This window comes from Caballeronia sp. A2-2 (assembly GCF_057612605.2).
In genome coordinates this window covers 1,316,766-1,373,012 of sequence record NZ_CM173618.1, presented here as the reverse complement: position 1 = coordinate 1,373,012, position 56,247 = coordinate 1,316,766, and the positions used below count along the sequence as shown (strand labels likewise).

Below are 56,247 nucleotides of genomic sequence, written 5' to 3'. Positions count from 1 at the left end.
AATGCTGATTCACGACCTTGATCGCCTGACCGTCGCCGAGTTTCGGCCCGGTGACGCGCACGGTGCCCATTGCATCGAGCACGGGGCGCACGGTGTCGATATCCGCTTGATCGCCCGAGGCGAAGATCACCAATTGGCCGGTTTTCGCGCGCGCGGTGCCGCCGGTCACGGGCGCATCGACCACGCGTGCGCCTGCCGCGATCAGGCGTGCGCCTTGTTCGCGGATCGAATCCGGCCCGACCGTGGACATGACGACCCACGTCTGACCAATCACGCGCGTGCCGACGCTTTCCACGAGCGACGCCAGTTGCGCCGGCGTCGCGACCATCGCGATCACGACATCGGCGACGGGTGCGGCGGCGAAGCTGTCCATTGCGGCAAGCCCGCTTTCCTGCGCCATTTCACGCGCGCGGCTCGACAGATCGATGCCGGTCACGCTATGTCCCGCGCTCTTGATTTGCAGCGCCATCGGCAAGCCGATCGCGCCGATTCCAATAACTGTTACGTTCATGATGATTAGGATTCCCAGATTACTTCAGCCACGTCTTGATGTTCTCGACGATCGATGCCGTCGAAATGCCATAGCGGTCGTGCAATGTGGGCAACGCGCCCGCATCGAGAAATTGATCGGGCAGGCCGATATGACGGAACTCCGGCATCACGCGATTGCGCACCAGCGCGCTCATCACTGCTTCGCCCAGACCGCCGATCACGCTATGGTTTTCCGCGACGATAACGAGCCGTCCCGGCTTGCGGCATTGTTCGACGATGGTGGCTTCATCGAGCGGCTTGATGGTCGGCACATGCAGCACGCCCACACTCGCCGAACCATCGTCAAGCGCTTGTGCGGCTTCGAGCGCGCGCATGGTCATGATGCCCGAGGAGACGATCAGCACGTCGCCGCCGTCGCGCAGCATCTTGGCCTTGCCGAGTTCGAACGTGTAGTCGTAATCGTCGAGCACGGCGGGCACCTTGCCACGCAACAGACGCATGTAGACGGGACCGTTGTGCGCGGCCATCGCGGCGACGGCTTGCTCGGTGTCGAGGGCATCGCACGGATCGATCACGGTCATGCCGGGAATCGCGCGCATCAAGGCGAGGTCTTCGGTTGCCTGATGGCTCGGGCCGTAACCCGTCGTGAGGCCCGGCAGCGCCGCGCAAATCTTCACGTTGAGATTTTCTTCCGCGATGATCTGATGGATGAAGTCATACGCGCGGCGCGTGGCGAACACGGCGTAAGTGGTCGCGAACGGAATGAAGCCTTCCTTCGCCATGCCGCCTGCCGCGCCCATCAACAATTGCTCGGCCATGCCCATCTGAAAATGACGCTCGGGGAATGCTTCTCTGAAGATATGCAGGTCGGTGTATTTCGACAAATCCGCCGTCATGCCAACGATATTCTGCCGCTTCTCCGCTTCCGCCACCAATGCATGGCCGAACGGAGCAGGGCGGGTCTTCTGGCCTTCCGACGCAATCGACGCGATCATCGCGGAAGTCGTCAGACGGGGTTTCTTCTCAGCGACGGCGCTCATGCCTGGTCTCCTTGCTGTGCTTGGCGATGCTTATGATTTTCGTCCAGCACGGCAATCGCCTGCTGCCATTCTTCGGGATCAACCCGGATAAAGTGATTCTTCTCGCGCGTTTCGAGGAACGGAACGCCTTTGCCCATCAACGTATCGAGCAGGATCACGCGCGGCTTTGCTTCGGTCAGCGAACGACATCTGTCGAAGGCTTCGAGAAGCGCAGGCATGTCGTTGCCGTTCACGCGTTCGACGTGCCAGCCGAACGACACGAACTTGTCGGCGAGCGGTTCGAAACCCAGCACGTCATGCGATGCACCGTCCGCCTGCTGACGATTGATGTCCACCATCGTGATGAGATTGCCGAGGCCATGATGCGCAGCGGACAACGCGGCTTCCCACGTCGCGCCTTCATCGAGTTCGCCATCGGACATCGAGTTATAGACGAATGCCGGATTGCCTTTCAGACGCAAGCCGAGCGCCATGCCAACCGCGATGGTCAAACCCTGACCCAGCGAGCCGCCCGAGATTTCCATGCCGGGCGTGTAGCTCGCCATGCCGGACATCGGCAGACGGCTGTCGTCGGAGCCATAGGTTTCAAGTTCAGTTTCGGGGATGACGCCCGCTTCGATCAGCGCGGCATACAGCGCGATTGCGTAGTGGCCGTGTGAAAGCAGAAAGCGGTCGCGGCCTTCCCATTCGGGATCTTCGGGGCGAACGTTCATCGCGTGGCACCAGGCGACGGCCAATGCATCGGCGAGTCCGAGTGCCTGGCCGATATAGCCTTGCCCCTGAACCTCACCCATGCGCAGCGCGAAGCGGCGAATGCGGTAAGCGTGATCGTTGAGTTTCGCGAGTCGTGCAGATGCCGAGCCTGCTTGCGGCTCGACCTCGGTGGTCATGGTCATGGCTGTTCCTGCGGAAGACGGTGTCGTTGATTCCTCGATAACCTCCGATTGCCGCAGTTGTCTCCTGTTCAGCAATCGGGTGGTGTGGGAACGAGGTGAACCTAATGTATCCTTGACGGAACAAGGCCGACAAAAGAAAAGATTGCATCAGCTCATGAATGCCATTCACGAATCCCGCCAATGAACGTGTTCCGCAAGATTCCACTTTCGTATATTAGGGTTTTCGAGGCTGCCAGCCGGACGCTTTCTTTTGCGGAGGCGGCGCGCGAACTCAGTCTTTCTCCAAGCGCGGTGAGTCATGCCGTGCGCAAGCTGGAGGATTCGCTCGGACACCGCTTGTTTCAACGCAGCACGCGCGAAGTGCATCTGACTCGCGAAGGCACGACCTTGATGGAGCACATTCAGCGCGGCATGGACGAGATGCAGCGCGGCTTCGCTTTGCTTGCCAATGAGGAGCGCACGCCGCTGCGGCTGCATACGGCGCCGAGTTTTGCGACGCAATGGCTATTGCCGAGGCTTGCGGGCTTCGTGCGCGATCATCCGAATATCGATCTGCGTTTTTCCGCGAGCACGGACTACGCGCGCTTCGATGATGATTTCGATCTCGATATCGTCTATGGCGAACCCAAGCCGTCGCCGCATGAAAAGATTCCGCTTGCACTGGAAGGTCTTGCGCCGTTGTGCACACCTGCGCTTGCCGAACGCATTCACAAGCCCGAGGACATGTATCACGTTCCGCTCATTCAATGCGAAGTGCAGATGGTTCAATGGAAGGGCTGGTTCGAAGCCAATCAGATGCCGCCGCCGAATCACTACGGCCTGCGTTTCGACCGTAGTTCAATGGCGATTGCCGCCGCAGTCGATGGCCTGGGTGTCGTGCTCGAATCGACCTTATTGTCTGAACGTGAATTGCAGCGCGGCCAACTGGTGCGACCGCTTGCGGACTCGACGCGTGAAGTCGAATACATCGGACATTATCTTGTGCATCCAAGGCGGCAACATCGGCACGAGGCTTTCGAAACATTTAAGACCTGGCTACTCAATGCGTTGGGTATTGGGGGCAACGGCATTACGGCGAAGCATTGATAAGAATGAGTTGGCGTTTCCTCTTATCACATGACCACATCAGAATAATTTAGAAACGACGCATTCCGAACATACGAAGTCCTGATCGATCGATACCCTTCGGCAAAACGGAGGGATCCAATGGGCGCAACGACAAAACAAACGGGCGGCGCATTGCCGGCGCTCACGAGTATTCGCTTCATTGCAGCTTTGACCGTGGTGCTTTCTCACTACACTGCCTTAGGGTTATTAGGCATGCCAAAGGCGTTCACGGATTTCGTGGACGGCGGGCGTTCTGCGGTATCGCTATTCTTCGTACTTTCCGGCTTTATCCTGACTTATACCTATCGCGAACCGCTTGCACGAGGTGGTCCACGCTCCTTCTATATTGCGCGCGTGGCGCGTATCTATCCGGTCGTCTTGCTTGGACTTGCGCTCGTGGCGCCGACAATATTCTGGTTGCTTCATACGGGCGATAGCACGCGCATGCTCGACTGGTTTGCGCTCAAGAATTCGGTGAGTTTGTCGCTTGCCGTGAGTCTGGTCTGTCAATTGTTATTGCTCAATGCGTGGCTTCCGTTTGCCGCGATCAATCAGCCATGGAACGGACCGTCGGACAGCGTATCGTGCGAAGCGTTTTTTTATACGGTCTTCCCGTTTCTGCTGAAGAAGGTCGATGGACGCGGCCTGCGCTTCATCATGCTCGTGTGTTTTTGCGCGTGGCTGATGCAAGGCGCGGGCATGATGCTGATCGAAAACACACTATCGCCTGCGCGTAGTGGGTTTCTGGTGGTGGCGCTGCCGCTTCTGCGCATCGCGGAATTCATGCTGGGTGTGGGTGCCGGCTTCGTGTTCATGCATATGCGCGATGTTTCTTCACACCGGCAAACACGCGGCATGGTGCTGGTCACCGTGGCTAGCGTGGCGTTGATCGCGCTCTCGCTCTGGCGGCCGGTTATGCCCGCGTTTTACGTGCAATCGCCGTTCTTCGCGATGCTGATCCTTGGACTTGCCCTGATGGACCGTCCGGTGTTCGGCTTATTGAATTCGCGCTGGCTCGTGAGACTTGGCGAAGCAAGCTACTCGCTTTATCTGATTCATGTGCCGATTGCTTACCTCACGCTGCTCGCCGGTTTCAATCGCACCAATGGATGGATGGTGCTGATATTCGTGGTTTGGACAAGCATTGTCGTATTCGGTTTTTATGAAGAGCCGATGCGGCGCGCGGTTCGCGCGCGCCTGAGCCAGACGCGCGAACCGGGACTGGCTTCGCTGCGCCGCGTCGAGGATTGAGAACGCGGCGGACCTTCAACCTCAGACTTGCGCCTGCCCGCCATCGACGAACAATTCCGCGCCATTCACGAAGCTCGAATCGTTTGAAGCGAGAAACAACGCTGCGGCGGCGATCTCGGTCGGGTCGCCCACGCGGCCCATCGGAATGCGGGATGCGAGATAGTCCAGCAAGCCTTGCTGTTGCGTGGCGTCGGGGCCCGCGAGTTCGACCAGACCCGGCGTTTTCGTCGCACCGGGGCTGATGGTGTTCACGCGAATACCGCGATCCTTGAGATCGAGAATCCAGCTACGCGCGAAATTGCGAATGGCCGCTTTCGAAGCTGAATAAACGCTGAAGGCTGCCGTGCCTTCGATGGTGGTCGTCGAGCCCGCGAGAATCACCGAAGCGCCTTTGGACAGCAACGGCAAGGCCTTTTGCACGGTAAAGAGCGTGCCCTTCACGTTGCGATCGAATGTGTCGTGATAGTGCGCCTCCGTGATCTCGCCGAGCGGCACCATCGAGCCGCCGCCCGCGTTGGCGAACAGCACATCGAGCCGGCCTTTCTCACGGCGAATTTGTTCATACAAGGCATCGAGCTGATCGAGTTTCGACGAGTCGACCTGAACGCCGGTTGCGTTGTCTATGGCGGCGACGGCTGCATCGAGTTCGGCCTGACGACGGCCGGTGATATAGACATGCGCGCCTTCTGCCGCAAAGCGCTTGGCGGTTGCGAGACCAATTCCGCTGGTTCCACCGGTAACGAGTGCAATTTTTCCTTCGAGTTTGCGTGCCATGATTGTTCTCCAGGATTTCGGTTGATGCTGCGATGTAAAGAGAATATCGACGCTTGCCTCTTTTCGAAATAGAATCGCCTGCAAACCATCATTGCAGAAATGAAATGACCAAGGTGCCGGACTTTGAAGGCCTGGCGATGTTCGCCAAGGTGGCGGAGGAGGGATCTTTTGCAGCGGCGGCGCGTGCAATGGGTCTGTCTGTTGCGACTGTCTCGCGTGGCGTGGCGAGACTGGAAGCGCGTTTAGGAGCAAGACTCTTTAACCGGACTTCACGCCAATTGGCATTGACGGAATTCGGCGGCACGATTGCTGAAAAGGCTGGCGAACTCTATCGTCAGGCGGAAGAAACCGAAAATTCCGCGCGGGAAATGTCGCTAAAGCCGCGCGGTCTCGTCCGGCTCGCGGTGCCGATGTCTTTCGGTTTGCGCTGGGTCGCGCCGCTTTTGCCCGCTTTCTTTCGCCAATATCCCGAGGTTTCCATCGATCTGCATTTGTCGGATGCCACGGTCGATATCGTCGCGCAAGGCTTTGACGCGGCCCTAAGAATTGCCGCCTTGCCGGATTCCTCGCTGGTGGCAAGACGACTGTGTCCGGTGTCGCAGCTTGTGGTTGCATCGCCGGACTATCTGGCGCGCACCGGACGGCCTAAGCATCCGCGAGAGCTAAATGGCAGGCCGTGTCTTTCTTATGCTTATCGCGCGCGCAACGAAGTGTGGCGTTTCGAAAACGATGCAGGCGAAGAAGAACCGATCACGCCAATCGGGCCACTGCGCGTGACCAATGCCGATGCACTCTTGCCCGCGCTGCTCGATGGTTTGGCCATTGCCGAATTGCCCGAATTCATTGCAGGCGAATATCTTGCGGACGGACGTCTTGAGGCCATCCTCACGGATTGGCATTTGACACGCGGAGGCCTGTATTTCGTGACGCCATCGGCGAAGGCGCGCCCGGCGAAAGTCACGGTGTTGGCCGAGTTTTTAGCCGCCCATCTTGCGCAACCGGCGTGGCTTGGCACGCTTTCTAAAGAGAATCAAAGATGATTAAAATCCATCACCTCGGTCATTCACAATCGGAACGGATCGTCTGGCTTTGCGAGGAACTCGACATTCCTTACGAACTCGAAAAATACACGCGTGATGCAATCACTCAATTGTCGCCGCCCGAGTTGAAGGCCATGCATCCGCTTGGCGCGGCGCCGTTGATCGAGGAAGACGGCATCCTGCTTGCCGAGTCCGCGGCGATCGTCGAATACATTCTCGCGCGCCATGGGCGCGGGCGTTTGCAACATGCGCCCGATCATCCGGATTTCGTGCCCTATCTCTATTGGTTTCATTTCTCCAATGGCAATCTTCAGCCGGTGCTGGGCAGATCCATGTTTATCGGGCGATGCGGGCTCGAAGCGGATCATCCTATTCAACAGGCCGTGCAAGGGCGATTGGAGAAAGTGCTTGCATTGATCGAATCGCGGCTTGCACAACACGACTATCTCGCCGGAAGCGAGTTCACGGCGGCCGACATCATGAGCGTTTTTTCGCTGACCACGATGCGTCAGTTTCATCCCGTCGATCTCAGGCCTTATCCAAACATATTGGCTTATCTCAAGCGTATCGGCGAAAGGCCCGCTTATCAACGGGCCATGGCTAAAGGCGATCCCGATATGACGCCGATGTTGAAGTGATTTTTCTAATCCGCGCTTTTCGCGTGCGACGCGAGTTCGCCGCCACCGCAAGCGCCTGGCCCTCGCTGCCGATACAAAATTAAAAAAGGCGTTACGATGCATGCGCCAGGCACGCGCACTGCGTGAACACGCCGGGCCGTCCGACGCGATGCGCGCACACCACTGCTTGAGGAGATATCTGATGACAGACCAGGCTTCCGCAACTTCTACAGCCGTGAAAACCGTTCCGGCTCCGCGTGATCCGCAGCTTCGCAAGATGGCGAATTGCATTCGGTTCCTTTCGATGGACGCCGTGCAGAAGGCCAAGAGCGGCCATCCGGGCGCACCGATGGGCATGGCCGACATCGCCACCGTGCTGTTCAAGGATTTCATGCAGTTCGATGCCGCGGACCCGCACTGGTTCGACCGCGACCGGTTCGTGCTGTCGAACGGCCACGGCTCGATGCTGCTTTACAGCCTGTTGTACCTGACGGGCTACGCCGACATGACGCTGGACCAGTTGGAACGCTTCCGTCAGGTCGGCAGCAAGACGGCGGGACACCCCGAATACCGGCATGCCAATGGCATCGAACTGACGACCGGGCCGCTCGGGCAGGGCATTGCGGAATCGGTCGGCATGGCGCTGGGCGAGCGCATCATGAATGCGAATTTCGGCGATGAACTCGTCAACCACTTTACCTACGTGTTTCTCGGCGATGGCTGTCTGATGGAAGGCATCAGTCAGGAAGCCATTTCGCTGGCGGGCCATCTCAAGCTGGGCCGCCTGATCGCGTTCTGGGACAACAATTCCATCTCGATCGACGGATCGACGAGTCTTTCTGTTTCGGATAACGAGGTCGAACGCTTTCGCGCGTCGAACTGGCATGTGCTGGAAATCGACGGGCACGATACGGATGCCATTCGCGATGCCATCAAGACCGCGCGCGCGAAGGACGATCAGCCGACGCTGATCGCGTGCAAGACGATCATCGGCTTCGGCTTTCCGACCAAGGCCGGCACGCAGAAGGCGCACAGCGACGCGCCGGGTGAAGATGAAATTGCGGGCGCGCGCAAGATTCTCGACTGGGATTCGCCGCCGTTCGTGATCCCCGAAGATTTGCTGTCCGAATGGCGCGAGATCGGTGCGAAGGGCAAGTCCGCGAGAATGGCATGGGCGGATCGCGTGAAGCAGGCACCGGCGGAGTTACGCGGCGAATTCGAGCGGCGCACGAGCGGCGAGCTTCCCGCCGACTGGAAGAACGCGATCAAGGCGGCGCGCGCGGAGTTCATCGAAAAGGGTGGTGAGATGGCTACGCGGCAGGCGAGCGGCGCGGTGCTCAATCATCTCTTCGATGCCATTCCCGAACTGCTTGGCGGCTCGGCCGACCTGACGCCTTCGAACAATACGAAGGCAAAGAATCAGGTCGAAATCAAGCCGGGCGATTACAAAGGTTCCTACGTGCATTACGGCGTGCGCGAGCACGGCATGGGCGCGGCAATGAACGGGCTGGCGCTGCATGGCGGCCTGATTCCTTATGGCGGCACGTTCCTGTGCTTCTCCGATTATTGTCGTCCGTCCATCCGTCTCGCCTCGATGATGCGGATTCGCACGACCTTCGTGATGACGCACGATTCCATCGGACTCGGCGAAGATGGCCCGACGCACCAGCCGGTCGAACATCTCGCGGGACTGCGGGCGATTCCGCATTTGGGCGTCTATCGTCCGGGCGATGCCGTCGAAACCGCCGAATGCTGGGAGCTGATTCTGGACCAGCCGCGGCGCGCGGCGCTCATCGCGCTATCGCGTCAGCCGATGCCGCTTCTGCGCAAGGAAGCCGGTTCGGAGAATAAGTCGGCGAAGGGTGCTTATGTTCTGCTCGAAGCCGAAGGCGGTCCGCGCCAACTCACGTTGATCGGCACGGGCTCCGAATTGCACCTTGCCGTGGAAGCGCGCGAGATCATGCAGAAGGAAGGCGTGCCGACTGCCGTCGTATCGATGCCGTGCCGTCTGCTGTTCGAAGAGCAAGACGCCGCCTACAAGAAATCCGTGCTCGGCGACACGTACGCACGCGTTGCCGTGGAAGCAGCGGCGGAACTCGGCTGGGAGCGCTATATCGGTTTCGATGGCAAGTTCATCGGCATGCACGATTTCGGCGAGTCGGGAAAGATCGGCGATGTGTACGCCAAGTTCGACATCACCACCGACGCGGTCGTGCGCGCCGCGCGGGAAGTGGTGGCGAATGTGAAGGGCAAGTAACTTGAATGACCCGTTGGCCGACTGATGAATAGCTCGACCAACGGGCGCTCAATGGGATGAAACCTTCTCGATTGCGCTCGCGCTGAGATCACTAGGGAAGCAGTGCGGATGTTCGAATCCCATCGGCGATGCGCCGGTCGAATAGAGAATATTGTCCGTATTGTTCGGGCCTTGACCGGCGGGCACTGAGCCTAATCCGGCCAGCTTGCGCATGCGATACGCAATCGCGTGATCCGCGCACGCGCTATCGCCGCTCACGCCCAGACCGCCAACGACTTTCCCTCCTGCATAAAGCGCCACGCCTCCGCCGAACGTAATCACTCCGCCTACGGTACGACCAATTCCGGTTCCTTGTTCGAGAAAACGCGAATCGAAGGGATTGGAATTATTCAGTCCATAGAGCGATCCACCCGGTTGAGTCGCGGCGTAAAGGTTCGCGGTCGAGAGCGCGAGTGCATCGTTGCTGAAGCCGTTTGCCGTGAACGCTTTCGCGATGGCTATTGCGCGGCTGCCCGGCCACGCATCGCCAGTCTTGATGACTGAGCACAGATGCCCCTCGCGATCCACGATGGCGGCCCACATTCTGTTCGGCTTGAAGATGCCGCCGTTTGCGTCCGATAAACCGACGACCGTGGCCAACTGACGTTCGACGAGTGAAACCGTGCCTTGCGCAAGCATGCAACGGCCGGGCGGAACATCCTCATTATCATAAGCATGGCTTAATGACGAGATCGAACAAAGTGCGGCGACGACCAGCGCTTTCGAAGTGCGGGCGAGCATGGCGATTCTCCTTGAATGACGCAATTCCAAAACCAATAGAAAGGGCTGCGCGAAGAACTGGGTAAACCGTAGTAGGCCGAATCAAATAGAACGAGCGTGTATGCGCGGCGAAATATGGGCTTTCGAACATTACCTCTCTTACCTTCGGTGATTCGTAATCAAGCCGTATGTTTATCGTCGGCCAAACATTCCACGAACGCTAACGCTGGTCTGACTTAACGCCGTTCTGGAACTAGCTCGTTAAATTGCCTATGCTTTGTTTCGGCTTCGACAAAGATTAGAAAGACGCACCTTACATTCAGCCCACAAGCAGCCCCCAAGCGCAGGCAAAAAACAAATAAGGAGACGTCATGGCAAGCTATTCCCGGGCTTTGCTCGCTGTGGCTGCGGCCGCAGTCTTCACCGTGCCGACGGCGCGCGCCGCCGACGAAATCCAGAACGCCAACACCACGGAGTCCGCGCCGGTTCCGGTGTCGTTGCGACCTGTCTCGCAGACTCAGCTCGACGGCGCGGCGAACGACAGCGCATCCTGGCTGCATTCCAACGGCTCGTATGCGGAAACGCGTTACGCGCCCGCCACGCAGATCAATAAGACGAACGTGGCGAAACTCAAGCCCGCGTTCATCTTCCAGACGGCGGTGATGGAGTCGATGGAAACCGCGCCGATCGTCTCCAACGGCGTCATGTTTCTCACGACTTCCTATAACCACGTCTATGCCATCGATGCCGTCACCGGCAAAGAGTTCTGGCATTACAAGCACAAGATGGGACCGGTGACCACGTTTTGCTGCGGGCCGAACAATCGCGGCGTGGCGATCTCGGGCGACCGGCTTTACATGGGTACGCTCGATGCCAAGCTCGTCGCGCTCGATGCGAAAACGGGCAACGTCGTCTGGGCATCGCAGATTGCCGACCCTGAGGACGGCTATTCGGAAACCATGGCGCCCGTGGTGGTCGACGGCAAGGTGCTGATCGGCACGAACGGCGGCGAGTACGGCATACGTGGCTTCATGAAAGCGTTCGATGCCAATTCCGGCCAGTTGCTCTGGACGTTCTACACGATTCCCGATTCCGGCAGCGAAGGCGTCTGGGCCGAGAACGACGCCGTGGGCCGCAACATGAAGCGCGATATCGACGCGGAGAAAAAGACGCTCGCGGAAAAGGGCCGCGACTTCGAAAAGACCCTTGGCGGTGGCGTATGGATGGCGCCTGCCGTCGATCGCGCGACGCACACGGTGTATTTCGTGGTCGGCAATCCTTCTCCCGATCTGCACGGCGCGATTCGTCCCGGCGACAATCTCTATACGGATTCGCTGCTCGCCATCGATCTGGACACTGGCAAATACAAATGGCATTACCAATACATCGCGCATGATGTATGGGATCTCGATGCAGTGAGTCCGCCGATCCTCGTCGATGTGAAGGACAAAAACGGGCAGATGATCCCGGCGATCATTCACGGCGGCAAGACGGGCTTCGTGTATGTTCACGACCGCCGCGATGGCCACATCATCCGCATATCCGAACCGATGATTCCGCAAGAGGGCGTATGGACATTGCCCACTTCGACGGGCGCTCGCATGCTGCCGGGCGCGAACGGCGGCGTGGAATGGTCGCCCATGGCCTTCGATCCCAAGACGCGCATGGCTTACGCGGCCAATCTGCATCAGCCGATGACGTATCAGGTCGAAGACGCCGCTTATCCCGGCGGGAAGCTGTGGCTCGGCGGCGCGTTCAAGACCATTCCGGGCGAGCAGCAATGGGGCAGGCTCGTCGCGGTGAATGTGGATACAGGCAAGATCGCATGGGGTTACAAGACCGATCAACCGTTGATCGGCGGCGTGCTGGCGACCGCTGGCGGGCTGGTTTTCAACGGTGAAGGGAACGGCTTGTTCCGCGCGTTCGACGCCAACACGGGCCGCAAACTATGGGAATTCCAGTGCGGCGCAGGCGTGAACGCACCGGCCGTCTCGTACATGGTGAACGGCAAGCAATATGTCGCGGTCGCGGCGGGCGGCAACACGCAACTCGACTTCAAGCGCGGAAACAGTCTGCTCGTGTTTGCGCTGCCTTGAGGTGACGATGCGTTTATCGAATCGATCGGGAGTCCGTCTCATTCTCGCAATGTGCCTGCTGATGGCGTTGCCGCCGCTCGCACGCGCCGACGCACAAGCCGGCGCTGCAAAGGCTGCCGTGTGCGTGGCCTGTCACGGCCAGAACGGCAATTCGACGAGCGGCGATTATCCGTCGCTTGCGGGGCAGTCATCGCGCTATCTGTTTCTCGAACTCCGCGATTTCAAGGCAGGTCGCAGAAGCGATCCACGCATGTCACCGATGGCCGCGAATCTTTCTTCGGAAGACATGCACGATCTGGCGGATTACTTCGCCGCGCAGCCGCTTGCCTCGACCGACTTCAAGGCCGATCCGGTGAAAGTGGAAGCGGGCAAGAAAAAGTCCGATGAAGTGCTCTGCACGATGTGCCATCTCGGCGGACTCAAAGGACAAAACGAAATTCCGCGATTGTCTGGCCAACAGTACGCGTATCTCGTCAAGCAGTTGCAGGATTTCCGCGCCAGAAAGCGCACCAACGATGCGGGCAATATGACGAGCGTGACCAAAAACCTGAGCGACGCGGATATCGAAAATCTCGCGAGCTATGCCGCGAACCTGCAATGAAGCGCCTCATCCTTGCGTGCGTCATGCTTGGCTTACTGCCATCGGCTAAAGCCGATGAGAATGCCTATGCATTGAACGAACGGCTGCTCACGGCAACCCGCAATGGCGATCTGCACGCCGTGACTCAGAGCATCGATCAGGGCGCGAAGGTGGATTCGCGCAACCGAATCGGCGACACGCCGCTCATCAGCGCATGCAAGCGCGGCATGACGCCGATGGCGCGTTTGCTCATCGAGCGCGGCGCGAATGTAAATCAGGCCGATGTGCAGGGCATCACGCCGCTCATGGCCGCCGCGTTCGACGGCAACGATGAAATCGTGACGCTGCTTCTCGCGCATCACGCAGACAGCGCGGCGACGGATCGCGTGGGCAAGACCGCGATGGAATATGCGGCCGGACGCGGGCATACCGCGGTCGTGCAACGTCTGCTCGATACGGGCGTCGATGTGAACGTGGCTTATCACAATCATCTGACCGCGCTCATGTGGGCGTCTGGTTACGATCAGGCGCCGACCGTGGCGATGCTGCTTTCGCGCGGCGCCGACCGCAGTTTGCGTGATGATCGCGGCATGACGGCGCAGGATATCGCGGAAGGAACTCACTCGTTTCAAGCACTGAGCGTCTTGAAAGCGCAATGACCGAAGGCGCTAAAAGCGTGGATTGGCGAAAACATAAAACAGCACGCCGGATAGCAAGATCGTCACGGGCAGCGTGACGAGCCATGTCAGTCCGATCCGCACGAGCATGCCCATCTGCACACCTTGTCCGCCGGTTGCCATGGTTCCGGCAATGCCCGAAGTCACCGTATGCGTCGTGCTGACAGGAAGCCCCGTGAAGCCCGCGATGCCGATCAGCACCGAACCCACCAATTCCGCGCTCAAGCCCTGGCCGGGCGTCATGTGTTGCTTGCCCAGACGTTCGCCGAGCGTGCGCACGACGCGCTTGTAACCGACCATCGTACCGATTCCAAGACACAGCGCGCTTAGAACGCGGACCCACCACGGTGCGTACTCGACCGGCTTGCTGAGTTTCTTGCGCAGGTCGGCCGCTTGTTTGCGTTCATCGGCAGAAGCGCTTTTTGTCTCGGAGACGTGCTTGAGTTGTGCCGCGATCTGATAGATATCGCCGCGCAACTGAGAAAGCGTCATGCGCTTTTGATCTTTGTTTCCACCGTTCGTTTGCGTCGCGTCTGCCTGAAAGGCGGCCAGCCGGGAAGGGTCTTTGAGCGTCGCCGTGGCAGTCAATGCCTGATTCTTGATGTCGTCGCCGTACTTGCGGATCAGCGGCTCGGCGGACGCGGAATAAGCGCTCAACTGGCTGATCTCTTTGCCCGAATGAGGATCGATTGCATAGGTCGCCGGTAATAGCCCGATGATCGTCAGCATGATGAGGCCGATGCTCTTTTGCCCGTCATTGGTGCCGTGAGCGAAGCTGACCGATGTGCACGTGAGGATCAACATGCCGCGAAGCCACCAGACGGGCGGTTCGCCTTCCTTGGGCGCTTCGAATAGATGTCCGCGCCGCACGATCAGCCGAAGCGCGCCATACAACCCGCCCGCCAGCACGAATCCGAGCACGGGTGACAGGGCGAGCGCTTCCAGCACGCTGACAATTTGCGACCAGTCGACGCCTTGCGAAAGCGCGCGGGACTTGAGAAGCGCATCGGACGCGGCCACGCCGATCAGCGCGCCGACCACGCAATGGGAACTGCTGTTCGGAATGCCGAACGCCCATGTCAGTAGATTCCAGAACAGTGCCGATGCGAAGATCGCCAGCAACATGGGCACGGCGGGCGTGCCATCGGGCGGTGTCAGAACGTCGGGCGGAAGTATCTCGACAAGCGCGTAAGCCACCGCGATCCCGCCGATCAACACACCCAAAAAGTTAAGGATGCCAGACCATACGACTGCCTGGACGGGTTTGAGCGACTGCGTGTAGATGACGGTGGCCACTGCATTCGAGGAATCGTGGAAGCCGTTGGTCGCCTCGAACAAAAGGACCAGAATGAAACACACCACGAGCAACGCAATGACAGCGAAGGACGACGGCACGAAGTGAGCGAGCATCCGGTCTCCGGATTTTTCTTGAGGGAGAAAGCGCGGATGTCGGCAGTGGGCTCGCCCGTGAACGCGAACGTTCGAGAATAGGCGGCGGATGTGTCAATTGAAAGTCAGCGTCATATGCAAGTTTTACCTGAACGCCCGGCCTTTTCTGGTCTTAAGCCCGCACCCCGTTTTCCGCTTACACACATATTCAATTAAAATTGTTCAGAGTAATATGCAGCAAAGCGCGAACGGTCAATCCATTCCGCAAGCGGTTTTTTCGCAAACGCTCGCAAGCCAGGCGCTTACGAGCAGAACACTATAAAAATTACCTGAGAGAAATATATGGCCTCTTCTTCCACGAGCATTCAGGGCGAGTTCCTCAACGCGCTCCGAAAGGAACACACCCGCGTCAACGTCTTTCTCGTGAATGGCATCAAGCTCACGGGTCATATTCAGTCGTTCGACACCTACATGGTCTACCTCAACTCGACCAGCGGTTCCCAGACGCTCTTCAAGCACGCCATCTCGACCATCATCGTGGATCACGCGCAAGCGGGCCGGCCTCAGAGCCGCACCGGTGCGCCGCGTCGTCCGATCCGCTAAAGGCTAAAGGTTCGCGCGTTCCATTGCCGAAGCCCGTGCGGGGCTTTGAGGTCGAGGACTCTCATGAAACATATGCACCCGGGCGTGTCCGTCGTCGGGCAGCTTTCCTCTCGCGTCGTCCATGTCGAAAATGAGACGGGGCGGGTTCTGGTCGTGGATGACAACGAACACGGGGCGCGGGCCACCGGCGCACGGCTCGAAACCGATGGATTCGATGTAAAGATCGCGCGGGGCGGCGTGGAGGCGCTCGAAATTCTGGGTGTCTGGGTTCCGCACGTCATTCTGCTCGACATCAACATGCCTGAATTCGACGGCTTTGCCGTGGCTTCGGTCGTGCGCAAGATCGGCGCGACGAGCGAACTCGGCATCATCGCCATGACAGGTTATGACGAGCGTGAACTGCGTTCGCGTGGATCACTGGCCGCGTTCGACGGCTATTACCGCCGTGGCGAAAGCGACGAACATCTTCGCGATCTTCTGGATGCGATGCTGGTTCGTTAGCGTTGCGAAACGAGATCGACTAACTGAACACTCGATTCCATTTCGACAGGCAACTGGAATCCCTTGAAAGAACCGCTTAACGAATCTATCCTTCTTGAAAATTATGAATTCGCCATGATCGAGCGAGCGTGCCAAATCGAGGAGACGCCCCATGCGTCGATTGCTGATCTTCATGATCCTGTCATGTGCAAGCGTCCTGTCGCTGCAGGCCAGTGCGGGCGACGAGCAAGACTGGCGGCGGCATGACGAGCATCACGTGCTCAAGGTGTTCGACGCGCAAGGCAAACTCGTCGGACCGCTGGGCGCATACAGCGGCTATGACGGCGTGTTTCTCAAGATAGACGGCGCGCTGGTCTTCGCTCAGATCACCCGGCTGAACACCAATTCCGAAGCGTACGATTCCGCGAAGTTCCAATGGTCCACCTATGGGCCGTTCGACTACACCACCGCCAATTGCAGCGGCGGGCCGATTATTTATCCCTACACCGGCCCACGGCCGTCGATCGCCATGCGCACGGGGGCGGACGTCACGCTCTATATCGCCGGGGAAACCGACTCGTCACCTCATGTGGTCGTCGCGGAACTTCAGGGCACGCAATGCTCGCCGCCGCCGTCGATCGGGCATCAGCCGCCTTCGACCGCTCCCGTCGCGGCATTCTCGGCCGAGACGAACTATCCGCTGACGGCGCATTATCCCGAGCCGTTGACCATCAGGTATTGATCGAACGCGATCGACGGAGAGGCTTCATGTGTCGAATCCTGTGCGTGTTTCTCGTGTTTTGCGCGAGCGTGGCGTTTGCCGGCGACCGTGACGATCACGACGGTTCGTTTGGTGCATTCGGTCGATTTCGTCACGGCGGGCATGAACCGCCTCAGCCGTTGGTGTATGACGCCCAGGGAAAATTCGTCGGCGCGTTGGTGGTCAATTCGGGCGTCAACGGTGTGTACCTCGACATAGACGGCGACGCTGTCTTCGTGGAACTCGATCACAAGCGCGTGGGTTCTCAGGTTTCGGATTCGCAGTACCAGTGGATCGACTATCCATCCGTTCCGTACCAGTCGCAAGGGTGCAGCGGCAGCGTGGCGGTCGCGGACTCCGGTGGTCCCACGCCCGCCATGCCGGTGCGAGAAGGGGCCGACGTGACGCTCTATATCGCGCGCAAGGAATACTCGGGGGATGTCCACGTCTTTTCGTTCAAACAGATCGATTCGACCACCGGTGCGACGAGCTGCATCAGCTTTCCGTTCGACGAGGGCGATATTTATTGGGCGGTCGGACATACCTATCCGCTGACGCAACACTATCCTGAACCGCTGCGCGTGGTCTATTGACGGGACCGCGCGCGGTCATCACGGAGACCGGGATGAAGCACTGGATGATCGGAGCACTAATCATGGCATGGGCCATGACATCGCTCGCGGACGACTACGGACATGAAGCGAGGGCGCGCCCTGTCAGGGTATTCGATGCCAACAATCGCGTCGTCGGCGATCTCACGGTCTTCGCGGCGCAAAACGGCGTGGCGCTAAGCGTCGGCGATGCAACCACCGTGATACCCGTTCAACGCGTGCAGGATTCCAGTGGCCACTTTTCCGCGACCGAGTTTCGCTGGTTCGCCTACACGTCTGCACAGTACACATCGTCGGATTGCAGCGGAGACCCGATCCTCGATTCCACTTATGGTCCGCGCTCGGCGCTCGTGTTCAGGCAAGGTAATAACATAACCGTTTATTTTGCCGCGCCGGGTCTCTCCCAAACCGTGCAAGCCAATTCGACCTTCGACACGAGCGGATGCCGCAAATACTCCGGACCCATTCCGGCGTTCGGCTGGAAGATCGGCGCGACGCTTTCCTTGAGCCGCGATCATCCTGAGCCTTTGAGAATAGGATTTTGATGCTTCGGAATGCTTTGCAAAAAGTCAAAACGTGGCCGGCGTATTGACCCATAACACGCGCGTGACCCGATCGCCGGGATTGCGATAACCATGCGGCTCGGTGCTTGAAAAATAGAATGAGTCGCCCGCCTGAAGCCGATAAACCGCGCTGCCGAGCGTAAGTTCGAGTTCGCCTTCCAATACGTAACCGAGTTCCTCGCCTGCGTGCTGAATCTGTTCGTCGCTGCGCGCATGCGGTTCGAGTACGTGGATGTCGCCCTGAAGCAATTGCCCCGGTGCGGGTACCACCAGCCGCTCCAGCGTGATCGATGCTTCCGCGCGCTTCGCCCGCTTGCCGCGCACGCCGGGAAAGCGCACGGCCGGACGATCGCTTGCGCGCTGCACGGGCGAGGGCGGCGCGACCGGACCCGCGAGCAGCGCCGCGATATTCGTGCCGAGCGCGAGCGCCAGACGATGCAGCATCGCCAGCGACGGCATGGCGTGCCGCCCTTCGATCTTCGACAACAGGCTTTCCGAGCAACCCGCGTGATCGGCGAGCGCCTTGAGCGTCATCTGCCGCACGCGACGCGCATGACGCAGACGCATGCCGAGACCATCGGCGGCTTCAGGAGCGGGTTTGATAATCAAGCCAGAACCATGAACTCGACTTCGAGCGGGTTCAGTGCATTGATTGGAATGATGTCTTGCGGGCACGCGGACATCACGACGACGCAATCCATCAATGCTTCTATCTCCACATAATCGCCGGCCTTCGAGACAGGCGCCAGCCAGTCGATCGTGTAGTCCGGTTTGACGGGAATGTTCATCCACAGATTGAACGGCTGCGGCACTTCACGCGCGCGCAGTCCGATTGCCTTGAGCGCGAGACGCAGATTGTCGGAGCAGTTGTCGTGATAGTGCTCGACGCCCAGATTGCGATAGCGGTACAAGTCGCACGCGGCGATCAAGGTATCGTGCACGCCGGGCGAGGTATCCGTGACGAGACGCGCGATGGCGCGACGATGATTGGTCACGAGCGGATCCCCCGCTTGCGGAATGAGTTTGTCGATGAATGCGCGTGTGTGCTCGAACGACAAAAACTCACTGAGATGCTGCGCGTTGAAAATCCACGTATCGCAAACCTGCGTGCCATGTGGATTGACAATGCGAATGGTCTGTCCCGCCTTCACGCGCACGGCGCGGCCGCAGCGCGCAGGCACGGTGTAGGTCTTGCCGGGTTCGGGCGTGCCGTCCGGCGAAATGGGTTCGTCGAGCGTGGCGTTGACGCCGGTTTCCTGGCCGTTGTCATCGGAGATCGTCATGGCGAATCCTCGCATTGTCATTCGCTTCAAGCATAGCGGAACAAAATTCAAGTGACTTGAATGAGTTCGACAAAACGCGATTCAGCGCGCAATGCTAAAAAGTCAGACCTTTAACATTTCGCTTGCGCGCGCCTGCAGTGACTGCATCGAAAAGGGCTTGGTGAGCATGGCCATGTTCTCGGCGAGAAAACCGTCCGCTGCCGCTTCTTCCGCATAACCGGTGATAAAGAGCACGGGCAAACCTGAACGTTTGATGCGTCCCGCATCGGCCATTTGCCGGCCATTGAGACCCGGCAGACGAACGTCGCAGATCAGGAGATCGATCTTCGTGTTCGACGTGAGAATGGCGAGCCCGGAAGGCCCGTCGTGTGCGGTAATAGTCAGGTAACCTGAATTATCAAGAAATTCAGCGAGCAGTTGCCTGATGGTCTCGTCGTCGTCAACGATAAGCACCGTTTCGCCCGCGCCTTCCTTATGGTTGGCGGCGGGATCCTGCGAACGTTCCACCTGTGTCGCCTCATTCGTTTCGGGCAGCAACAACGAGACCGTCGTGCCGCGCCCGACGCTGCTGTCTATGGTCACGAAGCCACCCGATTGCCGGACGAAGCCATACACCATCGACAAGCCAAGTCCCGTTCCCTGGCCAATCGGCTTGGTGGTGAAAAACGGCTGAAAGACCTGGCTTGCGACTTCATGCGACATGCCGGACCCTGTGTCCGAGACTGACACGCGTACATAGCGTCCACTTGCGGCGCCTTCGTGCCGAAGTGCTTCGTCCTTGCCGACATCCACTACCGAAGTGGCGATGGTGAGCGCGCCGCCGTCGGGCATGGCATCGCACGCATTGATCGATAAATTGAGGAGGGCGCTTTCAAGTTGATTCGTATCGCATCGAACCTGACAAGGTTGAGTGCCGGTGTCGAATTCGATTGCAATGTTCTCGTGCGCTTTCTGAGAGATCAAATCCTTAAGCGGGGGAATGAGAAGCCGGACATCGGCGGATCGCGGAGCAAGCGGTTGCTTGCGCGAAAACGCCAGAAGTCGATGCGTGAGCGCCGCAGCCCGGCGAGCGGATGTGATCGCCATGCCGATGAACCGTTCGAGTTCGCCGGTCTTGCCTTTTGCAATCAGATGACGCATGAGTTCGAGCGGACCGACCACGCCTTGCAGCATATTGTTGAAGTCGTGCGCCAGACCGCCCGTGAGCTGACCGACCGCCTCCATCTTTTGGCTTTGCCTGAGTTGTTGTTCGAGCTCGCGTTGCGCGGTCGTGTCGATCCCGACGCCAGTTCGCCGTTGTGGAAGACCGTGTTCGTTGAAATAGGTATGACCGCGCGAGAGAACATGACGGATGGAGCCGTCCGGATGGCAAATCCGATATTCGAGTTCGAGATCGCCGCCCTGCAATAAGCCGCCCGACATGGTGTTGCGCAGCGTCTGGCGATCCTCGGGATGCACGTTCGCAAGAAAATAGTCGCGCCGGATTCCTTTTGCGGCGACATCCGGGTCGATGCCGTAAAGGGCGGAAATCGCGGCGTCGCAAAAGAAGCAGTCGCTCGACACTTCATAGGTCCACACGCCGACACCGCTGACGGCGGAAAGTGCCAGACGCGCGAAATCGCGTGAATCTTCCAGCGCGATTTGCCGTTGTCGTTCCGCCGTGATGTCCCGCGCCACGCAGAAGAATTGACCGCGCATGCGGGTGACTGTCCAACTGAAGATGCGGTATTCGTTGTTTGCCGCGCGCAGACGGCATTCGAATTCGGCGCAAGCATCGTTCTCTTCGAGCTCGTTCAGCGGCGCTCTTATCGCCTCTGTGTCTGCAGGATGAACGAATGCCGTGAGATGCTCGCCAATGGCTTGCGCGGGCCTCAGGGCCAGAAGCTGAGTCCATGCCGGATTGACGTCTCGGATGACGCCGAGATCGTCTACGAGGGTAAGCAGATCGCGGCTCAATTGCCATGCGGCGTCGCGATCGGACGAGCCTGATGCGGCCGATGCCGCCGCGCCGGCGTCCGGAGAAGGCCGCGATGGATTGATCATTGAAATGCCCCGCAGCCCGTATAGGTTCAAATAGCGGGTAGTCTACGGGACAAAGAAACTTCGCGCTGCGGCCAGCCGCGCATGAATCGGAGACTATTTGCCCAACAATCCAAACACGCCGACGCCGTTTTTGGTGCCGACATAAACTTTGCCGTTTGCGATCATCGGCGTGATGAATTTGTTTCCCTGGCCGAATTGATCGCGGCCGCTTACCTGATTGCTGTTATAAAGTTCGCGCCCGAGATTGCTGGCATCGTATGCATGCAGGATGGCAATCGTGCCGTTTTCCACTGCCCAAAGAATGCCGTTCGATGCGCCGTTTGCCGAGATGCTGGGCGTCGCGCCCGGCGAGCCGAATGAATTGGCGGTCTGACTCGTGGGCCTGGCGGAGAGCAATGCGTTCGTGATCGTGAATGCCTTGATGCTGTCGCCTATCGAACCGAAATAGACCGCGCCGTTGAAATACGCGGGCATGGCAAACATGGGGCCATTGATTTGCCCGACGATCTCCTGATAGATGTGATCCGCATTGGAATCGAATTTGCCCATGTTGTCGCGATTCACGACATAGATGACCGAGTTCTTGCCCGCGCCGACCGCGAGATGGCGAATGGTGCCGCTTGCATCCTTGAGATCGGGCAGCAGCAGCGCGCCGCCCGAACCCAGGTCTTCATCGGCATTCGATTCCTGCACGGTATCCGATGGCTCGAAGTAGTCCTTCACTGCGAGCTTGGGCGATGTGGACAGCTTAAGAAAGCCATTGCCGAAGTCGCCGTGGAGCGGCATGCCGTTGCCATCGAGCGTGGCGTCGAAGGTGCCGTTTGCATCGAGAAAATAGATGGAATCTTCGTCTGCCGCGGGACCGGCGCCGCTCATCCAGATCGCGCCCATCTGGCCGTTGGGCGTCAGATTCAGCACGCTCGCCTGCTTGAGTGTGGTGGCGTCATAGCCGATCACCCAGCCCGTGTACGGCATGACATCGCAGTGTGAAGTCCAGGTCGTGTAAAGAACGCCATTGCGCAGGAGAAGTGATGCGCGTTCGGCGTAGCTCGCCGGATTGAAAACGACACGACCGTTCTGGCTATTCGCACCGTTGCCCGGATAGGATGCCGCGATGTCCGTCGGGCCATCGAACAGTTCCGCGCCCGTCTTGATGCTCAACGCATGCACGCGCTGATGATAAGCGCCCGCAGAATCTTTCGACATGCCAACGACATAGATTGCGCCGTGACCGCGATCGATCACCGGCGTGGCGGTGATGCCGATAGTCGGCGTGATTTGCGCGCAACCGTGATCGTCGCTGGGCGTTTCGCCATTCTTGAGTGTCGATTTCTTCCAGAGCGTCGTGCCGGTGTCGGCATCGAAAGCGTACACGCTGGCGTTTTCGGTGGCGACGATAAGTACATTGTGCGTGCCGCCGGCAATTGCCTGTGCGGAGATGAAAAGCGGCTCGGCATCGACGGCGCCATCGACCGAGAACACCGCAAGTTTTCCAAACTTTGTCGAATTGACATTCGATGGAGTGAGAATGGTCTCGGCCAATTGCTGACCGTCGCGTCGAATGTCGTTGTGGTAAGTGCTCACGTCCACCGGATTGGCGCGGGTCGAAGGGGAGACGGCCGCAGCCGAAACCGATGCCGGACCGCTGCTGGAACTGCCGTCGCTGCAACCGTTGATCGCGGCTATGCCGATCAGGGCGATGGCTATCGACGTCAGGACCGTGGCATGGATAGATAGACGCGTGTTCATTGCATCCCCTCATTGAGTGTCAACCGACCTCGTGAGCGTACGCAATGTTCATACCGTAAGGCGAAAAATTTTCCTATTGAAAATGTTCAGCCATCCTATCTGGTGCCCTCTTTGACGCACGCACGTTCGCCTTGAATGCGCGACGTCGCCTAAAGGTTTGAGAAAATTTGCCGTTAAAATTGCGAAGACGCCTAAAGCAACTAATCGTCTGTCTTGCACTGCCCCGAAAGCAGACGATGAATGCCAACCACATTTGAATAAAATGATTCACACGCATTACGACAATCTACGGATCAAGCGCAACGCGACGCAAGGGATCATCAAAGCCGCGTATCGCGCATTGAGTGTCGAATATCATCCGGACAAGAATCCCGATCGCGATACCACGCGCATCATGCAGATGATCAACGATGCCTACGAAGTGCTGAGCGATCCGATCGCGCGGGAAAAGTACGATGCCAGAGTGGCGGCGCAGGAATCCGCGCAGCCCAGTGAAGCGGCGCGTCAACAAAGGCCGAGCGAACCCGAGCAGAAGCGGCAGGATGTCAACCCGGCACGGCAGGCACAACAAGGGAAATTGCGTCCGAGCAAATCGGTGTACGTGGTATTTGGCGCGCTGTTCACGCTTCTATTCGTTTTGGTTGGCGTGGCTGTTGCGTTTTCCTGAAGCAAACTCAATCTCTTTGGTCTTAGTCCCAACATTCGGGAAAGCACTGAATAGGAAAAATTGATAAGCCTGCTATCGTGTCATTGACCGAGGGCCGAGACCGGCGAGCCAACGAAAAAAAGCCAAGACGCTCCGTCGCCGTGTTCAGGTGGTTTCTTTGGTGAGAGCGAAAAATCGCCCGCCGAGGATGAACCCGCGATTGCATCGCGGGTTTTTCTTTTTGTTTTGCGCGTTGCGTGTTGCGATCAGCGGCGCTTTTGCTGGCCGAAGCGAGACAACGACTCTCTCAACCGAGGCGCGGCAAAGTCGATGAAATGGCGTAGTTTGATCGCCATGAGATTTCTCGATACGTGAACCAGATGAACCGGCGCAGGATCGATCTCGAATTGCGGCAGAAGTATGTCGAGTTGCCCTTTGCGCAGCGCTTCATCGGCATCGTGTTCGAATACATAGGTAATGCCTGCATTGGCCGCTGCGGCGCTCACGGCCGCGTCAGGCGACGTGACTTCGAGCCGGGGCTTCACTTCCAGCAAATAAACCTTGCGCGTCGTTGGAAGCCGGAAGCGCCACGGCGAAAGATACGGACTGTTGAAGACCACGCACGCGTACTTGATGAGCTCGTCGGGCTCGCGCGGAATCGTGTTTTTGGCGAGAAAGGCGGGACTCGCGCACACGATCGCGCGCAATGAACCAATGCGCGTGGCGATCATGTTGCTGTCCGGCAGTTCGCCGATTCGCACGGCCAGATCGGCGTGCGAATCGATCAGATCGATATTCCGGTCGGACAGCAAAAGCCGAACCGTGATATCCGGATACTGCGCCAGAAACTGATTGATGACCGGTAACACATGCAGCCGCCCAAGCTGCACGGGCGCGGTGACGACCAGCTCGCCACGCGCGGTGGCGAATTCACCCGTGGCTTCGTGTTCCTGTTCGCGCACGAGTTCGAGAATGCGTCGCGCCGCGGCGACGTACGACATGCCGGCGTCCGTCAGCGTGAGTTTGCGCGTGGTTCGTATCAGCAGTCGCGTCCCGAGCAATTCTTCGAGATCGGCCACCTTGCGCGTGAGCGTGCTGACCGGAATCTTCAATTCGCGCGCGGCCGCCGACAGGCTTCCCCCGTCCACGGCGGTCACGAGCATTTGCATGGCTTCCAGTCGGTCCACTCCGCGCACCCGCCTGAATTTTTCGTGGCCGTATTTTAGGTTAAGCGGCGGGCCAAGGCTTTTGAGCTTGCCGATTCATGTCAGGATGACGCACTCGCAGAATGACTTCAAACCGCAATTTTTTTCGGGTACATTGAAAGATCACTGCTTGACTGACGGTGCTTCACGTCAGGCGATTGGTTTCAGATCAGACATTTCTCCGTTCTAGCGACTTCATTTTCCGGCGACTTCACGGCCGTTATCGGCCTGTTGTCGTCTTCCCACTTTGCGCGCTATCACTGCCCAAAAGCGGTGCTCTTCAGATACGGGAGTCACTATGCTGACGTGTTTCGCTGTTCGCCACGAGTCCGAGAACCAGACGAATCAAATCGCCGACCATACGCTTTTACAAGCCATCGCGGATGAAGCGAGCATCCAGTTCGAGCCGGGCTGGGTCGAAATCAGTTATCTGGAGATGCCGCCGGACGATGCGGCAAGGCAGGCGGTCGAAGATCGGCTGCGCGAACACCAGATGTCGTACGACGTGGTGACGCGCATCGCTTATTGAATGTCCTCGATCAGCGCCGCGCGAACGGCACGGATTCTTCGGTCGACGAAATAACCTCCGCCTTCGGTATAGCGCAGGTAAAGTCGCCCGCAGACCGTGCATTCCCACACGCCGCAACGGTTGTAGGGAAAGTAGCGTGGCGCGATGGGCGCATCGGCCGACCAATAATTGATTTTGCCGGGCAGATATTCGGCGAAGGTTGGCTCCGAATAGCCCTCAGCCATCAACGTGCCGATCTCGCGGAATTGCGTTTCATCGAGGGAAAGCGGCTGGGATTGCCAGCCGTCGAGCGGCGTTTTCGTGCATGCGCAAGCACCGGGCGCGGCGGCTTGCGCGCGTCGCGCAAGTTCGACAAATGCTTCGAAGTCCAGATAATCGGGCATGCCTTAGCCGTTCATCATCCGGTCGCGCTGGACGGCGACCCACGAACGGTCGAAGCGGCCTTCGGCGATCGACTTCAACGCTTCCGCTTCTTTCGCTGCCTGCTTGCGTGCGCCCGCGATCACCGCTTCGACATCGGCGGGCGAAATAGCGAGCACGCCGTCTTCATCGCCGACGATGATATCGCCCGGATGCACCACCATCCCGCCGACCGTCACCGGTACGTTGATCTCGCCCGGCCCGTTCTTGTACGGTCCGCGATGCGTCACGCCACGCGCATACACCGGAAAATCGCGCTGGCTCAGTTCGCCGACATCGCGGATCGCGCCGTCGATCACGAGACCCTGCACGCCGATGCTTTGCGCGAAGCTCGCCATGATGTCGCCCATCAGCGCTTGCGTCAGTTCTCCCGCGCCGTCGATCACGAGCACATCGCCCGGACGGCAGAATTCGAACGCGCGATGGATCGCGAGATTATCGCCGCCGCGCGTGCGCACGGTGACGGCCGTTCCCGCCATCGGCCTGGGACGATGAAACGGACGCAGACCCGTGGTGCCGCTCACACGGGCCATGTTGTCGCTCAATAGCGATACGGCGAGTTCGCGCAACGCGGTAAGCGTCGCGGGGTTCGCCTGCGTCGCCGATTCGTGTTCGCGCCATCCAAGCGGATTCATGTCGCGGCTCCTTCGGTGGATCGTTGTCGTTCGAGTTGCGCGGATAAACGCGCATACACCGCGCGTGCGTTGTCTTCGTAGATGCTCTGGCGATCCGCGTCGCTCAACCATTCGATGGCGTCGATATAGCGGCGCGTATCGTCGAAATAGTGGCCCGTTTCGGGATCGATGCCCTGCACCGCGCCGATCGTCTCCGATGCAAACAAGATGTTCTCGACCGGAATCACTTTCGCAAGCAGTTCCGCGCCCGGCTGATGATAGACGCAGGTGTCGAAGAATACGTTCTTGAGCAGATACTCCGTGAGCAAGGGCTTCTTCATGTCCTGCGCCAACCCGCGATAACGTCCCCAGTGATAGGGCACCGCGCCGCCGCCGTGCGGAATGATGAACTTGAGCGTCGGGAAATCGGAGAACAGATCGGCCTGCAGCAATTGCATGAACGCGGACGTATCGCCGTTGATGTAATGCGCGCCCGTCGCATGAAAGTTAGGATTGCACGACGATGAAACATGGATCATCGCGGGAACGTCGAGTTCGACCATCGCTTCGTAGAGCGGATACCACGAGCGGTCGGTCAGCGGCAGCCCGGACCAGTGTCCGCCGGAAGGGTCCGGATTCAGATTGCAGCCGATAAAGCCCAGTTCTTCCACGCAGCGCCGCAATTCGCCGATGCAGTTCGCAGGTGCCACGCCCGGCGCTTGCGGCAACTGGCAGACACCCACGAAATTGCGCGGAAAGAGTTCGCATACGCGATGCACGAGGTCGTTGCATTGGGCCGACCAGACCGCGTTGGCTTCGGCGCTTGCCAGATGATGCCCCATGCCGGCGGCGCGCGGCGAGAAGATCGTGAGATCGGTGCCGCGCTCGCGCTGAATGCGAAGCTGTCCGCTTTCGATGCTCGCGCGGATTTCATCGTCGGAAATAGCGGGGCGGGGCGGCGGCGCGGTGCCGTCCTTCAAGGCGGCGATCTGTTGCGTGCGCCACGCTTCGTGCTGCGGCGGCGAAGTCGTGTAGTGGCCGTGACAATCGATAATCATTCTGGATTCCATATCGTTGATGACGGGATTCAGGTGCCGGCGGCGGGGTCCGCGTGCGGCAACGAATCGGCTTCGTCGCCGGCGGGCTTCACGCGCATCACGAGCGCGATGATCGTCGCGATGACGAGAAACGCCGCGATGGTGAGCAAGGCAAGTTTGAAGTTGCCCGTGGCGCCGCGCACGAGGCCGATGCTCCACGGCCCGACCAGTCCGCCGAACTGCGCGATGGTATTGATGAGCGCGATGGTCGCCGCACCCGCCGCGCCCGTTCTGAACGACGATGCAAGACTCCAGAACAACGGGTTCCCGGCGTAGATGAACAAGCCGGTGACACACAACAGCGCGTACGCCACGACCGGATTCGGCGCATACGCACTGCCCGCGATCGCGATGGCGCTCATGCCATACACGAAGGCGAGATGCTTCTTGCGGTCGCCGGTGCGGTCCGAACTGCGGCTGATGATGAACGTGCCCAGCACGCCCAGAAGCGGCGGTGCAGCCGAAAGAAACCCGACTTCGATATTGCTTAGATGTCCAAGGCTTTTGACGATCTGCGGCAGCCACAGAAACAGCCCGTAGATGCCGACCAGCGCGCAGCCGAAGAGACACGCAAGGCTCCATACGCGGATATCGCCCGCCACGCGCAACAGCGGAAAATGCGTATCGCCGCCCACCGCCTCGCGTTCGGCCGCGAGCGTGGTTTCGAGCCATTGTTTTTCGTCATCGGCGAGCCAGTCGGCGTCGGCCGGTCGCTCGGTCATGATGCGCAGCGTGAGCAGGCCCAGCAGCATCGCGGGAATGCCTTCGAGGATGAACATCCACTGCCATCCTTGCAGGCCGAGCACGCCGTTGGCGTAGGTCATCAGCGTGGTCGAGATCGGGCCGCCCAGCACCGCCGAGAACGATCCCGCGATGATGTAGCCGCCCACCGCCCGCGCCCGATAACGCGTGGGAAACCACTTCGTCAGATAGACGGCGACGCCCGGCAGGAAGCCCGCTTCCATCACGCCGAGCAGAAAGCGCAGCACGTAGAAGCTTTTGTCGTCGAAAACGAAGGCCGTGGCCGCCGCGACCGCGCCCCACGTCAGCAGAATGCGCGCGATCCAGCGGCGCGCGCCCACCCGGTGCAACAGCAAGTTGCTCGGCACTTCCAGCACCATGTACCCGACAAAGAAGATGCTGCCCGCAAAGCCGAACACGGCGGGGGAAAAGCCCAGCGCATGATTCATGTCGAGCGCCGCGAAGCCGATATTGATGCGATCGAGATAGTTGAAGAACATCATCGCGAAAAGCAGGGGCATGAGCCGCCCGTACACCTTTCGCATGGTTGCCGCTTCGTTGAATGGGGTCATGCCGTCTCCGCGTTTCCTTCGTCGTATGCCGGGCCTCTGCGGGCCTGCTTTACAAACGGCCTGCACCGTTTGTCCGCCCGAACAGGGCATGAAGTCCGATGATAAGGAGCGGGACGGACCGCGTCCAAGACGCGTTCCTTATCCTTTTATAAGTTTTTGCTTATAGTGCGATGCTTTTGAGCGGCGCCGGAAGGCAGCCGAGAAAGGCGCGCAAATGAGCCGAGTCGTCGTCGGTGCGGAAGATCGCCGCCAGCGTGGACCATAACGATGCACCCGGCCCCGCGAGCGGACGAAACACCACGTCCGTGCGGCCATGCCGCGCCACCGATTCGCCGACGAAGGTCACGCCGAGGCCCGCCGCGACGAGCGCGATCGCGGTCTGAATCTCGTAGGCCTGATGCGCGATGAACGGCGTCACGCCCGCATCGCGATATAAGGATTGCACGGTGCGCTTGAACTGCGCGTTCTGATGCTTGGGATAGAGAATCAGCGGCGTGTCTTCGAGATCCGCGATGCGCACTTTCTTTTTCGCCGCCAGCGGATGATCGGGCGAGAGGACCACCACCACATGTTCGCGCAGCAGCGGATAGGACGTGCAACCGGGTATATCGAGCGGCTGCCGTCCTATTCCGATGTGTATGCGCAAGTCGCGCAGCGCATCGGTCTGTTCGTCGGTAAGCATTTCGAACAGCTTGAGTTCGACTTCCGGGTACGCGTGATGGAACACCTTCAGCGCAGGCGGGAGGATGCTGTACATGGCCGAACGCGTGAACCCGATCGACAGCCAGCCGCGCCGCCCGATGCCTATTTCATGAGTGCCGGAACTCGCCTGTTCCCATGCGCCAAGAATCTGATTGGCTTCGGTGCAGAGATAGTGACCCGCTTCGGTAAGCCGCAAAGGCCGCCGCGCGCGGTCGACGAGTTGCGTGCCAAGCCTTTCTTCCAACAGGCGGATTTGCTGGCTGAGCGCGGGTTGCGCGATATGCAGGCGCTCGGCCGCGCGGCTGAAGTTCAGTTCCTCCGCAAGAATGACAAAGCACTGCAAGGACCTGAAATTCATGTGGGCTTCCTAAGGCGCATCGGTTGGTTTTAAATAATCTCATGAATGTGCGTCAGCGCACATAGCGGAATCTTCGGGTTTGCGTTCTTCGATTCATTCGACAATTCTTAGCAAGCGTCGACTCGCATTGCTGAAAGGAAGGAGGACAATCATGAAAGCCGCTAAAAGCCGTCCGCATCCTCTCGAACGATCGTTTAAGATTCCTTATCGGTATTCGAAAGCCTTGCATGTCGTCCTTCTGTGCATGACATCGGCCATGGCGAACGCGGCTTCGCCCTTACCCGACGGCGGGAAGTTCGTTCTGGGCACGGGAAGCATCGCGCAGAACGGCGCGAATCTGACCATCACGCAATCGGGGATACGAGGCATCATCGAATGGAACGGGTTTTCCATTGCCGCCGGGCGCACGGTGTCGATCAAGAACGGCTCGGGCGCGACGCTCAATCGCGTCGTCGGCAACGATGTCTCGGCAATCTATGGCACCTTGAGCGGGACCGGCACGGTGTGGCTGATCAACCCGCACGGCATCCTCGTCGGCCCGGGCGGCGTCGTATCGACGGGTGGCCGCTTCGTGGCTTCGACACTCGACGTGAACAACAACGATTTCGACGTCGCTTACGACACGCTGTTCAAGGGCACGTCCAATGGAAGCGTCGTCAATCTCGGGAAGATCAGTTCTTCAGGCGGCGATGTATTTCTGATCTCGGCCAACAAGATCACTAATGCAGGCAGGATCGACGCGCCTCAAGGTTCGGTCGAAATGGCGGTGGGCCGCACGGTCAGTCTGGTCGATAGCAACTTCGGTCCACAGATCGGCGTCGCCGTGGGAAGCGGCGGAACCGCGTCCAACTCAGGCGCAATACAGGCAGCGCTGATCAGTCTGCAAGCCGCCGACGGCAACGTCTTCGCGCTTGCGGGCAACTCGGGCGCGCTGCGCGCCACGGCCACGCAGACGCGCGGCGCTCAGGTCTGGCTGGTCGCGGAAACAGGCACGGTCGATGCGCGCGGCGCGCAGATCAGCGCACGCACGGCAATCGGCACAGGCGGCGCGGTGACCGTCACGGGCAAGAACGTGAAGATCGGCGATGCGCGTATCGATACGTCAACGCTGGATATCACCACGGCGGACTTTTCCATCGACACGGCGACCGCGAATACGCTCGGCGCGAGTCTGAGCGGCGGTGCATCGGTCACGGTGAACGCCGACGGCGCGGATGGCAAATTCGGCGCGAACGGCGAGGGCGATATCAGCGTGTCGTCGAGTGTGCGCTGGCGTGGCGGCGCGCCGCTGGAACTACTGGCGGCGCACTCGCTGAGCATCGCGGCGGGGGCGACCATCGCCAATGAGGGCACGGCCTCGCTCACGCTGCGTGCGGACGCGCATGGCTGGGACAACGGCGGCAGCGTCATCGATCGCGGCACCATCGACTGGTCGCGCAGCACGGGTCTCGTGGCGGCGCTTTATGACATCGACGGCAGCTATGCGGCAGGCACGGTGCGCACGAATGCGGCGTGGCGGCCCGCGGCATTCAGCGGTCTGCTCACGCAATACACCGCGTACAAGCTCGTCAACAAGGCCGCCGACCTGTCCGCGATCAAGAACGATCTGGCGGGCAACTACGCGCTCGGCAACAGTTTCTATATTGCGGATGCGGGCGATACATTGAACATCGGCACGATTGCCGCGCCCTTCACCGGGCAGTTCGACGGCATGGGGAATCTTCCCACGATCGGGACCATGTCGGGTGGCGTGGATGCCGGGTTGTTCGGCGTCATCGGCCGGGGCGGCGTCGTGCGCAATTTCACGCTGGCGGATTCCAGCGTGACGTCATCCGGAAACGCGGTGGGATTGATCGCGGGCATCAACGAAGGGCGACTGGTGAATGTCAGTGCGACGGGCAATGTCACATCGACCGGCAACGCGAACAGCGCGGCGGGCGGACTGGTTGGCATCAATCGCGGCAGCATCGAGCGGGGATGGGCAAGCGTGAAAGTCGCGGGCACGGGCAAGGCCGGCGGCGTGGCCGGAGAAAACGACGGCATCGTGCGCCAGTCGTTTTCGGATGGCTCGGTGACGGCGGGCAAGGCAGGCACGCTTGGCGGCGTCGCAGGCGTGAACAACGGCTGGATCACGCAGTCGTACGCGGATACGGCGCTGACCGGCGGCGCGGTCATCGGTGGCGTGGCCGGGATCAATCTCGGCGGCATCTGTCAGTCTTATTCCGAGGCCATATTCACGCCGCGTGCGGGCCTGAAGGCAGGTGGAATAGCAGGCGTGAATAACGGACGCATCGCCCCGAACGTGTTCTGGAACAGCGATACATTCACCGCGTCCGCTGGCGTGGGATCGGGCAAGGCGGTGCCGGGATCGAGCGCGCTGACGAACGCGCAGATCGGTCAGCAGGCGAGCTTCGGTCCCACGTGGGACTTCAGCGCCACCGGCGTCTGGTCGATGCCAACCTCGTTTGCGGGACCCTACCTGCGCTGGTTCTTCGGCTCGTGATTCGAGTGTTCGCCTCCGCACATTCGCCGGGAGGAACCTCAGTCCGCGAACGCGCGACCGCCTATAAATAACGTGGTTTGAATTAAGCGCGAAAGCCATCGACGGAAGACAGGAGAACCTCATGACCAGGCTCGACGATAAGGTTGCACTCGTGACAGGCGGTTCCCGGGGCATCGGCGCGGCCATCGCCAGAAGGCTCGCCGCCGATGGCGCGCGCGTGGCGATTACTTTCTCGAAGGGCGGCGATGCGGCGGATAAGGTCGTCAAGGAAATTGAAAGCGCGGGCGGAAAAGCGATAGCGATTCAGGCCGATGCCGCGAAGCCGGAAGCCATCGGTCAGGCAGTGGAGCAGACGATTGCCGCTTACGGCGGCCTCGACATTCTCGTGAACAATGCCGGGACTGCCATTCCGAAGCCCTTCGAGGAAGCGACGCCGGAGGAACTGGATCACGTCATCGACCTGAATATTCGCGGCGTGTTTCTCACCACGCAAGCGGCCCTCAAGCACATGAAGGCGGGCGGGCGCATCATCAATATCGGTTCGTGTGTCGGTGAACGGATGATGACGCCGGGTCTCGTCTCTTATGCCGCGACGAAGGCGGCCATCAGGATGTTCACGCAAGGGCTGTCGCGCGAGGTCGGCGAGCGGGGCATCACGGTCAACAATATTCAACCCGGCCCGATCGATACGGATCTCAATCCCGCTTCGAGCGAATGGGCAAGCCCTCAACTGGCGATGACCGCGCTCAAGCGATACGGAAAGGTCGATGAAATCGCGGCCATCGTCGCCTTCGTCGCCAGTGACGAGGCCGCGTATATCACCGGCGCGAATCTGACGATCGACGGCGGCACGAACGCGTAGCGAATGTCAAGCCACGCGACGCGCCCGTTTGACGGCGGCAGGCTTGGTCGGCGCTGTGGAAGGACTCGGCACGGAACTGCCGACGAGCGCACGAATGCCCGCCGCCGCGAACCTCACGAGCTGCTCGTAATGCGCGGTCGATCGCGAGGTACGTTCGGACGCACCGAGCCGTGCTGCGCGGCCATTGAGCGCGTGCGCCTGTTGCCGGGCGCCCACTGAAAACAGATACATCCCGCGCACGATCTCGTTTCGATCATCGTACTCCTGACGATCGCATCGACCACGGTGTTCGTCACGATACCGCTGTTGTGGTCGCTGGCGTCGGATTATTTCGCGGGTTCGACCGTTGCCGCCGCCATCGCGTGTCGGATTATTTCGCGGGTTCGACCGTTGCCGCCGCCATCGCGTTCGTGAACAGCCTCGGTTTGCTGGGCGGATTCGCGAGTCCCTTTGCAATGGGCTGGCTGAAGACATTGAGCGGCTCGCTGAACAGCGGCCTCTATCTGATGACCACGCTGCTCGCGCTCGGTGCGTGCGCGCTGTTATGCATGCGCAAGTGATCGCGGCATCGAACCAAGGAGATAAGGATGGCGAACGATTCCTTTATCATGATCTACGTTACCTATGAAGGCGATCCCGGCGCGCGCTTCGACCGTGCCTATTACGTGAATCATCATCTTCCGCTCGTCATGCAACACTGGGCGCGATATGGCCTCGATGCAGCCACGGCGTTCTTTCCCGCGACCACGCAGCCCGGAACGCTGGCGATCTGCGAATGCCGCTTTCGCGATGAAGCATCGGTCGATGCAGCTTTCACTTCGCCCGAGGCCACTGAAGTAATGAACGACGTGCCCAGCTTCACCGATCTCGTGCCGCGCCGCGTGCGTGCAGTGCCGGCATGAAGACTTCTTACTGAAAGGAGCAACATCATGAAAATCGGCATTATCGGATTAGGCGCGATGGGACGCGCGATGGCGCGCAATCTCGCGCAAGCGGGCCATGACGTGATGGCCTGGAATCGATCGGGCGGCGCGGTGGAAGGCGTCACGATGGTGGCATCGCCCGTGGAAGCATTCCAGGGCGATGCGGTCTTCACCATGCTCTCCGACGACGACGCCATTCGCTCGACGCTCGTTGCGTCCGGCGTGCTCGCGAAGGCAAAACCGGGGCTGGTGCATGTCGTCACATCGACCATTTCGATTGCATTCGCGCGCGAACTGGTCGCGGCGCATGACGCAGCGGGCATAGGCTATGTTTCCGCGCCGGTGCTCGGACGTCCCGACGTGGCGGCAAAAGGCGAACTCAATGTGCTCGCAGGCGGCCCGCCCGATGCGCTCGCCAAGGTACGACCGCTGCTCGACATAATCGGCGGGCGCATCTGGAACATGGGCGACGAGGCACCGACTGCGAATGCCGCCAAGATCGCCTGCAACATGATGATCACGATGGCGATCGAGGCAATGGCCGAAGCTGTCGTGCTCACCGAGGCGAACGGTCTGCCGCGCGCGCAATTCTTCGATGTGATCCTGAACACGCTGTTCGGCAGCCGTTCGTATCAGGTCTATTCGGCCAACATCGCGCAGGGACAATACGAGCCCGGCTTCAAGGCATCGCTCGGGCTGAAGGACTTGCGGCTTGCATCGGAAGCCGCGGAAGAAACGGGCCGCGTCTTGCCCATGCTCGCGGCGGTACATCGCCAGATGGCGGACACCGTGGCGGCGGGCATGGGTGAGCAGGACTGGTCGGCCATGGCGAAACACACGATCGAGTCGAAGCGATGAAACGCAATCGTCGATTCAGAAGCAGCCGTAAAAAAAGCCCGCTGCATGAGCGGGCCGAAATCTACTGCACAGGAGACGAGGTTTTCCCATTTAATCGGGATAGCTGACGATTTAAAGCTTCAATCCACCCAGCATGCTGCCGAGCGAGTCCACCGATTTCGTGACATTCTTCACGTCCACGTTCGTGTGTTGCGAGGCATCGATCTGCGTCACCGGTGCGACGTTGATCTGCGGGCTGGCGAACGACACGCCGCTTTGCAGGTTGCCGTTGAAGGCAGAGTTCGAGAACAGCGATGTGCCGCCCTTTACCGCATCCATTTCGGCACGGTCGAGGTCTTTCTCGGCAGACAGGTTCTTGATCGTCAGCATGATGGTCTCCTCAACGCTTCGGTAGAGGGGATTAGAGCTTCACGCCAGCCATCAGGCTGCCGATCGACGTGAGCGACTTGTTGACGGTCGTGGCATCGACGCTGGTGTGTTGCGAAGCATCGACTTGCGTGACCGGCGCGACGTTCGACTGAGCCGAACCGAAGGACACGCCGCCGAATTGCGCGTTGGCATTGACAGCGGAATTCGAGAAGAACGACGTACCGCCCTTGACGGCAGCCATGTCGGCACGGTCGAGGTCTTTTTCAGCGGCGATGTTGGCGATGGCGATCATTTTGAAGCTCCTTGAACAGGTTCGGTGGGTGAGAGCGTTTGGTTTGTTGCGCTCGACCACTCTACTGCGAGAGCCGTGCCAGCGGGATCGATGCGGCAGTCAGTACGAGCATAAGTCATTGAAAAATATATAAATAAAATTTCGAAGATCCAATTAGCCAAGGCAATTCATCGATACGATCTTCCGCGAAGTGATTGTGGAAGGCCAACACATTCATGCACGCTGCAGGCTCCCGCCAAACAGTCTGCGGAACCACGCATCCGGCGCGAACCGCAATCGCGATCCGATGTTAAAAATTGGTGTATTCACTGCCCGATCGCTCTGTAACGCCGTCGCTATCCATTAGAATCCCCCCTCCAAAAAGTCTGCCTCGACCTTCCAAAGCTTGCTCTGCATACGAGTCATCGCCTTGGCAGTACTAAGGTATCGCTGCCGGTCGGTTGTCTGAGTTTTCGAGCGAGCACGCTCAATCTGCCTGTATCGCTCATCAATACTTGTTGCCGATCGAACGCACGCCGCTGGTACGGCGATGGTCCACGAACCCGCTCGCAGTGCGGCCGCCAGCCACGCTTGTTTTCGCATGAAACGCCAGGTCATACACATTTTCAATGGATTTCTCAGCCCCTACAGTGGCAGTGAGCTCGAAGCGCTTGCGCTTGCCGGGCAATTGCGCGCAAAGGGCATCGTCAAGCTGTGGGCGACCTCGGCTCGAAGTTCGGCCCGGCTCTGTCAGGAGCACGGGATAGAACGCATCACATTCGCGCGCGCGATTTCCCGACGAATGGATTTCTCCAAGGAAGATACTTATATCTTCGTCGGCGCACATTGGCGCAACAAACTCTGGCCGTTTGTTCTTCCCGCGCCCCGACGCCTCATCTACGTGTTCAATACGTTTCACCCCAAGATACTTTCTCTGACGTCAAGCCATCCTAAGTTTCTGAGTTGGCCCAGGACAGAATACGTGTTCATCTCCGATTTCCAGAAGACGCAGCTCGACACGTCCGGCGTCGTTCATCCATCGCCGATCGATATCGCTTGCTTCAAGCCTGCCAACAAGGCTGCAAGCGAATCTATCGTGATTGGCCGCCTGAGCCGTGACTCGCTCGCCAAACACGACCTGGAAGATTTGACGCTTTATCGCGCATGGTCCGACGATGGCGTGCACGTGAAGCTGCAGGGCGCGACCTGCCTTGCGGATCGAATCGAATCTGGCGCGCATCTCGAACTCATGCCGGAAGGCGTCATGCCCGCGGCCGATTTCCTGCGCACACTCGACATCTTCTATTACCGCACCGGAAGCCATGTCGAGACGTTCGGGCGCGTCGTGGTGGAGGCGATGGCATGCGCGCTGCCCGTGGTCTGCGACCGAAGGGGAGGGTATGCGGACAGCATTCGTCATGGAGAGAATGGCTTTCTTTTCGATACGACCGAGCAAGCGCGAGACATCGTGCGCGCGCTGCTGCTCGACCCGGCATTGCGCGCGCGAATCGGCGCGAATGCACGCAAGACCGTGGAAGCGCTCTACTCACAGGGCGAGCTGGCGCGCCGTGCGCAGTTTTATCACGGCCACGGATTCATCCATGAAAATCACTGAGGCAATCATTCACATGGCATCGACGCTCGCCGATCGAAGCGGCTCGTCACGCGAATCATCGTGGCCGTTGCTCCTTGCGCGAAGTTCGGCGGTGCTCGCGCTCGCCGCCGTGCCGGTCTCCACGGCAGGTGTGAATCTCGCGGTCGCCTTGTCGTTTGCTTGTGCGCTGTGCTCGCCCGAGGTGTGGAAAGGGCTGCGCAAGCTCGTCGCGTCGCCTGTCGTGCTCGTTGCCATGGCGCTTTTCGCCGCGCTCGGCGTCAGTCTTCTCTATACGACGGCGAACACGGGCGATGCCATCGACATGTTGCTCAAGTACCGCAAGCTGCTCTTGCTGCCTGTGCTCTTTCTTGTGTTCACGGGCGATTGCACATCGAAATGGGGCCGCGTGGCGATCGGGGCGCTGCTCGCCACGCTGACGCTCGCGATGGTGCTGACCTACACAAACTTCCTGGGTTGGACCGCCGTCGGCCCGATGCACGATACCGAAGGTCCGCTCAGCAAATCATGGGTGTTCAAGGATCACATCTCAGGAGGGCTGATGATGGCCTTTCTCGTGTATCTCTCGACCGCGCTCGGCAATGCGGCAAACAAGCCTGTCTGGCGCGGGCTTCTTTATCTGAATGCGTTTCTCGCGCTCGTCAACGTGCTGATGGTGCTGCAAGGCCGCACCGGGCAGATCGTCGCGATCGTCTATCTCGTGATGTTCGTATCGCGTGGATTGATGCAATTGAAACGACGAAATGTCGGTCGTCGGCGCGGCAGCGCGATGCTTGCTGTCGCGGTGATTTGCACGACGCTCGCCTGTCATGCATTCACGACCGCGGATTCACGTCTCGCCGATACTGCGAAGGAGATCGCGAGCTTCAGGCAGAACAATTCGGTCACCTCGGCGGGCGTGCGGCTCGAGTTTTATCGACGCAGCATCGAACTGTTCGAGCAGCGGCCAGTGGCCGGTTATGGCGCGGGCAGTGTTCTGGCCGAGTTCGAGCGCTTCGCCAGGAACAAGACGGGCGGGGAAGCCGTCATGGCCAGCAATCCCCACAATGAATTCCTTTTGATGGGTGTTCAGCTGGGTTCCATCGGCATTGTGCTTTTCATCTGCTTGCTTGTTGCCGTGTATCGGGAAGTTCGGCGGATCGATCCCGTTTCGCGGAACATCGTTCAGGGGTATCTGATCGCGTTCACCATCGGGTGCCTCGCCAATTCGCTGTTGCTCAATTTCACCGAGGGCAACCTCTTTGTCCTGTTGAGCGGGATTCTGATCGCGAGCGGGCGGATGCAGAAGGGCAAACCCGAAGCATCGATGGCGAACGGTCATTCAGGCGCCGTCGATACGGTTTAGACCCGGCGGCGCGGGTAAACCTCCATTCATGATCGTGAATCCAAACAATAATTTTTTATAACTTTTCTTAATGGTTTCCGTCCAGCACGATGCTTTCGTGTTCCGCGCATAACGTGCGGCCTCAAGCGCCGAAAGAGCGCCAGGAAGATAAACGGAGACAAACATGGCAAGCGCAGACACGATCGCGTCCGGGCGACCGCAGCAATCGCACGGGCGTCATCACAACAGATGGGTTCAACTGGCGATCGGCATCGTCTGCATGGGGCTGGTCGCCAATCTTCAGTACGCGTGGACTTTGTTCGTCGTCCCGATGGATGCCAAGCATCATTGGGGGCAAGCCGCGATTCAGACCGCGTTCACTATTTTCATCGTCACGGAGACGTGGCTCGTGCCGGTCGAAGGCTGGCTCGTCGATAAGTTCGGGCCGCGTCCGGTGGTGATCGGCGGCGCGGTGTGTGCGGCCATCGGCTGGGTGATCGATGCGCATGCGACCAGTCTCATGCATCTGTACATCGCGGCGGTGGTGGCGGGCGTGGGCGCGGGGTGCGTGTATGGCACGTGTGTCGGCACGGCGCTGAAGTGGTTTCCGGACAAGCGCGGTCTCGCCGCCGGTCTTACTGCTGCGGGCTTCGGCGCGGGCGCGGCGATTACCGTGATTCCCATCTCCAACATGATCCAGCGTTCGGGCTACGAGCAGGCGTTCATGTTCTTCGGCATTCTGCAGGGCGTGTGCATTCTGTTGCTGGCGCTCATGCTCGTGAGACCGAAGCCGCCTGCGCACATCGTTCCGGCAAAGCGTGTCGTGTCCACCAAGATCGATTACACCACCGGCCAGATGGTGCGCGCGCCGATCTTCTGGGTGCTCTACGCGATGTTCGTCGCCGTCGCGGCGGGCGGCGTGATCGCGACCGCGCAGTTCGGTCCCATCGCCAAGGAATACGGCTTCGCGAAGATGCCCGTGAGCCTGCTCGGCGTGACGCTGCCGCTACTCGCGATGACGCTCTCCATCGACAATCTCTGCAACGGCTTCACGCGTCCGCTGTGCGGTTTCATCTCCGACAAGATCGGTCGCGAGAACACCATGTTCATCATCTTTCTCGGTGAAGGCGTGGCGCTGTTAGGTCTCATGCAGTTCGGCCACGACCCGTACTTATTTATGCTGTTCGCCGCGCTCACGTTCCTGTGCTGGGGCGAGATCTTCTCGATCTTCCCGGCGACCTGCGCGGACACTTTCGGCAGCAAATACGCCGCCGCGAACGCGGGCACGCTCTACACGGCCAAAGGCACGGCGTCGATGCTCGTGCCGCTGGCCTCGGTGCTCGCGAGCTTCGGCTCGTGGAACGTGGTCTTCATCACGGCGGCGGTGACCTCGATTGCGGCAGGCCTTTGCGCGAAGTTCGTGCTTGCGCCGATGCGAAAGCGCTGGATCGAAAACACGCTGACCTCGCCGTCGTCAGACATCCCCTTCATGCCCACCTTGAGCGAAGCGCCCAGCAAGTCCGCAATGCGCTAGAACGCGCGAAGCCCACGTCATTGATTGACCCAACCGACCAGAGAGAGAGTCATGGCAGATGTATTGGAGACTAAAGCACAAGCGGTCGTCGAAGTGGAAGCGCCCCTGACCACCGACGGTTTTCATCTGGTGATCGATGCCCTGAAGCTGAACGACATCGACACGATCTTCGGACTGGTCGGCATTCCGATCACCGACCTCGCGCGACTGGCGCAGGCAGAAGGCATGCGCTTCATCGGCTTTCGACACGAGCAGCACGCGGGCAACGCGGCTGCCATTTCGGGTTATATGACGAAGAAGCCAGGTATCTGCCTCACGGTGTCCGCGCCCGGCTTTCTGAACGGTCTGACGGCGCTCGCCAACGCGACCACCAACTGCTTCCCCATGATTCTCATCAGCGGGTCGAGCGAGCGTGAGATCGTCGATCTGCAGCAAGGCGATTACGAGGAGATGGACCAGTTGAACGCGGCGAAGCCTTACGCGAAGGCGGCCTATCGCGTGCTGCATGCGGAGGACATTGGCATCGGCGTGGCGCGTGCGATTCGCGCGGCCGTATCGGGTAGGCCCGGTGGCGTGTATCTCGACTTGCCCGCCAAGTTGCTCGCTCAGACCATGGACGCGCTCAAGGGCCAGCAATCGCTCGTCAAAGTGATCGATGCCGCGCCCCGGCAGCTTCCGTCGCCGGACTCGGTCAAGCGCGCGCTCGACGTCATCAAACGCGCCAAGCGTCCGTTGATCCTGCTCGGCAAGGGCGCAGCCTACGCACAAGCCGACGCGCAGATTCGCGAACTGGTGGAAAAGAGTGGCATTCCTTATCTTCCGATGTCGATGGCCAAGGGCCTGCTGCCGGACACGCACGCGCAATCGGCTTCGGCAGCGCGTTCTTTCGTGTTGCAGGAAGCGGATTGCGTCGTCCTGATCGGCGCGCGTCTGAACTGGCTGCTGGCGCATGGCAAGGGCAAGACGTGGGGCGCGGCACCGAAGCAATTCGTGCAGATCGATATCTCGCCGACGGAGATCGACAGCAACGTCGCCATCGCCGCGCCGGTGATCGGGGATATCGGTTCGTGCGTGTCGGCGCTGGTTGGCGGTATCGACGCGGGATTCCCGAAGCCGTCCGTCGAATGGACCGGTGCCATCGACGAACGCAAGAAGAAGAACCTCGACAAGATGGCCGCGACGCTGGCAAAGAACCCGTCGCCGATGAATTTCCACAGCGCATTGCGCGCCATTCGCGATGTATTGAAGACGCGTCCCGATATCAACGTGGTCAACGAAGGCGCGAACACGCTGGATTATGCGCGAAGCATCATCGACATGGCCGAGCCGCGCAAACGCTTCGATTCGGGTACGTGGGGAATCATGGGCATCGGCATGGGCTTCGCGATTGGCGCGGCAGTGACGAGCGGCAAGCAAGTTGTGGCGATCGAAGGCGACAGCGCATTCGGTTTCAGCGGCATGGAACTCGAAACGATCTGCCGGTACGACCTGCCGGTCTGCACCGTCGTGTTCAACAACAACGGCGTGTATCGCGGCACCGACGTGAACCCGACCGGCGGCAAGGACGTGGCGCCTACCGTGTTCGTGAAGAACGCGCGCTACGACAAGATGATCGAAGCATTCGGTGGCCTCGGTGTCCATGCGACGACGCCCGAGGAACTGACGCACGCGCTGGAAGCGGCCATCGAGTCCGGCAAGCCGACCCTCATCAATGCCGTCATCGACGAGGCGGCGGGCACGGAAAGCGGCCGTCTGACGAACCTGAATCCGCAAAGCGCGGCAATGAAAAAATAACGCATGCTCGCCAACCAGGAGATAAACGTGAGCGATAAACCTCTGAAGGGCATCAAGATCATCGATTTCACGCACGTTCAGGCGGGTCCGGCGTGCACGCAGTTGCTGGCATGGTTCGGCGCGGACGTCATCAAGGTGGAGCGTCCCGGTTCGGGCGATGTCACGCGCAATCAGTTGCGCGATATTCCGGATGCCGACGCGCTTTACTTCACCATGCTCAACAGCAACAAGCGCTCGTTGACGCTCGACACGAAGAAGCCCGAAGGCAAGGAAGTGCTCAAGAAACTCATTCGGGAATCGGACGTGCTGGTCGAAAACTTCGGCCCCGGCGCACTCGACCGGATGGGCTTTTCATGGGAGAACATTCGCGAACTGAATCCGAAGATGATCGTGGCATCGGTGAAGGGCTTCAGTGACGGTCATCATTACGATGATCTGAAGGTCTACGAGAATGTCGCGCAATGCGCGGGCGGCGCGGCATCGACCACAGGCTTCTGGGATGGCCCGCCGACCATCAGCGCGGCCGCGCTCGGCGACAGCAACACCGGCATGCATCTGGCCATCGGCATTCTTACCGCGATCATCGGTCGCGAGCAGACGGGCCGCGGGCAACGCGTCGCCGTGTCGATGCAGGACAGCGTGCTCAATCTGTGCCGCGTGAAACTGCGCGATCAGCAGCGTCTGGATCGTGTCGGCTATCTCGAAGAGTATCCGCAGTATCCGCACGGCACGTTCAGCGATGTCGTGCCGCGCGGCGGCAACGCGGGCGGTGGCGGACAACCGGGCTGGGTGCTCAAGTGCAAGGGCTGGGAAACCGATCCGAACGCTTATATCTATTTCACGATTCAGGGCCACGCGTGGGCGCCGATTTGCCGCGCCATCGGCAAGCCGGAGTGGATCGAAGATCCGCACTACATGACGGCCGAAGCACGCCAGCCGCATATCTTCGATATCTTCGGCACGATCGAAGCGTGGCTCGCGGACAAGACCAAGTTCGAAGCCGTCGATATTCTGCGCAAGTTCGATATTCCCTGCGCGCCGGTCTTGACGATGAAGGAACTGGCTAACGACGAATCCTTGCGCGCGAGTGGTTCGATCGTCGAAGTGGATCACAAGGTGCGCGGGAAATATCTCACGGTCGGCAGTCCGATCAAGTTCTCCGAACTGAAGCCCGAGGTCACGGCATCGCCGCTGCTGGGCGAGCATACCGACGAAGTGCTGCTGGAACTCGGCTATAGCGCGGAGCAGATTGCGCACATGCACGAGGCTCAGGCGGTGTGACGCATGACCCGATTGACCGGGGCGATGTCCCGGTCATCGGCAAACAGTAGAGCGAACGACACCATGCCCGACACCATCGATTTCGAACAGCTTGTCCATGCAATTGGTGACGCCGTCATCGTGTCCGATGCGAGCGGCGCGATCACGCTTTGGAACCCGGCGGCGCAGCGCATGTTCGGCTTTACTGAGAGCGAAGCGCTTGGACAATCGCTCGATCTGATCATTCCCGAGCGATTGCGTGGTCGTCATTGGGACGGCTACAACACCACCATGGCGACAGGCCAAACCCGCTATGGCCACGATCTGCTCAAGGTGCCGGCCGTGGACAAATCCGGCCGCGCCATGTCGATCGCATTTACCGTCGCGCTGCTGCGCTCGGCGCAAAACGAGGTCACGGGCATCGTTGCGATCATCCGTGACGAGACAGAGCGCTTTCAGGAAGATCGCGCGCTGCGCAAACGTATTTCGGAACTTGAGGCACGAACCAGCGCTTAAAGCATTCTCGGCTTTCAGGCAAAAAAAATGGCTAGCCAAGGTTTCGGCTAGCCCTAAAAACTCTGGCCATTCCGAGGGCCGTGCCAGAGCTGAGAGGGTTCCGAGTATGCACCAGCATATTCTCGATGAACATCCTTCGCGGCATATTATTCTTCTATGCTTTGCATAGGATTCGGCATTGATTTAATGAGTCAAACTAAGGTTCGCGCCGGGCGGTGAACCCCCGCACGACGCGCCGCTTCAGTGCCGGTCGAATAGCGCGATCTGATTCGACTTGATCATCGAGCGGACCTTCGTCATGAACGGCGCTTGCGGGTCCTTACGGCATTCTTGCGCGACGGTCGCGGCGACGGGCTGCATGGTATCGACCACGGTGGTTTCGGTGCCTGTCACGCCGAGCCTGTCGACGCCTGCCACCCAATACACGAGCGCCGGCTTATACGCTTCGTCTACCTGAACGTAGTCGGCGCACGTCATCCTGGCGGGCGCAATGGCCTGTTCCGCTGCGCGAGCCACACCAGCCGTGCCGATAAAAAGCGCGCACATGGCGGCAAAAAGTTTTGCGTGTTTCATTCGATGCTCGCTGATGGTGAGTTGAAGTTCGAGACTGCCTGCGCATCGTATCGATGCAGAGTTAGCCAAGAATTACCCTCGATGGGGGAGCGCAGCGCGCAAAGAGGCGGCGATCGAAGCGGCCTGAATTAATTGACCGCTCGTTTACGCGCTTTTTATATCCATCGCGCGTCTCTTGGCACGTCCTTTACGTCCGTTTTCGTATTCTCCACGCTGTCCTGAACCGCACTTGGGGAGAACACAAAATGGACTTCATTTATCTGGCCGGCATCGTCCTGTTCTGGGGACTGTGCGTGGCGCTCGCAAGCGGCTGCGAAAAGCTCGGCCGCCGCGCGACGGGAGGCCGTCCATGAGCGCCTGGATGATCTGGCTCGCGGCTGCCTCCACGCTGCTGTTGTTCGTGTACCTCGTGTACGCGCTGTTACGCGCGGAGGACCTCGAATGAACGCCAACACTTTCATGCAGACGGCGCTCTTCATCGTCGTACTGATCGCGCTCGCCATTCCGCTTGGGCGCTACATCGCCAATGTGCTCGATGGATCGTCCGTCGTCGTGCGCAGGTTCGGGCGGCCGCTCGAAAACCTGCTCTATCGCCTCGCGGGCGTCGATCCCGAAAGCGAGATGTCGTGGAAGCACTACGCACTCGCCGTCATGCTGTTCAACGTGCTCGGCGCGCTCGTGCTTTATGCGATTTTGCGGCTGCAAGGCCTGCTTCCGGCCAATCCGCAAGGCATGGCCGGCATGACGCCGGATGCCGCGTTCAATACCGCCGTGAGCTTCGTGACCAACACGAACTGGCAGGACTACGGCGGCGAAAGCACGCTCGGCTATCTCGCGCAGATGCTGGGCCTCACGGTGCAGAACTTCGTCTCTGCCGCCACGGGCATTGCCGTGGTGATCGCGCTGATCCGCGGTTTCAAGCGGCATACGGCGCAGACCATCGGCAATTTCTGGGTCGATCTCACGCGCACGACGCTCTATATTCTCGCGCCGCTCGCGATGATCTTCGCGCTGGTGTTCGTGAGCCAGGGCGCGATCCAGAACTTCAAGGCATACGTGGATGTGCCGACGCTTCAGACCACGACCTATCAAACGCCCAAGACCGATGCGCAAGGCAACGCCGTGAAAGACGCGAAGGGCAATCCGGTGATGCAGGACGCGAAGGCCGACAAGCAATCGCTGCCGATGGGGCCGGTGGCATCGCAGGAAGCCATCAAGATGCTCGGCACCAATGGCGGCGGTTTCTTCAATGCGAACTCGGCGCATCCGTTCGAGAACCCGACGCCGTTTTCCAACTTCGTGCAGATGCTTGCCATGCTGATCATTCCGGCGGCGCTGTGCGTGGTGTTCGGGCGCACGGTGGGCGATAAGCGGCAGGGTTACGCGGTGCTCGCGGCGATGACCATCGCGTTCAGCGTGGCGTGCGCGAGCGAGATCACGGCGGAGCAGGCGGGCAATCCGCTTTATTCGTCGCTCAAGGTCGATACGAACGCCTCCGCGCTTCAGGCGGGCGGCAACATGGAAGGCAAGGAAACGCGCTTCGGCATTGCGCAGTCGGGCATTTTCACGGTCGCGACCACCGCGGCGTCATGCGGCGCTGTGGCCAACACGCACGACTCGTTGACACCGCTCGGCGGACTCGTGCCCATGCTGCTCATTCAGCTTGGCGAAGTGATCTTCGGTGGCGTCGGCTCGGGCCTGTACGGCATGCTCGCGTTCGCATTGCTCGCGGTATTCGTCGCCGGGTTGATGATCGGCCGCACGCCCGAATACGTGGGCAAGAAAATCGAGTCGTTCGAGATGAAGATGGTGTCCATCGTCATTCTGCTGACGCCGCTGCTGGTGCTGGCGGGCACGTCGGTCGCCGTGCTGACGGCTGCGGGCACGGCGGGCATCGCGAATCCGGGTGCGCACGGTTTCTCCGAAATCCTCTACGCGTTCAGTTCCGCCGCCAACAACAACGGCAGCGCGTTCGGCGGGCTGTCGGTGAACACGCCGTTCTACAACGTGTCGCTCGCCATCGCGATGTGGTTCGGCCGCTTCGGCTCGCTCATTCCGATCCTCGCGATCGCGGGTTCGCTTGCCGCCAAGAAGCGTCTCGCCGTCACGGCGGGCACCTTGCCCACGCATGGCCCGCTGTTCGTGGTGCTGCTGCTCGGCACGCTGCTGCTCGTCGGCGCGCTCACCTACATTCCCGCGCTCGCGCTCGGCCCCATCGTCGAGCACATCACGATGATCTCCGGCCATTGAATTCGAGGACAGCATGAATCAACTCAATCAACCTCCGATGCACCGTCCCGAGAATCTCGGGCAAGCGCGCACGGCAGCAGGTTCGATGTTCGATCCGGCGCTCCTCAAACCGGCGATCGTCGATTCGTTCAGGAAGCTCGCGCCGCGCACGCAGTTGCGCAATCCGGTGATGTTCTGCGTGTATGTCGGCAGCATCCTGACAACCGTGTTGTGGATTGCCGCGCTCGCCGGTCAGGCCGAAGCGCCCGCAGGCTTCATCCTGGCAATCGCGCTGTGGCTGTGGTTCACGGTGCTGTTCGCGAACTTCGCGGAAGCGCTCGCCGAAGGCCGCTCGAAGGCGCAGGCCGCGTCCTTGCGCAACGCCAAGCACAACGTGATGGCGAAGAAGCTCAACGAGCCGCATCCGAAGTCGCCGATCCGCATCACGACCTCGACCGATCTGGTCAAGAACGACGTGGTGCTGGTCGAAGCAGGCGACGTGATTCCCGCCGATGGCGAAGTGATCGAAGGCGTGGCGTCGGTGGATGAATCCGCGATCACGGGCGAATCCGCGCCGGTGATCCGCGAATCGGGCGGCGACTTTTCTTCGGTGACGGGCGGCACGCGCGTGCTGTCGGACTGGATCGTGGTGCGCGTGAGCGTGAATCCCGGCGAGGCGTTTCTCGACCGCATGATCGCGATGGTCGAAGGCGCCAAGCGTCAGAAGACGCCGAACGAGATCGCGCTGACCATTCTGCTGGTCGCGCTCACGCTCGTGCTGCTGTTCGCCACGGCCACCTTGCTGCCGTTCTCGATGTTCTCGGTCGAAGCCGCGAAGGCGGGCCATGTCGTCACGATCACCGCGCTCGTGGCGCTGCTCGTGTGCCTGATTCCGACGACCATCGGCGGGCTGCTTTCCGCCATTGGCGTGGCGGGCATGAGCCGCATGATGCAGGCGAACGTGATCGCGACTTCAGGCCGCGCCGTGGAAGCGGCGGGCGATGTCGATGTGTTGCTGCTCGACAAGACCGGCACGATCACGCTGGGCAACCGTCAGGCGTCGGCGTTCACCGCCGCGCCGGGCGTGGACGAGCGCGTGCTTGCCGACGCCGCGCAACTGGCGTCGCTCGCGGATGAAACGCCGGAGGGCCGCAGCATCGTCGTGCTGGCCAAACAGCGCTTCAATATCCGCGAGCGCGACATGGCGACCCTGGGCGCGACGTTCCTCGCGTTCACCGCGCAAACGCGCATGAGCGGCGTCGATCTGCCCAATCGCGAGATTCGCAAGGGCTCGGCGGATGCGGTGAAGAAGTACGTCGAGGAGCGCGGCGGGCGCTTTCCGCAGGACGTGCAAAGCGCCGTGGACGATGTCGCGCGCCGTGGCAGCACGCCGCTGGTCGTCGCGGAAACCATCGATGGCGCGACGCGCCCGCTCGGCGTGATCGAGTTGAAGGACATCGTGAAGGGCGGCATCAAGGAGCGCTTTGCCGAGTTGCGCAAGATGGGCATCAAGACGGTGATGGTCACGGGCGATAACCGCCTGACCGCCGCTGCGATTGCCGCCGAAGCCGGTGTCGACGATTTTCTGGCGGAAGCCACGCCGGAGACGAAGCTCGCCACGATCCGCGCGCATCAGTCCGAAGGGCGGCTCGTCGCCATGACCGGCGATGGCACTAACGACGCCCCCGCGCTCGCGCAAGCCGATGTGGCCGTTGCCATGAACACCGGCACGCAGGCCGCGAAGGAAGCGGGCAACATGGTCGATCTGGATTCGAACCCGACCAAGCTGATCGAGATCGTCGAGATCGGCAAGCAGATGTTGATGACGCGCGGTTCGCTCACGACCTTCTCGATTGCCAACGATGTCGCCAAGTACTTCGCGATCATTCCGGCGGCGTTCGCCACGACCTATCCGCAACTGCGCGTGCTGGATGTGATGCATCTGGCCTCGCCCGCATCGGCGATTCTGTCGGCGGTGATCTTCAACGCGCTGATCATCGTGTTCCTGATTCCGCTTGCGCTGAAGGGCGTGAAGTATCGGGCGCTGGGTGCTGCATCGCTGTTGCGGCGCAATCTGCTGATTTACGGGCTGGGCGGCATCGTTCTGCCGTTTCCGTTCATCAAGCTGATCGATATGGTCATCACGGCGCTCGGCTGGAGTTGAAGCCGCGCTTAACGTCATAATGGTTCAAAGGACAAAGACATCATGAAGAACATTCTTCGCCCGGCGCTGGTGCTGTTCGTCGCGCTGACGGTGGTGACCGGTCTGATCTATCCGGCGGTGGTCACGGCCGTCAGTCAGGCGGCGTTTCATCGTCAGGCCAATGGCAGTCTGATCGAGCGCGATGGCAAGACGGTCGGCTCGGAAATCATCGGCCAGCAGTTCGACGCGCCCAAGTATTTCTGGGGGCGGCTCTCGGCCACGACGCCGAATCCGTATAACGCGGGCAGTTCGAGCGGCTCGAATCTCGGGCCGACCAATCCCGCGCTTGCGGACGAGATCAAGGCGCGTATCGATGCGCTGCACGCGGTCGATCCGGATAACACGTCGCCGCTGCCGGTCGATCTGGTCACGTCCTCGGGCAGCGGCCTCGATCCCGAAATCAGTCCTGCCGCCGCCGCGTATCAGGTTGCACGCGTGGCTAAAGCGCGCGGCATGACCGTGCCGCAAGTCGAGGCGATCGTTCAGCAAGCGACCAACGGACGCCAGTTCGGCGTATTGGGCGAAGCGCGCGTCAACGTGCTGAAGCTCAATCTCGCGCTGGATGCGGCCAAAGGCTGAGCCGAGCGAGACCGATGACCCGCCCCGATCCCGACCAACTGCTCGACAAGCTCCAGCGCGATGAGGAGAAACTTCAGCGCGGGCGCTTGAAGGTGTTTTTCGGCGCATCGGCAGGTGTCGGCAAGACCTTCGCGATGTTGCAGGCCGCGCGAAGACGGCGCGAGGAAGAGGGCGTGGATGTGGTGATCGGCGTGGTCGAAACGCATGGCCGCAAGGAGACGCTCGCGCTGCTCGAAGGCCTCGAAATGGTGCCGGCGGCGCGTATCGAATATCGCGGGCGGCTGCTCGCCGAATTCGATCTCGATGCCGCCCTCGCGCGCAAGCCGCAACTCGTTCTCGTCGATGAACTCGCGCATTCGAACGTGCAGGGCGCGCGTCATCTGAAGCGCTGGCAGGACGTGCAGGAGTTGCTCGATGCGGGCATCGACGTTTATACGACCGTCAATGTGCAGCATCTGGAAAGCCTGAACGATATCGTCGGGCGCATCACGGGCATTCGCGTGTGGGAGACGGTGCCCGACCGCGTGTTCGATCTCGCCGACGAAGTGACGCTGGTCGATTTGCCGCCCGAGGAACTGCTCGACCGTTTGCGCGATGGCAAGGTCTACATGCCCGCGCAGGCCGAAAACGCGGTGCGCAATTTCTTTCGCAAGGGCAATCTGATCGCGCTGCGTGAGCTGGCCTTGCGCCGTACCGCCGACCGCGTCGATGCGCAGATGCGCGAGTACCGCGCGGATCAGTCGATCGAGCGTATCTGGCGGGCGCGCGAGCGTTTGATCGCATGCGTGGGACCGGGCCCGGAAAGCGCCGCGCTGGTGCGCGCGGCGGCGCGGCTGGCGGCGGCGCTGAAAGCCGACTGGCTCGCCGTCTATGTCGAAACGCCGAAGCTGCAACGCCTGTCCGACGATCAGCGCCGCCGCACGCTCGATGCGCTCAAGCTCGCGTCCGAACTCGGCGCGGAAACCGTCACGCTGGATGGCGCGGATGCCGCCGCCACGCTGATCGACTACGCGCGCATGCGCAACGTGTCGAAGCTGGTGGCGAGTGCGTCTGCGGCACGTGGATGGCGGCGCGTGCTCGATCGGCCCGTGAGTGAGCGCATCATCCGGCAGGCGGCAGATATCGACGTCACGCTCGTTTCGGCGGGCGCGCGAGAAGGGTCGCCGCCTTCGACGCTCGATTTCGGCGTGCTGCGCGACGGCATGCGTTCGCCGCCGCGCGCGTACGCGTTCGCCATCGTCATCGGCGCGGCCATCACGCTGCTTGCAAGCGCTCTGGCGACGCAACGGTTCGCGGTCACGAACCTCGTGATGCTCTATCTGCTCGGCGTGATTTTCGCGGCCGTGCGGCTCGGGCGCGGACCGGGCGTCATGTTGTCGTTCCTGTCCGTCGCTGCGTTCGATTATTTTTTCGTTGCCCCGGTCATGTCGTTCACCGTGAGCGACACGCAGTACCTCTTGACCTTCGCGGTGATGCTGCTTACCTCGCTCACCATCAGTCACCTGACATCGAGTCTAAGGCGTGAAGCGAAGATCGCCTCGCAGCGCGAACGGCGCACCGGCGCCATGTACGCGATGACCAAGGAACTCGCCGCCGCGCTCATGACGGAGCAGATCATCGAGATCGGCACGCGGCATATCGCCGAGGTTTTTCACGCGAAGGCCGCGCTTCTGTTGCCCGACAGCGGCGAGAAAGTGCAGCAGAAAGTGGCCGAAGTGAGTTCAGAGACGACGCTCGGGAAGAACGAACTCGATCTCGATATCGCGCAATGGGTCTACGATCAACAAAAGCCCGCAGGACGCAGCACGGATACCTTGCCCGCCGCGCAAGCGCTTTATCTGCCGCTCAAGGCACCCATGCGCACGCGCGGCGTGCTGGCCTTCGCGCCTCAGCGAGCAACCGATCTGGAGATTCCCGAGCAACGCCGCATGATCGAGACGTTCGCGGCGCAAATCGCGCTTGCGCTCGAACGCGTGCATTACGTCGAAATCGCGCAGGACGCGCTCGTCAACATGGAGTCGGAGCGTCTGCGCAATTCGCTGCTCTCGGCCATCTCGCACGATCTGCGCACGCCGTTGACATCTATCGTCGGCTTCGCGTCCATTCTCGAAGAACAGGCGACGGACGGCACCGCGCGTTCGCAGGAACTCGTCCATGCGATCCACGACGAAGCGCTGCGCATGAGCGGGCTGGTCACGAACCTGCTCGACATGGCTCGTTTGCAGGCGGGCGTCATTCGCCTGAATCGGCAATGGTCGATGCTGGAGGAGGCCGTGGGCGCCGCGCTTGCCGGGATGAAACGCACGTTGGCGGGACGGCGCGTGCACACGCGTATTCCGGCCGACTTGCCCCTGCTGCAACTCGATGCCGTCTTGATGGACCGCCTGTTCGCCAATCTCCTTGAGAACGTCGCGAAGTACACGCCCGGCGATACGGACATCGACATCTCCGCGCGGGTGGAAACCAGTGGCGGGAATCGGATCGTTCGCGTTCGGGTGGATGATCGGGGACCGGGCATCCCGGCCGGCATGCAGAGCAAGTTGTTCGAGAAATTCACGCGCGGTGAGAAGGAGTCGGCGCAGTCGGGCGTGGGTTTGGGTCTCGCGATATGCCGCGCCATTGTCGAAGCCCACGGCGGCGAGATCGGCGCGGAGAATCGCCTGGAGAACGGACGGATCGCGGGCGCGAGCTTTTGGTTCACGCTTCCGGCAGAGGCGTCGCCGCTGGCCGGCGTGTTGCCGGAGGAAGAAAGCCGGGACGAGTAATCAAACCGACGAGCGTCGAAAAGTCCGGATGATCCCTCCCGTCGGCTATCATGGCTGTCCTCTCCGGCGTCCCTCCCCATGATTTCCATCCGTAATGTCACGCTGCGTCGCGGCGTCAATGTTGTGCTCGACCGCGCATCCGTCACCTTCACTCCCGGCGAAAAGATCGGCCTCGTGGGCCGCAATGGCGCGGGCAAATCGTCCTTCTTCGGCCTTCTCAACGGCACGCTGCACGAAGACGGCGGCGAATTTTCGATTCCCGCCGCGTGGAAAATGGGGCAAGTCGCGCAGGACATGCCGGAAACCGAGCAGAGCGCGACCGGCTTCGTGATCGAAGGCGACACCGGCTTGCTCGCCGCGCAGGCCGAGGTGGATGCCGCCGAAGCCAGCGACGACGGCATGCGCATGGCGCACGCCTACATGGCCCTGCACGACGCCGGTGCGCACGATGCCCCCGCACGCGCGCAGGCGCTCATTCTGGGCCTCGGCTTCACGGCGGCGCAGCTCGACCAGCCCGTCAACAGTTTTTCCGGCGGCTGGCGCATGCGGTTGCAACTGGCGCGCGCGCTGATGTGCCCGTCCGACTTGCTGCTGCTCGATGAACCGACCAATCACCTGGACCTCGACGCACTGGTCTGGCTCGAAGCGTGGCTCAAGCGCTATCAGGGAACGCTCGTCGTGATCAGCCACGATCGCGAATTTCTCGACGCGGTGACGCAGGTGACGGTGCACGTCGATAACGCCAAGCTCGTGCGTTACGGCGGCAACTACAGCAAGTTCGAAGACATGCGCGCCGAGCAACTTCTTTTGCAGCAAGCCGCGATGGCCAGACAGGCGGACAAGATCGCGCACCTGCAAAAATTCATCGACCGTTTCAAGGCCAAGGCTTCGAAGGCGAAGCAGGCGCAGAGCCGCGTCAAGGCGCTCGAACGCATGGAAAAGATCGCGCCCGTGCTGGCCGACGCCGAGTTCAACTTCGAGTTCAAGGAGCCGCTCAACGTTCCGAACCCGCTGTTGTCGATGCTGGATGCGAGCTTCGGCTATCCGGCACCGGCCGATGCAGCGCCGGGCACGCCGCCCACGGTGATCGTTCGGGGCATCAATCGATCCGTGCTGGCGGGGCAGCGTATCGGCATTCTCGGCGCCAACGGGCAGGGCAAGTCCACGCTGGTGAAGACCGTGGCGCACGCGCTGACGCCGATTGCCGGAGAGATCAGCGAAGGCAAGGGGTTGAACATCGGCTATTTCGCGCAGCAGGAACTCGACGTGCTGCGTCCGCTCGACACGCCGATGGAACACATGATCCGGCTTGCCAAGGACACGCCCGCGCACATGCGCGCGCCCGGCCAGAGCGGCACCGAACAATCGCTTCGCACGTTTCTCGGCACCTTCAGCTTCAGCGGCGACATGGTCCATCAGGCAGTCGGCACCATGAGCGGCGGCGAGAAGGCCCGGCTCGTGTTGTGCATGATCGTGTGGCAGCGTCCCAACCTGCTGCTGCTCGACGAGCCGACCAACCATCTGGATCTGGCGACCCGCGAAGCGCTCGGCATGGCGCTCAACGAATTCGAAGGCACGGTGATGCTGGTGAGTCACGACCGCTCGCTGCTGCGCGCGGTATGCGACGAATTCTGGCTCGTCACCAAGGGTGGCGTCGAACCGTTCGATGGCGATCTCGACGACTATCAGCAATTCCTGCGCGACGAAGCGCGCCGCATGCGCGAGGAAGCGGCCGGAGCGTAAAGAAACCCGCTGACCGTTAAGAGTCGCAACGTTAAGAATCTTAACGCCGCGCCGCTCCACGTTCCGTTCGAATCCCGCCAGGCCCCGTCCTACAAGGCTTGCGCATCATTGGCCCGGCCCTTGCATTCAGGCGGCTCCAGACAACCCGGAGCCGTCCATGATCGATGCAGGCCGAAGCGCCACGCTCACTCACACCGTCACTTCCGCCGACCTTGCCTCCGCGCATGCGCATTCGGCCGCCGAGCACTATCCCGACGTGCTTTCGACGCCCGCCTTGCTCGCGGTGATCGAGCGCGCATGTGCCGCCCTCATGCAAGGCGAGTTGCGAGACGGACAGCTATCCGTCGGCGTCACGACGCATCTCGATCATCTGGCGCCGACGCCGCCCGGTGTCGATGTCGCCGCCACGGCGACCTTTCGTCATGTCGAAGGCGCGCTGTACTGGTTCGATGTCGCCGCATCCGATGCGCTCGGTCCGGTCGCCAGCGCGAGCCATGCACGCGCCATCGTCGAGCGCGCGGTGATCGAGGCGCGCGCCGCGAAACGCAAGGCGCGATGAACGCTGCAAGTCGCGCGACTCATTCAACGCGGCATGCGCCGCTCATCAAAAGGAAAACCATGGACGTGGCTGCTTCAGCGCCGGCACACGGCATCTGTTTCGACGAAGCGTTCGAGACGCTCGCGCCCGCGGATGTGCGGCGTCACCAGGACGCGTCATGGGCGCGGCAGTGGCTGCATCTGCGCGCGAGGTCCGCTTTTTATCGCGGCAAGCTCTCGCCATGGATCGGGCGCGACGACATCACGCTCGACACGCTGCAGGACATGCCCTTCACCGAGAAGGACGAGTTGCGCGTGAGTCAGGAGGGCGCCTCGCCCTACGGAAACTACGTGGCGTGCGCGGAGAGCGGCATCGCGCGGCTGCATCGGACATCGGGGACGACGGGCCGGCCGCTGATCCTCGCCAACAGCACGCGCGATGCGCAGGATATCGCGCGGGTCGGCGCACGCTCGATGTGGGCCGCCGGACTGCGGCCGGAAGACCGCGTGGTCCATTGCCTCAACTATTGCATGTGGACAGGCGGCTTCACCGATCACACGATCCTCGAAGCCACCGGCGCGACCGTGGTGCCGTTCGGCGTCGGCAGCACGCGGCTGTTGATCGATTCGATCCTGAACCTTGGCATCAACGCGATTTCATGCACGCCTTCATACCCCGCGCTCATCGAACAGATACTGCGTGAAACGGGCGGCCCCGCGCCGCGCGATCTGGGATTGAAGCTGGGTTTGTTCGGCGGCGAAGCGGGCCTCGACAACCCGGAACTGCGCGCGAGCATGGAGGAGAAGTGGGGCTTCAAGGTGCGCAACGCCAACTTCGGTTTGTCGGAAGTCCTGAGTATTCTCGGCGGACAGACCGACTGGACCAACGACCTGCTGTATCACGCAGCCGATGTCGTCTTCACGGAGATCGTCGATCCCGACACGCTGCAACGCCTGCCGATTGCCGAGGGCGTCACAGGCGAGCTGGTGTGCACGCATCTGCGCAAGCAATGTCAGCCGCTGGTGCGTTACCGCACGCGCGACGTGGTGACGGTGACCGCCGTCGAGCCCGGCCCGGATGGCCGCAGCGCATGGCGTTTTCGCGTGACGGGCCGCACCGACGACATGTTCAACGTGCGCGGCGTCAACGTGTTTCCGGGCGCGGTGCGGCTCGCGGTCGAAGCGTTGCCGCAATGGGCGTCGGGGCAGTTCCGCATCGTGCTCAAGGGCAATGGACCGTACGACCGCATCGCGATGAAGGTGGAAGCGGCGAGCGGCCTCGCCGCGCAACAGTGGCCGGAGGCGGCGCAGCGTATCGAGCACGCGGTGCGCGAACGCATCGGCGCGAGCGCGGCGGTGACGATGGTGCCATTCGAACATTTCCCGCGCACCGAAGGCAAGACGCGCTGGATCGACAAGGAGCCTGCATGAACGACGTCCTCCTGAGCGCGCACGATGCCGTGTCCATCGTCACGCTGAACCGGCCTGAACGGATGAACGCCATCGGCGGCGCGTTGCTCGACGATCTGCACGACGCGCTGCAATCCGCCAACGACGACCCGTCGTGCCGCGCAATCGTGCTCAACGGTGCGGGCCGCGCGTTTTGCGCGGGCGACGATCTCAAGGAATTCGATCTGCAAAGCGCAAGCGATGCAAGCATCCGCAGCCATATCGGACGGATCCAGCGCATCACGCGCGATCTGATGTTCAACGCGAAGCCGGTGATCGGCGCGGTGCACGGTTATGCCGTCGGCGGCGGCTTCGAATGGATGCTCAACTGCGACATGGTGGTGGCATCCGGCGATCTCGTGTGCTTTTTTCCCGAGATGGAGTGGGGGCAG

Annotated in this window: 57 protein-coding genes (2 of these 57 running past the window's edge); 36 read left to right on the top strand and 21 right to left on the bottom strand. The window is 60.6% G+C overall.

The window, feature by feature from the left end; genetic code table 11:
* The 3 genes in view from ACZCWR_RS29975 to ACZCWR_RS29965 are tightly spaced (at most 19 nt apart) and all read right to left on the bottom strand, a layout consistent with a single transcriptional unit that may run on beyond the window.
* A protein-coding gene (locus ACZCWR_RS29975; RefSeq protein WP_487305295.1) for an NAD(P)-dependent oxidoreductase crosses the window boundary here: on the bottom strand, positions 1–511 show its 5' portion. The gene continues 335 nt to the left of window position 1, outside the view; only the first 511 of its 846 coding nucleotides appear in the window; its start codon is at positions 509–511; its stop codon lies off the left edge, out of view.
* A 19-nt stretch (positions 512–530) separates the two neighbouring features.
* A complete protein-coding gene (locus tag ACZCWR_RS29970) occupies positions 531–1,532 on the bottom strand; it encodes a transketolase family protein (RefSeq protein WP_487305294.1) in 1,002 nt (333 codons plus the stop codon).
* Positions 1,529–2,326, bottom strand: coding sequence for a transketolase (locus ACZCWR_RS29965; RefSeq protein ID WP_488876530.1), 798 nt, complete (start codon positions 2,324–2,326; stop codon positions 1,529–1,531). The genes ACZCWR_RS29970 and ACZCWR_RS29965 overlap by 4 nt, the downstream gene beginning before the upstream one ends.
* A gap of 282 nt (positions 2,327–2,608) precedes the next feature.
* On the opposite strand from ACZCWR_RS29965, the gene ACZCWR_RS29960 reads away from it, so the two are divergent.
* Both ACZCWR_RS29960 and ACZCWR_RS29955 read left to right on the top strand, forming a co-directional pair.
* Positions 2,609–3,514 (top strand): LysR substrate-binding domain-containing protein, encoded by a 906-nt coding sequence (locus tag ACZCWR_RS29960; RefSeq protein ID WP_487305293.1) that lies wholly within the window; start codon positions 2,609–2,611, stop codon positions 3,512–3,514.
* Between the two features lie 120 nt (positions 3,515–3,634).
* Positions 3,635–4,786: an acyltransferase family protein gene (locus ACZCWR_RS29955; RefSeq protein WP_487305292.1), complete on the top strand. Its 1,152-nt coding sequence runs from the start codon at positions 3,635–3,637 to the stop codon at positions 4,784–4,786.
* A 21-nt stretch (positions 4,787–4,807) separates the two neighbouring features.
* Here the strand turns inward: ACZCWR_RS29955 and ACZCWR_RS29950 are convergent, their stop codons facing one another.
* Positions 4,808–5,560: an SDR family NAD(P)-dependent oxidoreductase gene (locus ACZCWR_RS29950; protein WP_487305291.1), complete on the bottom strand. Its 753-nt coding sequence runs from the start codon at positions 5,558–5,560 to the stop codon at positions 4,808–4,810.
* Positions 5,561–5,664: 104 nt separating this feature from the next.
* Between ACZCWR_RS29950 and ACZCWR_RS29945 the strand changes: the two genes are divergently transcribed.
* The 3 genes from ACZCWR_RS29945 to tkt all read left to right on the top strand — a co-directional run bounded on the left by ACZCWR_RS29945 (position 5,665) and on the right by tkt (position 9,474).
* On the top strand, positions 5,665–6,600 hold the full coding sequence (locus ACZCWR_RS29945) for a LysR family transcriptional regulator (RefSeq protein WP_487305290.1): 936 nt from the start codon (positions 5,665–5,667) through the stop codon (positions 6,598–6,600).
* Complete coding sequence (locus ACZCWR_RS29940; RefSeq protein ID WP_487305289.1) at positions 6,597–7,238, top strand: glutathione S-transferase family protein; 642 nt, start codon at positions 6,597–6,599, stop codon at positions 7,236–7,238. The genes ACZCWR_RS29945 and ACZCWR_RS29940 overlap by 4 nt, the downstream gene beginning before the upstream one ends.
* 181 nt (positions 7,239–7,419) lie before the next feature.
* Positions 7,420–9,474: a transketolase gene (gene tkt / locus ACZCWR_RS29935; protein ID WP_487305288.1), complete on the top strand. Its 2,055-nt coding sequence runs from the start codon at positions 7,420–7,422 to the stop codon at positions 9,472–9,474.
* Positions 9,475–9,522: 48 nt separating this feature from the next.
* Here tkt and ACZCWR_RS29930 read toward each other — a convergent pair whose 3' ends face one another.
* A complete protein-coding gene (locus tag ACZCWR_RS29930; RefSeq protein WP_487305287.1) occupies positions 9,523–10,254 on the bottom strand; it encodes a GlcG/HbpS family heme-binding protein in 732 nt (243 codons plus the stop codon).
* A 350-nt stretch (positions 10,255–10,604) separates the two neighbouring features.
* Here ACZCWR_RS29930 and ACZCWR_RS29925 point away from each other — a divergent pair, with 350 nt between their 5' ends.
* The 3 genes from ACZCWR_RS29925 to ACZCWR_RS29915 are packed head-to-tail and all read left to right on the top strand — an operon-like array spanning position 10,605 to position 13,568.
* Positions 10,605–12,329 carry an outer membrane protein assembly factor BamB family protein gene (locus ACZCWR_RS29925; protein ID WP_487305286.1) on the top strand — a complete coding sequence of 575 codons (1,725 nt, stop codon included), beginning with the start codon at positions 10,605–10,607 and terminating at the stop codon, positions 12,327–12,329.
* Between the two features lie 7 nt (positions 12,330–12,336).
* On the top strand, positions 12,337–12,930 hold the full coding sequence (locus ACZCWR_RS29920) for a c-type cytochrome (protein WP_487305285.1): 594 nt from the start codon (positions 12,337–12,339) through the stop codon (positions 12,928–12,930).
* Positions 12,927–13,568, top strand: a complete 642-nt coding sequence (locus ACZCWR_RS29915; RefSeq protein WP_487305284.1) for an ankyrin repeat domain-containing protein — start codon at positions 12,927–12,929, stop codon at positions 13,566–13,568. Before ACZCWR_RS29920 ends, ACZCWR_RS29915 begins: the two co-directional genes overlap by 4 nt.
* Positions 13,569–13,577: 9 nt before the next feature.
* Here ACZCWR_RS29915 and ACZCWR_RS29910 read toward each other — a convergent pair whose 3' ends face one another.
* Entirely contained in the window at positions 13,578–14,996 is a 1,419-nt protein-coding gene (locus ACZCWR_RS29910) for an inorganic phosphate transporter (protein WP_487305283.1), read from the bottom strand.
* A 321-nt stretch (positions 14,997–15,317) separates the two neighbouring features.
* Between ACZCWR_RS29910 and hfq the strand changes: the two genes are divergently transcribed.
* The 5 genes from hfq (at position 15,318) to ACZCWR_RS29885 (ending at position 17,974) form a co-directional block, all read left to right on the top strand.
* Positions 15,318–15,578: an RNA chaperone Hfq gene (hfq, locus tag ACZCWR_RS29905; protein ID WP_487305282.1), complete on the top strand. Its 261-nt coding sequence runs from the start codon at positions 15,318–15,320 to the stop codon at positions 15,576–15,578.
* A 63-nt stretch (positions 15,579–15,641) separates the two neighbouring features.
* Complete coding sequence (locus ACZCWR_RS29900) at positions 15,642–16,079, top strand: response regulator (protein WP_487305281.1); 438 nt, start codon at positions 15,642–15,644, stop codon at positions 16,077–16,079.
* Positions 16,080–16,230: 151 nt separating this feature from the next.
* Positions 16,231–16,800: a hypothetical protein gene (locus ACZCWR_RS29895; RefSeq protein ID WP_487305280.1), complete on the top strand. Its 570-nt coding sequence runs from the start codon at positions 16,231–16,233 to the stop codon at positions 16,798–16,800.
* A 26-nt stretch (positions 16,801–16,826) separates the two neighbouring features.
* Positions 16,827–17,411 carry a hypothetical protein gene (locus ACZCWR_RS29890; protein WP_487305279.1) on the top strand — a complete coding sequence of 195 codons (585 nt, stop codon included), beginning with the start codon at positions 16,827–16,829 and terminating at the stop codon, positions 17,409–17,411.
* Positions 17,412–17,443: 32 nt separating this feature from the next.
* Positions 17,444–17,974, top strand: a complete 531-nt coding sequence (locus tag ACZCWR_RS29885) for a hypothetical protein (protein WP_487305278.1) — start codon at positions 17,444–17,446, stop codon at positions 17,972–17,974.
* A gap of 24 nt (positions 17,975–17,998) precedes the next feature.
* Here ACZCWR_RS29885 and ACZCWR_RS29880 read toward each other — a convergent pair whose 3' ends face one another.
* The 4 genes from ACZCWR_RS29880 to ACZCWR_RS29865 form a co-directional block, all read right to left on the bottom strand.
* Positions 17,999–18,559, bottom strand: a complete 561-nt coding sequence (locus tag ACZCWR_RS29880) for a cupin domain-containing protein (protein WP_487306184.1) — start codon at positions 18,557–18,559, stop codon at positions 17,999–18,001.
* A gap of 38 nt (positions 18,560–18,597) precedes the next feature.
* The gene (locus tag ACZCWR_RS29875) at positions 18,598–19,275 is read right to left on the bottom strand and encodes a DUF1989 domain-containing protein (protein WP_487305277.1); all 678 of its coding nucleotides are present in this window, start codon (positions 19,273–19,275) and stop codon (positions 18,598–18,600) included.
* A gap of 102 nt (positions 19,276–19,377) precedes the next feature.
* Positions 19,378–21,318: a hybrid sensor histidine kinase/response regulator gene (locus tag ACZCWR_RS29870; RefSeq protein WP_487305276.1), complete on the bottom strand. Its 1,941-nt coding sequence runs from the start codon at positions 21,316–21,318 to the stop codon at positions 19,378–19,380.
* A 93-nt stretch (positions 21,319–21,411) separates the two neighbouring features.
* Entirely contained in the window at positions 21,412–23,067 is a 1,656-nt protein-coding gene (locus tag ACZCWR_RS29865) for a PQQ-binding-like beta-propeller repeat protein (protein WP_487305275.1), read from the bottom strand.
* A gap of 157 nt (positions 23,068–23,224) precedes the next feature.
* Here ACZCWR_RS29865 and ACZCWR_RS29860 point away from each other — a divergent pair, with 157 nt between their 5' ends.
* Positions 23,225–23,734 (top strand): J domain-containing protein, encoded by a 510-nt coding sequence (locus ACZCWR_RS29860; RefSeq protein WP_487305274.1) that lies wholly within the window; start codon positions 23,225–23,227, stop codon positions 23,732–23,734.
* Positions 23,735–23,979: 245 nt separating this feature from the next.
* Here ACZCWR_RS29860 and ACZCWR_RS29855 read toward each other — a convergent pair whose 3' ends face one another.
* Positions 23,980–24,900: a LysR family transcriptional regulator gene (locus ACZCWR_RS29855; RefSeq protein WP_487305273.1), complete on the bottom strand. Its 921-nt coding sequence runs from the start codon at positions 24,898–24,900 to the stop codon at positions 23,980–23,982.
* Between the two features lie 316 nt (positions 24,901–25,216).
* Here ACZCWR_RS29855 and ACZCWR_RS29850 point away from each other — a divergent pair, with 316 nt between their 5' ends.
* A complete protein-coding gene (locus ACZCWR_RS29850; protein ID WP_487305272.1) occupies positions 25,217–25,447 on the top strand; it encodes a hypothetical protein in 231 nt (76 codons plus the stop codon).
* Here ACZCWR_RS29850 and ACZCWR_RS29845 read toward each other — a convergent pair.
* From ACZCWR_RS29845 to ACZCWR_RS29825, 5 genes are all read right to left on the bottom strand, one after another.
* Positions 25,441–25,830 (bottom strand): hypothetical protein, encoded by a 390-nt coding sequence (locus ACZCWR_RS29845; protein WP_487305271.1) that lies wholly within the window; start codon positions 25,828–25,830, stop codon positions 25,441–25,443. The genes ACZCWR_RS29850 and ACZCWR_RS29845 overlap by 7 nt on opposite strands.
* Positions 25,831–25,833: 3 nt before the next feature.
* Entirely contained in the window at positions 25,834–26,502 is a 669-nt protein-coding gene (locus ACZCWR_RS29840; protein WP_487305270.1) for an RraA family protein, read from the bottom strand.
* On the bottom strand, positions 26,499–27,539 hold the full coding sequence (locus ACZCWR_RS29835) for an amidohydrolase family protein (RefSeq protein ID WP_487305269.1): 1,041 nt from the start codon (positions 27,537–27,539) through the stop codon (positions 26,499–26,501). Before ACZCWR_RS29835 ends, ACZCWR_RS29840 begins: the two co-directional genes overlap by 4 nt.
* A gap of 29 nt (positions 27,540–27,568) precedes the next feature.
* Positions 27,569–28,891 carry an MFS transporter gene (locus tag ACZCWR_RS29830; RefSeq protein ID WP_487305268.1) on the bottom strand — a complete coding sequence of 441 codons (1,323 nt, stop codon included), beginning with the start codon at positions 28,889–28,891 and terminating at the stop codon, positions 27,569–27,571.
* A gap of 160 nt (positions 28,892–29,051) precedes the next feature.
* Positions 29,052–29,951 carry a LysR family transcriptional regulator gene (locus ACZCWR_RS29825; RefSeq protein ID WP_487305267.1) on the bottom strand — a complete coding sequence of 300 codons (900 nt, stop codon included), beginning with the start codon at positions 29,949–29,951 and terminating at the stop codon, positions 29,052–29,054.
* Positions 29,952–30,102: 151 nt separating this feature from the next.
* Between ACZCWR_RS29825 and ACZCWR_RS29820 the strand changes: the two genes are divergently transcribed.
* A complete protein-coding gene (locus tag ACZCWR_RS29820; protein WP_487305266.1) occupies positions 30,103–32,454 on the top strand; it encodes a two-partner secretion domain-containing protein in 2,352 nt (783 codons plus the stop codon).
* 121 nt (positions 32,455–32,575) lie between these two features.
* Complete coding sequence (locus ACZCWR_RS29815; protein WP_487305265.1) at positions 32,576–33,316, top strand: SDR family NAD(P)-dependent oxidoreductase; 741 nt, start codon at positions 32,576–32,578, stop codon at positions 33,314–33,316.
* A gap of 6 nt (positions 33,317–33,322) precedes the next feature.
* On the opposite strand, the gene ACZCWR_RS29810 is transcribed toward ACZCWR_RS29815, so the two are convergent.
* Positions 33,323–33,547, bottom strand: a complete 225-nt coding sequence (locus ACZCWR_RS29810; RefSeq protein ID WP_487305264.1) for a hypothetical protein — start codon at positions 33,545–33,547, stop codon at positions 33,323–33,325.
* Positions 33,548–33,624: 77 nt separating this feature from the next.
* Between ACZCWR_RS29810 and ACZCWR_RS29805 the strand changes: the two genes are divergently transcribed.
* From ACZCWR_RS29805 to ACZCWR_RS29795, 3 genes are read left to right on the top strand one after another with little or no spacing between them, the layout of a single operon-like run.
* Positions 33,625–33,876 carry a hypothetical protein gene (locus ACZCWR_RS29805; RefSeq protein WP_487305263.1) on the top strand — a complete coding sequence of 84 codons (252 nt, stop codon included), beginning with the start codon at positions 33,625–33,627 and terminating at the stop codon, positions 33,874–33,876.
* Positions 33,877–33,903: 27 nt separating this feature from the next.
* On the top strand, positions 33,904–34,218 hold the full coding sequence (locus ACZCWR_RS29800; RefSeq protein ID WP_487305262.1) for an EthD family reductase: 315 nt from the start codon (positions 33,904–33,906) through the stop codon (positions 34,216–34,218).
* Positions 34,219–34,245: 27 nt separating this feature from the next.
* Positions 34,246–35,097, top strand: coding sequence for an NAD(P)-dependent oxidoreductase (locus ACZCWR_RS29795; protein WP_487305261.1), 852 nt, complete (start codon positions 34,246–34,248; stop codon positions 35,095–35,097).
* 111 nt (positions 35,098–35,208) lie between these two features.
* Here the strand turns inward: ACZCWR_RS29795 and ACZCWR_RS29790 are convergent, their stop codons facing one another.
* From ACZCWR_RS29790 to ACZCWR_RS29780, 3 genes are all read right to left on the bottom strand, one after another.
* Positions 35,209–35,466 (bottom strand): hypothetical protein, encoded by a 258-nt coding sequence (locus ACZCWR_RS29790; protein WP_487305260.1) that lies wholly within the window; start codon positions 35,464–35,466, stop codon positions 35,209–35,211.
* A 31-nt stretch (positions 35,467–35,497) separates the two neighbouring features.
* Positions 35,498–35,758 carry a hypothetical protein gene (locus tag ACZCWR_RS29785; RefSeq protein WP_487305259.1) on the bottom strand — a complete coding sequence of 87 codons (261 nt, stop codon included), beginning with the start codon at positions 35,756–35,758 and terminating at the stop codon, positions 35,498–35,500.
* Positions 35,759–36,245: 487 nt separating this feature from the next.
* On the bottom strand, positions 36,246–36,656 hold the full coding sequence (locus ACZCWR_RS29780) for a hypothetical protein (RefSeq protein ID WP_487305258.1): 411 nt from the start codon (positions 36,654–36,656) through the stop codon (positions 36,246–36,248).
* 63 nt (positions 36,657–36,719) lie between these two features.
* Between ACZCWR_RS29780 and ACZCWR_RS29775 the strand changes: the two genes are divergently transcribed.
* The 6 genes from ACZCWR_RS29775 to ACZCWR_RS29750 all read left to right on the top strand — a co-directional run bounded on the left by ACZCWR_RS29775 (position 36,720) and on the right by ACZCWR_RS29750 (position 43,777).
* Complete coding sequence (locus ACZCWR_RS29775; protein ID WP_487305257.1) at positions 36,720–37,352, top strand: glycosyltransferase; 633 nt, start codon at positions 36,720–36,722, stop codon at positions 37,350–37,352.
* Positions 37,339–38,694, top strand: coding sequence for an O-antigen ligase family protein (locus tag ACZCWR_RS29770; RefSeq protein ID WP_487305256.1), 1,356 nt, complete (start codon positions 37,339–37,341; stop codon positions 38,692–38,694). The genes ACZCWR_RS29775 and ACZCWR_RS29770 overlap by 14 nt, the downstream gene beginning before the upstream one ends.
* A 163-nt stretch (positions 38,695–38,857) precedes the next feature.
* Positions 38,858–40,207 carry an oxalate/formate MFS antiporter gene (gene oxlT, locus ACZCWR_RS29765; protein ID WP_487305255.1) on the top strand — a complete coding sequence of 450 codons (1,350 nt, stop codon included), beginning with the start codon at positions 38,858–38,860 and terminating at the stop codon, positions 40,205–40,207.
* A gap of 51 nt (positions 40,208–40,258) precedes the next feature.
* Positions 40,259–42,001, top strand: a complete 1,743-nt coding sequence (gene oxc, locus ACZCWR_RS29760; RefSeq protein WP_487305254.1) for an oxalyl-CoA decarboxylase — start codon at positions 40,259–40,261, stop codon at positions 41,999–42,001.
* Between the two features lie 27 nt (positions 42,002–42,028).
* Entirely contained in the window at positions 42,029–43,282 is a 1,254-nt protein-coding gene (gene frc, locus ACZCWR_RS29755; protein WP_487305253.1) for a formyl-CoA transferase, read from the top strand.
* A gap of 63 nt (positions 43,283–43,345) precedes the next feature.
* Positions 43,346–43,777, top strand: a complete 432-nt coding sequence (locus ACZCWR_RS29750; protein ID WP_487305252.1) for a PAS domain-containing protein — start codon at positions 43,346–43,348, stop codon at positions 43,775–43,777.
* Positions 43,778–44,017: 240 nt separating this feature from the next.
* On the opposite strand, the gene ACZCWR_RS29745 is transcribed toward ACZCWR_RS29750, so the two are convergent.
* Positions 44,018–44,350, bottom strand: a complete 333-nt coding sequence (locus ACZCWR_RS29745; protein WP_487305251.1) for an HdeA/HdeB family chaperone — start codon at positions 44,348–44,350, stop codon at positions 44,018–44,020.
* Positions 44,351–44,595: 245 nt separating this feature from the next.
* Here ACZCWR_RS29745 and ACZCWR_RS29740 point away from each other — a divergent pair, with 245 nt between their 5' ends.
* The 10 genes from ACZCWR_RS29740 to ACZCWR_RS29695 form a co-directional block, all read left to right on the top strand.
* Positions 44,596–44,703, top strand: coding sequence for a potassium ABC transporter ATPase (locus ACZCWR_RS29740; protein ID WP_487305250.1), 108 nt, complete (start codon positions 44,596–44,598; stop codon positions 44,701–44,703).
* Entirely contained in the window at positions 44,700–44,795 is a 96-nt protein-coding gene (gene kdpF, locus ACZCWR_RS29735; protein ID WP_309766957.1) for a K(+)-transporting ATPase subunit F, read from the top strand. The genes ACZCWR_RS29740 and kdpF overlap by 4 nt, the downstream gene beginning before the upstream one ends.
* A complete protein-coding gene (gene kdpA / locus ACZCWR_RS29730) occupies positions 44,792–46,600 on the top strand; it encodes a potassium-transporting ATPase subunit KdpA (RefSeq protein ID WP_487305249.1) in 1,809 nt (602 codons plus the stop codon). The genes kdpF and kdpA overlap by 4 nt, the downstream gene beginning before the upstream one ends.
* A gap of 85 nt (positions 46,601–46,685) precedes the next feature.
* Positions 46,686–48,743, top strand: coding sequence for a potassium-transporting ATPase subunit KdpB (gene kdpB / locus ACZCWR_RS29725; protein WP_487306183.1), 2,058 nt, complete (start codon positions 46,686–46,688; stop codon positions 48,741–48,743).
* A gap of 42 nt (positions 48,744–48,785) precedes the next feature.
* A complete protein-coding gene (gene kdpC / locus ACZCWR_RS29720; RefSeq protein WP_487305248.1) occupies positions 48,786–49,361 on the top strand; it encodes a potassium-transporting ATPase subunit KdpC in 576 nt (191 codons plus the stop codon).
* Between the two features lie 14 nt (positions 49,362–49,375).
* A complete protein-coding gene (locus ACZCWR_RS29715) occupies positions 49,376–52,126 on the top strand; it encodes a DUF4118 domain-containing protein (protein ID WP_487305247.1) in 2,751 nt (916 codons plus the stop codon).
* 78 nt (positions 52,127–52,204) lie between these two features.
* Positions 52,205–53,869 (top strand): ABC-F family ATP-binding cassette domain-containing protein, encoded by a 1,665-nt coding sequence (locus tag ACZCWR_RS29710; RefSeq protein ID WP_487305246.1) that lies wholly within the window; start codon positions 52,205–52,207, stop codon positions 53,867–53,869.
* A gap of 157 nt (positions 53,870–54,026) precedes the next feature.
* Positions 54,027–54,428 carry a thioesterase family protein gene (locus ACZCWR_RS29705; protein WP_487305245.1) on the top strand — a complete coding sequence of 134 codons (402 nt, stop codon included), beginning with the start codon at positions 54,027–54,029 and terminating at the stop codon, positions 54,426–54,428.
* Between the two features lie 59 nt (positions 54,429–54,487).
* Positions 54,488–55,837: a phenylacetate--CoA ligase family protein gene (locus tag ACZCWR_RS29700; RefSeq protein ID WP_487305244.1), complete on the top strand. Its 1,350-nt coding sequence runs from the start codon at positions 54,488–54,490 to the stop codon at positions 55,835–55,837.
* On the top strand, positions 55,834–56,247 hold the 5' portion of the coding sequence (locus tag ACZCWR_RS29695; protein WP_487305243.1) for an enoyl-CoA hydratase/isomerase family protein. The gene runs 357 nt beyond the window's last position; 414 of the gene's 771 nt are visible here — the first part of the coding sequence; the start codon lies at positions 55,834–55,836; its stop codon lies beyond the right edge, outside the window. The genes ACZCWR_RS29700 and ACZCWR_RS29695 overlap by 4 nt, the downstream gene beginning before the upstream one ends.

Bases quoted from the DNA above. Each gene is read 5' to 3' on its own strand.
- ACZCWR_RS29970 (WP_487305294.1), bottom strand. From the start codon at position 1,532: ATGAGCGCCGTCGCTGAGAAGAAACCCCGTCTGACGACTTCCGCGATG.
- ACZCWR_RS29965 (WP_488876530.1), bottom strand. From the start codon at position 2,326: ATGGGTGAGGTTCAGGGGCAAGGCTATATCGGCCAGGCACTCGGACTC.
- ACZCWR_RS29960 (WP_487305293.1), top strand. From the start codon at position 2,609: ATGAACGTGTTCCGCAAGATTCCACTTTCGTATATTAGGGTTTTCGAG.
- ACZCWR_RS29955 (WP_487305292.1), top strand. From the start codon at position 3,635: ATGGGCGCAACGACAAAACAAACGGGCGGCGCATTGCCGGCGCTCACG.
- ACZCWR_RS29950 (WP_487305291.1), bottom strand. From the start codon at position 5,560: ATGGCACGCAAACTCGAAGGAAAAATTGCACTCGTTACCGGTGGAACC.
- ACZCWR_RS29945 (WP_487305290.1), top strand. From the start codon at position 5,665: ATGACCAAGGTGCCGGACTTTGAAGGCCTGGCGATGTTCGCCAAGGTG.
- ACZCWR_RS29940 (WP_487305289.1), top strand. From the start codon at position 6,597: ATGATTAAAATCCATCACCTCGGTCATTCACAATCGGAACGGATCGTC.
- tkt (WP_487305288.1), top strand. From the start codon at position 7,420: ATGACAGACCAGGCTTCCGCAACTTCTACAGCCGTGAAAACCGTTCCG.
- ACZCWR_RS29930 (WP_487305287.1), bottom strand. From the start codon at position 10,254: ATGCTCGCCCGCACTTCGAAAGCGCTGGTCGTCGCCGCACTTTGTTCG.
- ACZCWR_RS29925 (WP_487305286.1), top strand. From the start codon at position 10,605: ATGGCAAGCTATTCCCGGGCTTTGCTCGCTGTGGCTGCGGCCGCAGTC.
- ACZCWR_RS29920 (WP_487305285.1), top strand. From the start codon at position 12,337: ATGCGTTTATCGAATCGATCGGGAGTCCGTCTCATTCTCGCAATGTGC.
- ACZCWR_RS29915 (WP_487305284.1), top strand. From the start codon at position 12,927: ATGAAGCGCCTCATCCTTGCGTGCGTCATGCTTGGCTTACTGCCATCG.
- ACZCWR_RS29910 (WP_487305283.1), bottom strand. From the start codon at position 14,996: ATGCTCGCTCACTTCGTGCCGTCGTCCTTCGCTGTCATTGCGTTGCTC.
- hfq (WP_487305282.1), top strand. From the start codon at position 15,318: ATGGCCTCTTCTTCCACGAGCATTCAGGGCGAGTTCCTCAACGCGCTC.
- ACZCWR_RS29900 (WP_487305281.1), top strand. From the start codon at position 15,642: ATGAAACATATGCACCCGGGCGTGTCCGTCGTCGGGCAGCTTTCCTCT.
- ACZCWR_RS29895 (WP_487305280.1), top strand. From the start codon at position 16,231: ATGCGTCGATTGCTGATCTTCATGATCCTGTCATGTGCAAGCGTCCTG.
- ACZCWR_RS29890 (WP_487305279.1), top strand. From the start codon at position 16,827: ATGTGTCGAATCCTGTGCGTGTTTCTCGTGTTTTGCGCGAGCGTGGCG.
- ACZCWR_RS29885 (WP_487305278.1), top strand. From the start codon at position 17,444: ATGAAGCACTGGATGATCGGAGCACTAATCATGGCATGGGCCATGACA.
- ACZCWR_RS29880 (WP_487306184.1), bottom strand. From the start codon at position 18,559: ATGCGTCTGCGTCATGCGCGTCGCGTGCGGCAGATGACGCTCAAGGCG.
- ACZCWR_RS29875 (WP_487305277.1), bottom strand. From the start codon at position 19,275: ATGACGATCTCCGATGACAACGGCCAGGAAACCGGCGTCAACGCCACG.
- ACZCWR_RS29870 (WP_487305276.1), bottom strand. From the start codon at position 21,318: ATGATCAATCCATCGCGGCCTTCTCCGGACGCCGGCGCGGCGGCATCG.
- ACZCWR_RS29865 (WP_487305275.1), bottom strand. From the start codon at position 23,067: ATGAACACGCGTCTATCTATCCATGCCACGGTCCTGACGTCGATAGCC.
- ACZCWR_RS29850 (WP_487305272.1), top strand. From the start codon at position 25,217: ATGCTGACGTGTTTCGCTGTTCGCCACGAGTCCGAGAACCAGACGAAT.
- ACZCWR_RS29845 (WP_487305271.1), bottom strand. From the start codon at position 25,830: ATGCCCGATTATCTGGACTTCGAAGCATTTGTCGAACTTGCGCGACGC.
- ACZCWR_RS29840 (WP_487305270.1), bottom strand. From the start codon at position 26,502: ATGAATCCGCTTGGATGGCGCGAACACGAATCGGCGACGCAGGCGAAC.
- ACZCWR_RS29835 (WP_487305269.1), bottom strand. From the start codon at position 27,539: ATGATTATCGATTGTCACGGCCACTACACGACTTCGCCGCCGCAGCAC.
- ACZCWR_RS29830 (WP_487305268.1), bottom strand. From the start codon at position 28,891: ATGACCCCATTCAACGAAGCGGCAACCATGCGAAAGGTGTACGGGCGG.
- ACZCWR_RS29825 (WP_487305267.1), bottom strand. From the start codon at position 29,951: ATGAATTTCAGGTCCTTGCAGTGCTTTGTCATTCTTGCGGAGGAACTG.
- ACZCWR_RS29820 (WP_487305266.1), top strand. From the start codon at position 30,103: ATGAAAGCCGCTAAAAGCCGTCCGCATCCTCTCGAACGATCGTTTAAG.
- ACZCWR_RS29815 (WP_487305265.1), top strand. From the start codon at position 32,576: ATGACCAGGCTCGACGATAAGGTTGCACTCGTGACAGGCGGTTCCCGG.
- ACZCWR_RS29810 (WP_487305264.1), bottom strand. From the start codon at position 33,547: ATGTATCTGTTTTCAGTGGGCGCCCGGCAACAGGCGCACGCGCTCAAT.
- ACZCWR_RS29800 (WP_487305262.1), top strand. From the start codon at position 33,904: ATGGCGAACGATTCCTTTATCATGATCTACGTTACCTATGAAGGCGAT.
- ACZCWR_RS29795 (WP_487305261.1), top strand. From the start codon at position 34,246: ATGAAAATCGGCATTATCGGATTAGGCGCGATGGGACGCGCGATGGCG.
- ACZCWR_RS29790 (WP_487305260.1), bottom strand. From the start codon at position 35,466: ATGCTGACGATCAAGAACCTGTCTGCCGAGAAAGACCTCGACCGTGCC.
- ACZCWR_RS29785 (WP_487305259.1), bottom strand. From the start codon at position 35,758: ATGATCGCCATCGCCAACATCGCCGCTGAAAAAGACCTCGACCGTGCC.
- ACZCWR_RS29770 (WP_487305256.1), top strand. From the start codon at position 37,339: ATGAAAATCACTGAGGCAATCATTCACATGGCATCGACGCTCGCCGAT.
- oxlT (WP_487305255.1), top strand. From the start codon at position 38,858: ATGGCAAGCGCAGACACGATCGCGTCCGGGCGACCGCAGCAATCGCAC.
- oxc (WP_487305254.1), top strand. From the start codon at position 40,259: ATGGCAGATGTATTGGAGACTAAAGCACAAGCGGTCGTCGAAGTGGAA.
- ACZCWR_RS29750 (WP_487305252.1), top strand. From the start codon at position 43,346: ATGCCCGACACCATCGATTTCGAACAGCTTGTCCATGCAATTGGTGAC.
- ACZCWR_RS29745 (WP_487305251.1), bottom strand. From the start codon at position 44,350: ATGAAACACGCAAAACTTTTTGCCGCCATGTGCGCGCTTTTTATCGGC.
- ACZCWR_RS29740 (WP_487305250.1), top strand. From the start codon at position 44,596: ATGGACTTCATTTATCTGGCCGGCATCGTCCTGTTCTGGGGACTGTGC.
- kdpF (WP_309766957.1), top strand. From the start codon at position 44,700: ATGAGCGCCTGGATGATCTGGCTCGCGGCTGCCTCCACGCTGCTGTTG.
- kdpA (WP_487305249.1), top strand. From the start codon at position 44,792: ATGAACGCCAACACTTTCATGCAGACGGCGCTCTTCATCGTCGTACTG.
- kdpB (WP_487306183.1), top strand. From the start codon at position 46,686: ATGTTCGATCCGGCGCTCCTCAAACCGGCGATCGTCGATTCGTTCAGG.
- kdpC (WP_487305248.1), top strand. From the start codon at position 48,786: ATGAAGAACATTCTTCGCCCGGCGCTGGTGCTGTTCGTCGCGCTGACG.
- ACZCWR_RS29715 (WP_487305247.1), top strand. From the start codon at position 49,376: ATGACCCGCCCCGATCCCGACCAACTGCTCGACAAGCTCCAGCGCGAT.
- ACZCWR_RS29710 (WP_487305246.1), top strand. From the start codon at position 52,205: ATGATTTCCATCCGTAATGTCACGCTGCGTCGCGGCGTCAATGTTGTG.
- ACZCWR_RS29705 (WP_487305245.1), top strand. From the start codon at position 54,027: ATGATCGATGCAGGCCGAAGCGCCACGCTCACTCACACCGTCACTTCC.
- ACZCWR_RS29700 (WP_487305244.1), top strand. From the start codon at position 54,488: ATGGACGTGGCTGCTTCAGCGCCGGCACACGGCATCTGTTTCGACGAA.